The organism is Pseudomonas saliphila (assembly GCF_008638345.1).
In the GTDB taxonomy this organism is placed as follows: Bacteria; Pseudomonadota; Gammaproteobacteria; order Pseudomonadales; family Pseudomonadaceae; genus Halopseudomonas; species Halopseudomonas saliphila.
In genome coordinates this window covers 56,954-113,276 of the sequence record NZ_VTVA01000001.1, presented here as the reverse complement: position 1 = coordinate 113,276, position 56,323 = coordinate 56,954, and the positions used below count along the sequence as shown (strand labels likewise).

Sequence of the window (56,323 nt, the reverse complement as noted above, 5' to 3'; positions counted from 1 at the left end):
CGATTTCTACTGTGCAGGCTTCGGTTTCATCGAAGAGAGTCGGGTTGGCTGGCCTGTAGGGGTTGAGCCTATTAACAATATTATGGGCTTGCCAGAATCTGCAGCCCGCACAGTTATGCTGCGCCTGGGGAGTATGCGTCTGGAGCTATTCCAGTTTGAAGAGCCAGCGCCGCCCGCGGTCACAGCCACGCGGCCCGTGCATCATCATGGCATTACCCATTTTTGCTTTGATGTGACCGATATCGATGCCGTGTATGAGCAACTGGAAACCTTGGGCGCTTCCTTCCATTGTCTACCTCAGGATTTCGGGGAGTCAAAAGCCACTTATGGACGAGACCCTGACGGAAACGTGTTCGAACTGACTGAAATTTTCTCGCAAGCCGGTGCGAAAAACCCACGCAACTACTTACCCAAATAACCCCTTGCTGTTTGTAATTGCCCTAGATAGAATCAATAAAAACAACCTTGTCGGTTTTAATGAGGCGGGGTGGAATTCAAATAATAGAGGTGCACCATGCGAGGCAATCATGACTGATACCAATGCTCCCGACACGGCCACACTGCTTGAAATCTATCGCAAGGCGACGTTGATCAAGATAGCGGATGACCGTTTTATCGAACTGATCAAGGCAGGACAGATCGCTTCGCCCTATTACTCACCACGTGGTCAGGAACTTGTACCCTCTGCCATCTCCGTCAACCTGCGTGCCGATGACTATGTGATCACCACCTACCGTGGCATCCATGATCAGTTGGCCAAGGGCATCCCGCTTAAACCCTTTGTCGCAGAATTCATGGGACGCGCTACCGGTACCTGTAAAGGGAAGGGCGGCCCTATGCATATCACTCATATGGCGTCCGGCTTGCCAGTTACGACCGGGGTAGTTGGTTCGGGTCTGCCGATTGCCAATGGCCTGGCCTGGGCCTCGTTGTTGAAGAAGACCGGTCAGGTCACCGTAGTGAATTTCGGCGATGGTGCCTCGAATATTGGTGCTTTCCATGAAGCGCTCAACCTGGCGTCGGTCTGGAATCTTCCGGTGGTGTTCGTTTGCCAGAACAACGGATATGCCGAACACACCAAATACGAATACGGCACAGGCGCGCGCGACATCGTTGATCGCGCCATTGGCTACGGCATGCATGGTATCCAGTGCAACGGCAACGATGTAGTCGAGATGTGGTCCGCAGCGCGCGAGGCGATTGAGCGCGCCCGTAACGGCCAGGGGCCGACACTGCTTGAAGCCAAGACCTTCCGTTTCCGCGGGCACCTGCTTGGTGACGACGGCCACTATATTTCCAAGGACATCATGCAGGCAGCGGTGGCGGCGGATCCGATGCCATTACTTCGCGCCTGGTTGTGCGAGCAGGGTCATGCATCCGAAGAACAGCTGCAGGCTATTGAAGACACCAATCGGGAGCAGTTCGAGGAAGCGGTGCAGTTTGGTCTGAACAGTCCACCACCCGATGTCTCGGAATTGACCAAGGATGTATTTGCAGAAGGGGCCGGGGTATGAACGACACAAAGAAGAAACGCATGAATATGGCCCAGGCCATCAACCTGGCCATGCACGATGCCATGACGCTGGATCAAGCGGTGGTGACCCTGGGTGAAGATGTGGCCGATCGGGAAGGGGGCGGGGTCTTCAAGTGCACCGCCGGATTGTCCGAGGCTTTCGGCACCGACCGCGTCAAATCCACTCCTATCGCAGAACAAGCCATCATGGGCGCAGCAGTGGGTGCAGCGCTGGCCGGCATGCGGCCAGTGGCTGAGATCATGTTGATGAACTTCATGACCGTGGCGATGGACCAGGTGGTCAATCACGCCGCCAAGCTACGCTTCATGACCGGCGGACAAACCAACGTGCCGCTGACGATCCGCACCGCCACCGGAGCCGGTTTCGGCACGGGCGGGCAGCATGCCGACTATCTGGAGGCCTGGTTCGCGCATACCGCCGGTATCAAGGTCATTGCGCCATCTAATCCTGCGGATGCCTACGGCCTGTTGCTGTCGTGCATTTTCGATGATGACCCCTGCCTGTTCATTGAAAGCTTGCCGCTGTATTTCGCTATGGGTGACGCGCCGCTACAGGGTGAGCGTATTCCTTTGGGCAAGGCACGCATTGCCAGACAGGGCAGTCACGTGACCATCGTCAGCTACAGCCGCACCATGGTTGAGGTGTTACAGGTAGCTCAGGACCTGGAGAAGCAGGACATATCGGTAGAAGTCATCGACTTGCGCACCATTTCACCACTGGATATGGACACCATTCTTGAGTCGGTAACCAAGACTGGTCGTCTGGTGGTCGCCCATGAAGCCCAGGTGGATTTTGGGGTGGGTGCCGAGATCGCCACACGGGTGCACAAGGAATTGTTTGGTCAACTCAAGGCGCCGGTTGCGCGGGTTGGCGCTGCACGTTCGCCGGTTCCTTTCTCCAAGGCCCTGGAAGACGTTTTCATCCCCACCAAGCAGCGCATCACCGATGCGGTACTTGAAGTACTCAAATAAAAACAGAATGGAATGATCTTATGACTACTGAAATTATTCTACCCAAACTCGGATTTTCGGTTAATGAAGCGCTTCTGGCGGAGTGGATGGTTGCCGATGGCGCCGAGGTGTCCAAAGGCGATCCTCTTTACGCCATCGAAAGCGAAAAATCCATGCAGGAGATCGAGGCTCCTGCTGATGGCACACTGCGTATTTTGCAGCAAGCTGGAGAGACCTACGAAGTAGGAACCGTCATCGGGGAGCTGGTCTGATGACCGCGGCAAATAAGGTGGCGCCGGCTTGGCCGGCGAACCTGCCGCCGATGCCTGAGATGGACTTCACCCAGTTTGGCGACGTGGAATTAGCCGACTTGTCCCGTCACCAACAATACGCGGGAGCTTTCCTCGGCCGCAATTGGGCGCAGATCCCACACGTGACCCACAACGACGAGGCGCCGGCTGACAAGCTCAATGCCTTTCGTCGCGCCTATGGTCAGGAACTGGGGTGCAAGTTCACGCCGCTGCCTTTTCTGATCAAAGCGCTAGTCAACACTTTGAAAGAGTTTCCGCTGTTCAATGCCTCCCTCGCCACGGGTGGCAAGCAGGTGGTGATGAAGAAGTATTACCACGTGGGAATCGCGGTGGAGACAGAGAAGGGGTTGCTGGTTCCAGTGATCCGCGATGCCGATCAGAAGTCGATTTCCGAACTGCACGGTGAGCTGGTTGAGACGGCCGCCAAGGCGCGCACCAAGGGCCTGTCTATCAGCGAGATGTCAGGTGGGTGCATGACCATTAGCTCGCTCGGTTCCATCGGCGGCACGTCCTTCACGCCGATTATCAATGCGCCGGAGCTGGCGATTCTTGGCATTACCCGGGAATTCGAAAGGCTGGTGATGGAGGAGGGACAAATCATCAACCGACGGTTCATCCCCCTGTCGCTCAGTTATGACCATCGGGTAATTAATGGCGCCGATGCTGCCCGTTTCTGTCGCTTTTTTGCACAACAGCTGGATCAGCCAGAGTTGCTGGTGTGATTGTCGGCAGTAAGCCTTGAAAGGATAAGAATAATGAAAAAGTTTGTTGATCAGTTTTCCCTCGAAGGCCGCGTCGCTCTGGTGACGGGCGCTGGCTCGGGGCTGGGTGCCCACTTCGCCAAGGTACTAGCGCATGCGGGGGCCAGTGTGGTCTGCGTTGGCAGACGCTTGGGGCCAGTTGAAGAAGTCGCGACGGAGATTGTTTCAGATGGTGGGAAAGCTATCGCCCTGAGCATGGATGTCACCGATCCGGCCAGCATCGATAGCGCCTTTAGTATCATCCAGAAGCAACTGGGATTGGTCGATGTGCTGATCAATAACGCAGGGCTATCTAATCCAGCTCCGTTTGAAGAAATGAGTCGGGAGCAGTGGACCTCTCTGGTAGATGCCAACCTGTCTGGTCCCTTCTATGTGGCACAGAACATGGCTAAGCGTCTGATCGCGGCGGGTAAACCCGGCGCCATTATCAATATCGCGTCTATCCTCGGGCACCTGGCCAGGCCGCAATTTCTGAACTACGGAACGACCAAAGCTGCGGTGATCTCGATGACTCAGTACATGGCACTCGATCTCATGCCATATGGCATCCGTGTCAATGCGCTCGCCCCGGGTTATTTCCCGAGTGAGATGACCAACCCCTTCTATGAATCTGAAGCGGGCAAGCGGGAGGTGGGTGCATTGCCGATCAAGCGCCTCGGACGTCACGAAGAGCTAAACGGGCCCCTGTTACTGTTAGCCAGTGAAGCGGGCGCCTATATGAGCGGTAGCGTATTGACCATCGATGCCGGCCACTCCGTGCGCCTGACCTAGATAACGCCGCTTATAAAGTCTTGTTTGTTTTTTATTTGCTGTACTCGTTGAGGCACTAGACTAAACTGTTCCAACATGGAGTCAGGTTCAGGCTAACGGAGTCAAAGAATGGAAAAGCAGAACGCGATCGAAAAAAAACGCACACCTCGTCGCCCGGTGCGCCGTGGCAAGTCTGTGGACGGCAGCTGGCAGGCAGAAAAGAGCCATTTGATGCGTCTGCACATTCTGGATGCCACCATGCAATGTCTGATAGACATCGGCTATACCCAGACCACGACCGAGAAGATTGCCAAGCAAGCCGGCGTCTCGCGGGGCGCGATGACCCATCATTTCAAGTCGCGGGCGGATGTTTTTACTGCTGCTGCGGAGCATATTACTGATATTCGAGCGCGGGAATATGACCAGGCGATACAAGAGGTTTCCGCGAAAACCGGCAGCTTTCCGACGGTTGAAAGCATGCGCGAAACGCTCACAGCACTGCAGCATTACTATATGAAACCGTCCTTTCTGGCGTTTCAGGAGTTGATCCGTGGGGCCAGGACCAACGAGCAGCTGAACGAGGTCATGGCGCCACTTGAGAGTGCGCTGGATGAGCGGATGTCGGTGAGCATGGTAGCGCGCTTTCCCATCTGGGCCGAGCCTGACATGGCCGAGGCGGGGGAGGTTCTGCGCGATTTGATAATGCATTCCTTGCAGGGTGTGGCATTGAATCCGGCTCCCTATCTCTCGGGTGGACGTCTGCAACGACTGCACGATCTGCTCGCCCGCACCGCGCTCTCCCAATTTGAAGAGCTTCTTGCAAAGCGAGCTGTAAAACTCGCCGCTGCGAAATAAATCCATCGTTGGATCCCTAATAAACGTTGCTATTTAGCTGCCGATATATTAAAAACAATCTTGTCGGTTTAAAACAGGATCAGCCATAATGAATTCCCACGCTACTGTTCATCACGCGACCCAGCATCTCCTGCGTTCGAGCGAGAAGGGACTGGTATTGCTGGGCAGCCGCTGTCAGGCATGCGCTGAGCATTATTTCCCGAGTGCCGACAGCTGTACCCGCTGTGCCGCGACCGACATGCTCGCCTGTGAACTCGGCGCCCGAGGCGTGCTCTGGTCCTGGACAGTTCAAGCATTTCAACCCAAGTCGCCTTATAACGGCGGCGAGGCGGCGGAAGACTTCCAGCCTTATGGTGTTGGCTATATCGAAATGCCCAGCGGCATCAAGGTAGAGAGTCGCCTCACCGTCGCTGACCCCGCCAGGTTACGCATCGGGATGCCGATGCATTTGGTCGAGGCTGATTACGGCGGCGGTGCAGATACCGTCCTGCGTACCTTTGCCTTCGCTCCGTCTAACCCTGCCAAGGAGTCCATCTGATGGAAGATATCGCAATCATCGGTGTGGGCATGCACCGTTTTGGTCGCACTGACGGTGTGTCGGGTCAGGCTCAGGGTGCGCATGCCGTGCGCGAAGCGCTTAAGGATGCGGGCGTTACCTGGGATCAGATCGGAATTGCCTATGGCGGCAGCCAGGACGGCGGCAATGCCGATGCCCTGAGCAATCACCTTGGACTGACCGGTTTGCCCTTTGTCAATGTAGCGAACGGGTGTGCCACCGGCGGCAGCGCCTTGGCCAGTGTAGTTGCAGCGTTGCGCTCAGGCATGACGGATATCGGTGTCGCGGTGGGTTTTGACAAGCATCCGCGCGGTGCCTTCAACCCTAAGCCCGCAGATTGGGGCCTGGAGGACTGGTATGGCGAGACAGGACTCATGCTCACTACCCAGTTCTTTGCGCTCAAGACTCAACGTTATATGCATGAACATGGCGTCTCCGAAGATGCCCTGGTCAGAGTAGCGCAGCGGGCGTTTCGGAATGGCGCGCTTACTCCCCACGCCTGGCGTCAGCGGGAGCTCAGCTATGAAGAAATAGCCGACTCAATGCCGGTCAATCTCCCGTTGCGCAAGTACATGTTCTGCAATCCCGCCGAGGGTGGAGCCGCGCTGGTGCTGTGTCGTGCCAGCGAAGCGCATCGCTATACCGATCATCCGGTATTGGTAAGGGCTGCGGTCATGCGCACCCGCCACCATGGCTCCTTTGAAGTGTTCAGCCCGTCGCTGGCTGCAGAAGCCGCGCCGGCCCCAACGGTAACGGCTTCGCGTGCTGCATATGAGGAGGCAGGGGTAGGTCCGGAAGATATCAACGTAATCCAGCTGCAGGATACGGACAGCGGCTCGGAAATTATTCATCTTGCAGAAAACGGTTTCTGTGAGCACGGCGAGCAGGAGCATCTGTTACGCCAGGGCGAGACAGATATCGATGGACGACTGCCAGTAAATACCGATGGTGGTTGTCTGGCCAACGGTGAGCCAGTAGGCGCATCGGGTCTGCGACAGGTCATTGAAGTGTGTTTGCAACTTCGTCAACAGGCAGGAGCACGTCAGGTTCCGGGTGCGCCGCGGCTCGGTTATACCCATGTGTATGGCGCACCAGGCGTCAGCGCGGTAACCATTCTCGAAGCGCCGTAGTACTTGCAGCAGCGTGTATAAAAATAATGAGGGCGTCAGCATGAGCAACTTGAAGCAAGCAAAATTTACCGTTCTTCCACCGGAAGAAGTGGGCAACCCGAATATGTTCCAGGAGCTCCTGAAACAGGAAAAAGTCCCCGTCCCGGATCGGCTGAAATCCAATTTTCCTGGTTTTTCGGATGAGGACATGCCCATCGAGCGCTATAGCGCGCGCTGGTTCCACGAGCTCGAGGCGGAAAAGCTCTGGACTAAAGCATGGCAGATGGTCTGCCGAGAGGAAGACATACAGAAGCCGGGCGATCACGTGGTGTACGACATCGTTAATGCATCGATCATTGTCATGCGCGGTCAAGACGGCGTCATTCGTGGCTTCCACAACTCCTGTCTGCATCGGGGCCGGGCGTTGCGCATGAGTGGCGGCGCGGTAAACCAGTTGCGCTGTCCCTTCCACGGTTTTACCTGGGATCTGCAGGGCGAATTCAAGAGCATGCCGACGAAATGGGATTTTAAGCATGTCGATCCCTGTGAGATGAAGCTACCAGAAGTGCAGGTAGATACCTGGGCTGGATTTGTCTTTATCAATCCCGATGCGGATGCGCCCTCGCTCACCGAGCACATCGGGGTCATGCCTGAGCACTTCAAGGATTACAGCATGGAGCGTTCGGTATCCATCGCCCATGTGCAGCGGCGTATGCCCTGTAACTGGAAAGTTGCCCAGGAAGCCTTTATGGAATCCATGCATACCCGGGCGACGCATCCGCAAATCATGACCTTTACCGGCGATATCGACAGCCAGTACGACATGTACGGCGACAATATCAGCCGCAGCGTTACGCCGATGGGCGTCACCAGCTCGAACCTGGAGGATGTGGACCAGGCGCTGGTGTTGCACGACATTCTGGAAGAGTCCGGGCGTATGGCCGATGCGGACAGCAGCCGTCACGTCTTGCCGGAAGGGATGTCTGCCCGAGAATACATCGGCGAGATGAATCGTAGGATGTTTGCCGAAGCGTCGGGCGACGACCTGTCCCAGGCCACGCTTGCGGAACTGCAGGACGCTCTCCTGTACTCCATCTTTCCTAACACTCAGGTGTGGGCCGGTTATTTCGGCAACATCGTCTATCGCGCTATTCCTGACGGTGACAACCATGAAAGCTGCATATTTGATATCTGGGTGCTGGGTCGCCATAAGAAAGGTGAGGCCTGTCCTCCTGGCGCTCGATTGACCAGTCTGCCGGATGACGTCGATTTTTCCAAAGCCCCCGAGCTGGGCGCGTTGGGACCAGTGTTTGATCAGGATATGAGTAACCTGGATGCCATGACCAAGGGCTTGAAAGCCTCGACGAAAGGTAAGGTCACGCTTGCCAGCTACCAGGAAAGCCGCATTCGCCACCATCACCTGACATTGGATAAATACCTGGGTCTGGGCAAGTAGCAGCGTGCCCGCTCGGCAGCATGGGCGGGTTATTTTTTTGCAGCAACTGACCGGGCTCGAGAGATGACAATGAACAATAGCGTATTGGACAAGGCGCAACAGCTGCGCGAGGCGGTAAGGCATTTTTACCGCAACGAGATGCCAGCTGGGCTGCGCGATAAATCACACCGGCATCAGGTGCTGGACAAGCAGGACTATCTGCAGTGGATGCAGCTACTGGACCAGAAGGGCTGGGCTGTAGGTCACTGGCCGAAGGAACATGGCGGCCAGGAGTGGTCATTGCTTGAGCGCTTCGTGTTCGAAGACGAACTGGCCAGGCTGGGCTGTCCGTGGGTCATCCCCTTCGGTGTCAAATACGTGGGCCCGGTTATTTACACGTTCGGCAGTGACGAGCAGAAGCGACGGTTTCTGCCAGGCATCGTCAAAACAGAAGAGTTCTGGGCGCAGGGCTATTCTGAGCCGAACGCCGGCTCTGACCTCGCTGGCCTGCGTACCCGTGCAATCCGGGATGGGGATGACTATGTGGTTAATGGCCAGAAGGTCTGGACCACCTACGCCCAGTGGGCTGACTGGTTATTCTGCCTGGTGCGCACGAGCACCGAAGGTAAGCCTCAGAGTGGCATCTCCTTTCTGTTGATCGATATGCGCAGCAAGGGTGTAACGGTCAAGCCGATCAGCACCATGGACGGCTACCACCATGTCAACGAAGTCTGGCTGGAAGACGTCCGCGTGCCGGCGGCGCACCTGGTCGGCGAGGAAGGTGCTGGCTGGACCTACGCCAAATTTCTGCTGAAGAACGAGCGCACCGCCGGCGCCATCGTGGGCCAGGCGAGGCATGTTCTGGATCGACTCACACTGTACGCACGTGAAACCCAGGTTAATGGTGAGCCGCTGATCAACCAGCCGCTCATGCGCAATCGTATTGGCGAATTCGAGTTGCGTTTTCTCGCACTCGAAGTGGCTTCCTATGACGCAGTGATGGCGATGCTCGAAGAGCGTGATAATGGTGGTGAGGCTTCGCTGGTCAAGATTCGAGGCACCGAGCTGTATCAGGAGGTGACGGATGCGTTACTGGATGCCATGGGCGAGGCGGCTATGGTGTTCGACCCAGCTGCATTGCACACGGCTGACGGGCTGCCACCTCTTGGTCCGCAAGATACCGGCGGCATCCTCAAGGAGCACTTCTACAACCGCGCCAATACCATTTTTGGCGGCTCATCCGAAGTGCAACGCAATATTATCGCCAAGGTGGTGCTCGGCCTATGACAACTGATCTTGAAACCATTGGCATGCTGCGCGACAGCCTTGAGCGGTACGCAGCGGATAACTATGCCTTTAATGACCGGCTGGGCATGTTGAAAGACTCCAGCGGGTACAACGAAAAGGTCTGGAACGATCTGGCCGAGTTTGGCTTTCTGACTCTGCGCTTGCCCGAAGATATGGACGGTCTGGATGGCGATGCCAATTCAGTCGGTGCCTTGATGGAGGTGGTCGGGAAATATTTGATGCAGGAGCCATTTCTGATCAGCGGTATCCTGTCTACCACGCTGGTGGCGCGGCTGGGCGATGCTGGGCAGCGTGAGCGCTTATTGCAGGGGCTGGGTTCCGGCCAGATGCTGTTCAGCTGTTCGCTGGAACATGCTGACGATTGTCTGCTGGAAGATAACAGGCTGAGCGGTCGGCTGGATCTGGTGATACACGGCGATGCCGCACATGGATTCCTGGTTGCGGTACGCACGGGCGCCGGTGAAATAAAGCTGGGCCTGGTCAATGCGTCTGCCCCCGGTGTGCAGCGCAATCCGTGCCGCCTGCTGGATGGCAGAGGCGCCGCCAGAGTAGTGCTAGACAACGCCGAAGTGGAATTGCTGGACACGCCTGCGGATGGCCTGAGCATCGAGCAGCACATCGACTTGCTAGTTGATGAGGCTAATGCAGCGTTGTGTGCGGAAGCCTGCGGCATGATCGATGCGTTGTTGAATACCACCAATGACTATCTCAAGGTGCGCACACAATTTGGCCGGCCGCTGGCAACCAATCAGGCGCTGCAGCACCGCATGGCAGATCTGTATTTGCTGCGCCAGGAGGCGTTCGCGCTGACCCGGGCTGCTGAGCGGGCGATCAGCCAGCCTGCTGCCGAACGGTCGCGTATCGTCAGTGGCGCTCGAGCCTATATCAGTCAGGCAGCACGGAAGGTAGCCAACGAAGCCGTGCAGATGCACGGCGGCCTGGGCATCACCGAAGAGCTCAATGTCAGCCATTTCTACCGCCGGATTATGTTGCTCAATAATCTACTGGGCGGACGCGATCAGCATTTCTCGCGTTTTGTTGAAAGCAGCCTGGGCGCTGCCTGACTGATCCTGGAGTGAGAAAAATGCAAAAAGATATCAGCGGCTGGACTGTTCGCCTGGATCAAGAAACGATTGATCGGAATGCCGCAAGTGGTAAGTGGGTCGGCAAGACCATAGCCGACATGGCCAAAGAGATTGTGGCCGAGGACCCCTTACGCATCACCCATGTATTTGAAGGGCAACCCTGCAATATCAGCGGACTGCTAGACGATGCGTTGCTTCTGGCGGGTGCGCTGCAGCGTCGAGGACTGGTTCAGGGCGACGCTATCAGCTTCCAGCTGCCCAATTGGCGCGAAGCAGCAGTGGTGGATCTTGCGGCTAGCTTGCTGGGACTGGTGATTGTTCCTGTGGTATCGATCTATCGCAACGCCGAAGTCGCCTTCATGCTGGCTGATGCAGGGGTGAAAGCTGCATTTTTCCCATCGGTGTATCGCGGGTTCGATTACGCCGAAATGATGCAGGGTCTGGCTGCCGAGCTACCTGCTCTGCGAGTGCTCTGTCAGGTACGAGGCGAGCAGCCGGTAACGGATGATTATCAAAGCCTGCTGGCCGAAGGCCGCGCAGCAACCGATCTACCAGACGTGGACGCCAACTCGGTGAAGCTGGTGCTCTATACCTCAGGCACCACCGGCAAGCCCAAGGCCGTGCTGCACTCGCACAATTCCGGCCCGATCCGGCTCAAGCGCGGCTTTGAGCACTGGGCCGGCGGACACAACGGCATTCTGCTGATGGCTTCGCCAGTGACCCACGTCACCGGATTGAGTGGTCTGGAACTGCCGTTCTACCTGCCTGCCCGGACTGTTTTCATGGATCGCTGGGACGCGCAGGAAGCGTTGGAAATCATTGATCGCGAGCAGGTGACTGTGAGCCTGGGCGCGACGCCATTCCTGCACGAGCTGTTGGCTCAGGCGGAAAAGCATGGTCGTCGCTTACCTTCACTGCGCGCCTTTGCCTGTGGCGGAGCCGAGGTGCCTCCCGCATTGATCTACAAGGCTGGCGAAGTCCTTGAGCAGTGCCGGGCATTCAGGGTTTTCGGCTCCAGCGAAGTCCCCTTGGTCACCCTGGGCTTCGTTGGCGAGGATCAGCTTGAACTGGCGGCGACGACGGATGGCGAAATCATGGACTACGACGTCAAGGTGGTCGATGACGACGGCCGCTCACTGCCTGAAGGCAGCGAGGGTGAGTTGATGATTCGAGGCCCGGCGATGTTCCTGGGCTATGCCGATGCACAACAGACGGCGGCCAGCTTTGATGCAGAGGGCTATTTCGCCACCGGCGATCTTGGCAAGGTGGTACACGGCAACGCCATCGTCATCACCGGGCGCAAAAAGGATTTAATCAATCGGGGTGGCGAAAAAATCAGTGCCAAGGAGGTAGAAGACATTCTGCATCAGGTGCCACAAATAGATGAGGCTGCGGTTGTTTCCATGCCGCATGCGCGTCTGGGTGAAACCCTATGTGCCTATGTCATCCTGCGTGAAGGCGCACAGCTAACGCTGAACGACATGGTGCAGAACGTGCTGAGCGCCGGTGTTGCCCGACAAAAGATTCCCGAACGATTGATAGTAGTCGACGACTTTCCTCGAACAGCGTCGGGGAAAATCAGAAAAGACCAGTTGCGCGCGGATATCCGCCAGCGCCTGGAAAACGATGCCGCTTGATAAAAACAAATAGGATTTCTCCATGGATACTGCCTCTCTGAATGTTCGTATTGCCCGTAAGACCATGGAAGCACTGGATATTACATCTCTGGAGCTGGAGCCCACCGATGGCAGCAAGCTGCCTGGCTTCAGTGCTGGATCGCATATCGACGTGGAAATACGCCCTGGTCTCGTTCGCCAGTACTCGTTATGCAACGACTCCTCTGAAGATCACCGTTATGTGATTGGTGTGCTTCGCGACCCCGCTTCCCGCGGTGGCTCTATCGCGGTGCATGATGAGCTGCAGGAAGGGCAGGTGCTGCGGATCAGCCTGCCGCGCAACCACTTCCCGCTGGCGCACAATGCCCACAAGTCATTACTGCTTGCCGGCGGCATCGGGGTGACCCCAATTCTCTGTATGGCCGAGCGCCTGGCGAAAATCGATGCAGATTTCACCATGCATTATTCCTCGCGCAGCGAAGAGCGCATGGCCTTTGTGAATCGCATCCGCGAGTCAGCGTTTGCGTCCAGGGTGCATTTTCACTTCGACGATGGTCCGGCTGAGCAAAGGCTCGATCTGCCTGCGGTTCTTCAGGCAGCCGGTGAGGATTGCCATCTCTATGTATGTGGGCCCAGTGGCTACATCGATTTCGTTACCTCGACTGCCCGGGCCCAGGGCTGGCCCGAGGAGCGCATTCACTTCGAGTTCTTCAGCGCCAAGCCGGTTGATACCAGTGACGACAAAACCTTTGAAGTGCAGGTTGCCAGCAGTGGCCAGGTGTATCAGGTCGGGGAAGATGAAAGCATTGTTTCGGTCCTTGCTGAGGCCGGCGTCGAGATAATGACCTCCTGTGAGCAAGGCATCTGCGGCGCGTGCATCACCCGGGTAATTGAAGGCACACCTGACCACAGGGATCAGGTGCTCAGCGACTCGGAACGTGACGACGAAGGCTGGTTTACCCCGTGCTGCTCGAGATCCGTCAGCAAGCGGCTGGTACTTGACCTCTAAGCCCGCAGTGCATCTGTCGGTTGCCTACGGTGTGGTAGTCCTTATCTGGGCCACCACACCGCTGGCCATTCAATGGGGCGCTGTGGATAGCGGTTTCAGCTTGGCTGCCATGTTGCGCATGGTGCTCGCGCTGGGCTGCGCTTTGCTTGTGCTGGCGCTTTGGCGGATACCTCTGGCGCTACATCGGCGTGCGATAAGCAGCTATGTGTGCGCGGGGCTTGGGCTATTTCTCGCCATGTTCTGCGTCTACTGGGCGTCGACCCGGATCGAATCAGGACTGATGTCGGTCATCTTCGGCACCTCGCCGCTGGTGACCAGCCTGCTGGCCGCCTGGTGGCTGCAAGAGCGCGCTTTTACTCCCCTCAGGTTGGCGGGCATGCTGCTGGGTTTGGCTGGGCTGGCGTTGATCTTTCTGGATGGCACGCTGGTCATGCAGCCGGGCTTTGCGGCGGGGATAATGGCGTTACTGCTAGGCGTGTTATGTAACTCCGCGTCATTGGTCGGGCTCAAGGTCATCAACGATGACAGCCACCCTCTGGCAACAACGACTGGCGCTCTGCTGGTGGCGGCTCCTTTGTTCACGCTCGCCTGGTGGCTGGATGGCGCGCTCTGGCCCGACGCCTTCAGCCTGCGCAGCAGCGTGTCGATCGTTTATCTCGGGGTACTTGGCTCGGTGCTTGGTTTCGCGCTGTATTACTTCATCGTGCGGAATATGGAGTCGGCCAGTGTCGCGCTGATTCTCGTCATCACTCCGGTATTGGCACTGGTGGTGGGCAGGGTATTCAACGCCGAAGATCTGCCGCCTGAGGTGTGGTGGGGCGCTGTATTGATTGGTCTGGGGCTGTTGCTGCACCAACGGCAAGCCGCCTCGGTGGAGACGGCTACCGGTTGAGGTCCAGGCGGGGCGGGATCAGCCGCGCTTGGTCAGGAACCCCTGCACTGCATTGGTAAAGTCCGGATGCGCGATACATTGGCTGAAGGCCTGTTTTTCCGCTGCAAGCTGACTGACCAGATCCTGTTCCAGGCCGCTGCGCAGCAAGCGTTTGATGTTGCCTGCGGCCAGCGCGGGCAGCTTGCACAAACGTTGGGCCAATGCCTCAGTGCGCTCTGCCAGTTGGTCAGCCGGCACCAACTGATTGACCAGATCCAGCGCTAGAGCTTCCTCTGCCTTGATAGTCTCTCCCAACAGTGCAACAGACATGGCGCGGCGCAGCCCGAGCTGTCTTGGAAGCGTCCAGGTGATGCCCAGATCCCCACTGACGCCCAGTGCCGTATAGGCAAAGCTGAAGCGGGTAGTGTCCGCGGCAATCAACAGATCACATGCCAAGGCCAGGCTCATGCCGGCGCCAGCGATGGGGCCCTGTACGCTGCCGAGCACGATCTTGTCGCACCGGCTGAGCAGGTCGATGGCCTGATTCATCGGTTCGATCAAGCTATCGGGGATGCTGTCGGGATCCGCCGCGAATTGGGCGATGTCCCCGCCAGCCATGAATGAGCGACCTTCGCCGCTCAGAATAATGACTCGAATGTCGGGATCTGCCACGGCCTGTTCGACGGACTGCTGAAAGACGCCGGCCATGGCACTGTCTATCGCATTGAGCGAGGCAGGTCGGTTGAAGCGCAGATGGAGCAGGGCGCCGTCACGTTCAATTTTTAACGGCGAGTTGGGCATTACGGATTCTCTCTGGGTCATGTCCGCACCTTTACGCCGGATACCGGTAGAAGCCGCGACCGCTCTTGCGGCCCAGATAACCTGCCTCGACCATCTCCCGCAAAAGCGGAGCGGGGCGGTATTTGCTGTCGTTGAAGCTGGAGTAGAGCACGTCCATCACCGCCAGCAGGGTATCCAGACCGATTAGATCCGCCAGTGCCAGCGGCCCGATGGGATGGCTGCAGCCCAGGCGCATGCCCATGTCGATATCCTCGGCGCTGGCGATACCTTCCTGCAGGACGAATACGGCCTCGTTGATCATCGGTACAAGAATGCGGTTGACCGCAAAGCCGGCGTGGTTGCGCACGCTGATGGCAGTTTTATGGATGGTCTCGGCAAAGGCGCGAGCCGCATCGTGGGTTTTGTCATCTGTCTGCAGACCTCGAATCAACTCGACCAGCGCCATGACGGGCACGGGATTGAAGAAGTGCATACCGATGAAGCGTTGCGGACGGCTGCTGGCAGCGGCCAATCGGGTGATGGAAATGGATGAGGTATTGCTGGCAATGATGGCGTCGGCAGACACGATCTCATCTACCTGACGAATCAGCGACAGCTTTACCTGCTCGGACTCGGAGGCCGCTTCGATCACCAGATCGGCACCCGCCAGAGCGTGCAAATCGGTATCGGTGTGAATGTTATCCAGCGTCTGTTGTTTATCGCTGTCGGTGATGCTTTCCTTTCGAATCAGCTTGTCGAGACTGGCGTCGATCGTTGACAGGGCTCTGTCCAACGCGGCTTCGGCGATGTCCACCAGGACAACTTTCAAACCTGCGCTGGCGCAAATTTGTGCGATGCCATTTCCCATCGTGCCGGCGCCGATAACGCCTACTGTATTGATCTGCATGGTTGTCTGCTCTTGCAAGGTTGGCTTCACACTCGTTCGAAGATCGCGGCAATACCCTGACCGCCACCAATACACATGGTCACCAGCGCGTAGCGGCCACCGGTGCGGTGCAGTTCGTAAATCGCCTTGGTGCTGATAATGGCGCCGGTGGCACCGACCGGATGGCCAAGGGATATGCCTGAGCCGTTCGGATTGACGATCTCCGGATTGAACTCCAGCTCTTTAATCACCGCGCAGGCCTGGGCGGCGAACGCTTCGTTGGCTTCGATCACATCGATTTCCGTCAGGCTGATGCCCGTACGCTTCAGTACTAGGCGAGTAGCGGGAATCGGGCCTATGCCCATGTAATCGGGTTCGACGCCGGCATGGGCATAGCCCACCAGGCGCGCCATCGGCACCAGATTGTGTTGTTTCACTGCCTGCTCTTCGGCGAGAACCAGAGCCGAAGCGCCGTCGTTGAGACCCGAAGCGTTGCCGGGCGTGACCGTACCGTTTTCCTTGACGAAGATGGGTTTCATGGCGCCAAGCTGGTCTTCACTGACTTCTGCTCGAATATGCTCATCGCTGGCGAACTGGATAATCCCCTTGCGCGTCTTGATGTCCACCGGAACGATCTGATCCTTGAAGTAACCCTTGGCGGTGGCGCGCGCAGCGCGGCGCTGACTTTCCAGAGCCAGTTGGTCCTGAGCCTCGCGGCTGATGCCATAACGCTTGGCGACATTCTCGGCGGTGACGCCCATGTGGATCCGCTGCCAGGGGTCGTGCAGGATGCCATTCATATAATCGACTGCCTGACTATCGCCCAGGCGCGCACCCCAGCGCATACCCGGCAATATGAACGGACCGCGGCTCATGCTTTCTGCTCCGCCGCCAATCGCGATCTCGGCGTCGCCAAGCAGAATGCTCTGGGCAGCCGAGATGATGGCCTGCAGACCGGAGCCGCACAGACGGTTGACGTTGAAAGCCGGGGTCTCTTTGGGAATACCTGAGTCCATCGCGGCTACGCGGCTGAGATAGGCATCGCGTGGCTCGGTGGGAATCACATTACCCATTACCACATGGTCGATGGCATCGGGACTGACACCCGAGCGCTGCAATGCGGCGCTTACCGCAACCGTGGCGATGCTGGTTAGCGGCTGATCCTTCAGGGATCCACCGAAGGTGCCGATGGCGGTGCGCGCGGCGCCCACGACGTAGATCTGACGTTGTGCCATGGATATATCTCTTTTTTTTGCCTGCAAGGCAGGTCATGTTAAATAAAAAAGGGCCAACTGAAATCAAGGAAATTCAGTGACCCAAGGCTGGAACGCGGCGAAGCATGCTTCGCCGCGTCACGGCGCAGCTCATTTAATGCAGGTCATTGGCCAGTATTTTCTTGGCCAGACTCATGCGATGGACTTCGCTGGGGCCATCATAAATGCGAAACGGTCGCACATCGCGGAAAATACGCTCGACAATCTGCTCCCCGGTGACGCCCTGACCGCCAAGTGTTTGCACGCAACGGTCGACCACGCGCCAGATCGCTTCAGAGCTGAGTACCTTGGTCATGCTGGATTCAACGTTGCCGCGCTCACCCTGATCCAGTACCCAGGCGCAATGCCAGATCGCCAGCCGAGTGCTATGCAGGTCCATCTCGTTATCGGCCAGCATGAATCCGATGCCCTGGTGCTCACCCAGCGGCTTGCCGAAAGACTGACGGGTACGTGCATAGTCGCAGGCGATATCGTGGGCGCGTCGCGCCGCGCCCAGCCAGCGCATGCAGTGGGTCAATCGCGCAGGTGCCAGGCGAATCTGAGCGTAGCGAAATCCTTTGCCAATCTCACCCAACACGTCGGTGGCCGGGATACGCAGGTTTTTCAGTTCGATGACGGCGTGCCCACCGGTAAAGCAACTGTCCAGCGAGTCCATCATGCGCTGAATGTTGAAGCCGGGACGGTCGGTATCGGTCAGAAACATCGTGGCTTTGCCATCCTCCATTTTCGCCATGATGATGGCGAAACCGGCGCCGCTGGCACCGGTGATGAACCATTTTCTGCCGTTGATTACATAATCGTCGCCGTCCTTGACGGCGGTGGTATTCATCATCGATGGGTCTGAACCTGCGCCCGGATCGGGCTCCGTCATGGCGAAGCAGGAGCGGATTCGGCCATCAATCAATGGCTTGAGCCAGCGATCCTTTTGCGCATCATTGGCGACCACTTCCATCATGTGGATATTGCCTTCATCGGGCGCATGGATATTCAGCGCGATCGGCCCCAGCGGTGAATAGCCGGCCTCTTCAAACACGATCGCCTTGGCGCGATGGCTGAGTCCCAGTCCACCGAGTTCCTTTGAGGCATGAGGTGTCAGCAGTCCGGCGCGACGTGCACGCTCGACCAGCTCGTTGCGCAGCTCTTCATTTGGGCCATGCGGGGTCTGACGCGAGTCGCGCTCCAGCGGAATGACCTGCTCGGCGATGAAGTCACGCGTACGTTGGCGTAATTCGAGAAGCTCCTGATCTAGGCTGAAATCCATTGTATTTCTCCTGTTGCCGTTGGTGCGTCAGTTGCGCACGGCCTTGGGGTTGCTGATGGCCAGTTTGGCGTGGGTGATCTGCAGCAGCAGCGCTGATAACTGGTCATGTTGATCGAACTCGCCAAGCCGGATGGCTTTGCCGAGCTGTGCACGGAGCTCTTGCATGGAGCGCTGGGAATCCGTGGTGTTCAGCAGAGTCTGCAGGTGAGCCTGTTCCTGTGCGGCGCAAGTCTCACCCAGCTGCTGCTCGCGTACGGCAATGATCATGGCATTGGCCATCATCCGGGCTTCGTAGTGCAGTTCTTTGGGTAACGCCGGCAACAGTTGAGAAAAGAGTGTCTGCCTGGCGGTTTGCAGTAGCGCGGTGGCATCGGGACGACTCATTGGACGGCTCCGGTCAGTAACAGTATTTCCTGTTCCAACTCAGGCAACATGCGCCCGGTCAGGCCCAGCTCGAGAGAATCTTCACCGCCACTCAGATAGCGCTCGGCCTGTTGCAGGGCGATGATAGCCCAGCGCAGATGCGCCATGACTTGCCAATAGGTCAGCGTAGGGCGGTCGATCTGCAGGTCGGAGACGCTGTGGTAGCCGGACAGAAAATCGTTCAGTTCACCAACCCCACCCGCTTCTCGATCCGCTCCGGCAAAGCGCCAGCAGCGTGCGGTGAGCCAGCCGATATCTTCCCTGGGATCCCCCCAGCCAGCGAACTCCCAATCCAGAATCCCGCTCAGCTGCCCATCCGCCACCATGTAATTGCCGGTGCGGTAGTCGCGGTGTATCAGACAGGGCGCGATGGGTTGTGGACGGTTCAGTTCACACCAACGCAAGCCCCATTCCAGCACCGGAAATCTGTCGTTGAGAGTATCCAGGTAGTTGCGATAGGTCTCGATACAGGCTTGTGCGTGATCGGCGGCCGGTTCGGGCAGGAAACCCAACTGCGGGTGCGGCGGCACAATGCGGTGCAGGTTGGCGAGGCTGACGCCCAGCTCATGACACAGGGCTGCACGGTGTGGATCCAGTGATGTATCGCTGGTCAATTGCGGGCCAGAGGCCGTTCCATTCAACGCTTGCATGACAAAGAATTCGCGGCCTGCGACATCGAGATCGGAGCACAACAGTAGAGGCTCGGGGACCTTGGCTCCCGCGTCAAATGCACAGCGCAGCACCGCGAACTCCTGCGCGCGGGTCATGCTCGCTGCGACCCCGGAGGGGGCATCGGTTCGCAACACCCAGCGGTTGTCGCCATGCATGCGGCCACCTTGTTGATGCACCTGCAGCAGCCAGTTTTCCTGTATGGCGCCTCCGGACAGGCGAGTCGCTTCACTGATGTGTGTCGCTTGCGCACCGTAGTGAGTAGTCAGATAGTCCACGATCAGAGGCAGCGCCTGTTTGATACTTGGCACAGTCGCCCCGGTCGGGCGTGCAAGGGTGGCTAGATTCATGGGTATCTCTTTTTTTTTGCCGATCAGGTTCGCTTTGGTGGACGGAATATCAGCCAAGCAGCCGTACGGGATCGGTGCCGTCCCAAGCAGCTGCGGCAGCCTTCATGTCATCGAAGACCGCCAGGTGCTCTGCAGGGAAATCGATCATTTCCACCAACAATCCGCCGGCGTCGACATAGATTGCTTCGCCACCACCTGGTAGCCAGACTTCCTGCATCACCTCGGCACCGGCTGCAGCGCAGGTCGCCCTGGCCTGCTCCATGTTGCCTACCACCAGACATACATGATGCAAGCCTTCACGACCTTCCTCGAGCCAGCGCTGATAGATAGAGGGTGCATCATTGTGCTGGCGAATCAGCTCAATCTGCATGTCGCCCCAGTAGGCAATGGCCACCGAGAAATCCAGATTCACTGGCTGACCACGGTATTTGCAGGCATCAACCTGTATATGCTGCATATCGAAAAAGGGGCCGACCCCCATGGTTTCGGTCCAATAGCGCAAAGTGGCATCGTAGTCTTTCGGTACCCAGGCCAGCTGCATGATGCTGCCAAGTTGAGAAATCAGATTCTTTTGCTTATTGGAAATAGAGGTCATAGCCGGAGCCTTCTTGAGTTATTGTTTTCCGTGCCGCAGAGCGACAGAGCAATCAGCTTGCCCTAAGATCCATATCAGACTAACCTTTGCAATAAAACAAATCAAAATGTTTTTTTACACTTAGTCATTTCCTCGGCGTAGGTGCAGCAAGCCGATCGGTATGGCTTGAAAAAGAGAACTACAACCACACCTGTCGGGAAGGAAAATCAGATGCTTAGAAAAGAAATACGCACGTTTTTCAGGGTACTTATCGCTGGGCTGGTATTGCCGGCCTACGTACAGGCTGAATCAGCGCCGCAGGAGGCAGACGCCGCCCGCGAGCTCCTCACCGAAGCCGTCGAGTACTATCAGGAAAACGGCGATAAGGCCTTGGCCGTTTTCAGCAGGCAAGGGCCCTTTGTGAAGGACGATCTCTACGTCTACGTGGTAAACACTAACGGCATCATGCTGGCCAGCGGCGGGCCGTCGGTGATGTTGACTGGCCGGGACATTTACAATGCGGTCGACGATGATCTGAAGAAGAAATTCGAGGACGCGCTAAGCCTGCCCGAATCCGACACTATCCATGAGGGGGAATACCCCTGGAGCAGTTGGAATACCGCCGGACGTGAGATTACCAAGCACGTCTATTATCAGCGGGTCGAGGACAAGATCTTCGTGGTGGGTTATTACCAGCCTCGAGCGAGCTCTGAAGATGCTCTGAAATTGCTGGATACGGCAGTCGAGGCTGTACGTGCTGATCCGCGGGAAACCTTCAAGGCAGTCAATGCGCTCGATCCAAGGTTCTACAAGGACGACCTGTATGTGTTCGTGGTTGAGCTTGAGAACAATCGTTTCGTTGCCCACGGCTCCAATCTTCGATTGGTAGGGCGCGACTTCAGCCAGTTGACCGACATCACAGGCAAGCCCTTCGGGAAGGAAGCGGTGGACAAGATAGCCAAGTCCGATACGGCGGAGTTCAACTACCAGTGGAAACACCCGATCAGCGGCGACGTCGAAAGCAAGCACGCCTACGCGCGCAAAGTCGATGATTACCTGGTCGTGGTGGGGTACTACCAGCCAGGAAAGGCTGCGGCAGAATAAAATAGGGTTGAGCGCACTGGGCTCGTTCGAGCCCAGTCCTTCAAGCGCAGTGTGCTACCGAGTCACTCCACTGGCAGCACTCAGCGTCTGACACACGCTGTACTTGCCGTTCGTTTCCTCCCGTTCCACCCGGGCTACGGCCACCTGCGGGTCGTGGGTGAAAACCAGTCGGCCCTTTGCTGCGACCAGGTAGTCGAGCAGCGCTTCCTTTTCTTCGATCAGGCCTTCCGGAAACCGGTCATAACCCATGGTGATGGGCAGGTGCACCCAGGGCGCGCCGGGAATCAGGTCGCCCGGGAACACTACCGGGCCGTCGGGCATATCGAACTCGGGAATCATCAGTCCCGGGGTATGGCCGTCGCTGAAACGAAAGCGCCAGTCAGGGCCAAGCGTCTCGGACTGCTCGCCGTCGTTGATCAGTTCCAGTCGGCCGCTGTCTTCCAGCATCGTCAGTAGCTTAGGGATGAACGATGCCTGGTCGCGTGGGTGCGGGCGCTTGGCCCGGCACCAGTGGCGCTGGCCGGTGACGAAGGTGGCGTTGGGAAACAGCAGCTGCAGTGGCTTGTCGGCATCCCACTCTGACAACAGACCGCCGGCGTGGTCGAAATGCATGTGCGTCAGCACTACCACGTCAATGTCTTCATGGCGCAGGCCAGCCGCTGCCAGGCTGTCGAGCAGCACGTGGCTTGATTCCACCACACCATAGCGTTCCTTGAGCCGGGGCTCGAAAAAGGCGCCGATGCCGGTCTCTACCAGGATGTTACGGTCGTCTTCCTGCACCAGCATGGCGCGGCAGCTCAGGCGTATGCGGTTGGCTTCGTCCGTCTCGACCCAGCGCGACCAGAGCGCCTTGGGCGCGTTCCCGAACATCGCGCCGCCGTCCAGGCGTTGGCTGTTGCCCTCAAGAGTGGTGAAGGTGCGCATAGATATTCTCCTTGGCTAACAGCTGCCAGGCGTAAGCCTGGCAGCTGGGATCATGGGGTATCGCGGACTGTCGTCGTGTCGACTGCAGGCTTGCTGGTGTCGGCGTCGGTATTCGTGTCTGTGTCGGTGTCATGCACACTGCGAAAACGCAGGATATGGGTGCGTTCCACCAGTAGGTACAGCACAGCGCCCGCCGCCAGACCCCAGCCCGCGCCATAGACCGCCAACACGACCCCCATGGTGCCAGCCACGCCGCGCTCGGTATTGTTGTTCAGCTGCTCGAAGCCGACCATCAGACAGATATAGCCGGTGAGAATCAGCGTCAGCGATAGAGCGATTGGCAATACCGGCTGGAAAAAGCTCACCAGTGGCAGCATGAACAGCGCCAGGAAGCCGGTAATCCAGAACGTGCCTGCGCCGCTATAGATGGAGTCCATCGCTTTGCGACCATACTTGTAGCGCTCGGCCATGGTTGCGGCGACAGCGGTCCAGATCGGGCCAGCGAGGCCGGGGTAGGGCGCGAAGAAGGCATGCAGACCGTTGCGCAGGGCGGTGACAATGTGCGCGCGGTCGATGTCGTTTTCGATGACCTCGTCCGGGCGCAGCTCATCAGCACGTTGCATCAGTGACTGACCGACGATGATGTCGCCAAAGGCAATGATGTAGGCAATGACCGCGGTCGGCACCGCATACAGGAACACCTGCGGATCGGGAAAGCCGACATTGAACGGCAGGTAGTTCCAGATTTCGCCGAACGCCGGTTGGGTGATGCCCCAGCGCACGTCGGGCATCTTGTATTCACCCACGGCGATGCCGACGATGATCGCTACCAGCATGCCGGGCACCATGCCGTAGTTGACGATCTTGCGCATCATGGGCACGCGTTCGGTGAGTCCCTTGAAGGATACCGAGAACATCAGATACAAGCAGATCAGGCTGCCCAGCACCAGCGAGATCGGCGTATTAGCCAGGCGTCCACCGCTGGAAATCTCGCCCATGAGTGCGGCAATACCCGCGCCGATAATGATGCCGCCCTTCATCGAGTTCGGCACGATGCGCACCATCACGCTGCCGAGTCGGGTCACGCCCAATACCAGGAAGATCAGGAATACCAGAAACTGCAACGCAAACAGTGCCTGAATCGCCTCCGGGCCGGGCTCGAAATCACTCAGAAACAGCAGTACCACTGGAATCGCCGGCGTGATCCAGCCGGGCACCATGGGCACGCCGAGCAGCGCTGGCAACATGAAGCCGACACCACATACCACCACGTAGGCGAGCGCCACGTCATAGGGGAGGCCGAGATACTTTTCCAGCAGCGGGATCATTCCGAGACTGACCACGAACATGATCAGTGCCTGCATCATCTCGGCGGTTTCCCAGCGATAATGAATGAACGGGAGCCGGATCTTGAACGGACCGCAGGCCCAGAAGGGTTGCTCAGCGCCGTGGGCGCGTTTGTAGAGTTGCATGCTGACCTCCGTCAGCCGCCCATGGACGGCTGCTTGTTGTTGTTGTGAAACGGAAATTGGTCGCCTCTGGAAAACTACTGCGCTCGGCCATGCTGCGTTGAAACCTCGCTAAAGATGCTCATTTACAACACGTAAACTCCGCTCTTTCGTTCGGTTTCGCCTTGCCTGACCTTCGCTCGCTACGTTTTCAAGAGACGCCCTTGCTAGAAAAGCTGGACTCAGATGGCCTTCGCCCAGTCGCGCAGTACAAACTTCTGGATCTTGCCGGTGGATGTTTTCGGCAGGTCGGTGAAGACCACCGTCTTAGGCACCTTGAACGCCGCCAGATGCTGTCTGCAGAATTCCATGACGCTTGCCTCGTCAGTCTGCTGACCACCCTTGAGGGTGATATAGGCGCAGGGCGTTTCACCCCATTTCTCGTCCGGTCGCGCTACCACGGCTGCTTCCATCACGGCGGGGTGCTTGTAGAGCGTGTCTTCCACTTCGATGGTGGAGATATTCTCGCCACCGGAAATGATGATGTCCTTGAGTCGGTCCTTGATCTCGATATAACCGTTGGGATGGCACACGGCGAGGTCGCCGGTGTGGAACCAGCCCCCTTCGAAGGCTTCGGCGGTCGCCTCGGGATTTTTCAGATAACCTTTCATCACGGTGTTACCGCGCATGAAGATCTCACCGATGGTTTCGCCATCTGCAGGAACCGGTTTCATGCTGTCCTGATCGGCAACCATCACCCCTTCAAGGGTCGGATACCGCACGCCCTGGCGGGATTTGAGCTGGGCGCGTTGGTCCAGTGGCAGTTCATTCCAGGCGTCATGCCAGGCACATACCGTCACCGGGCCATACACCTCAGTCAGGCCATACACATGCATGACTTCGATGCCCATGGCTTCAACCGCACCAATAACCTTGGCCGGTGGCGCTGCGCCGGCGACCTGGGCTTTGACTGGGTGATCAATCGCGGCCTTGGCGCTCTCGGGCATGTTGACCAGGGCATTCAGGACGATCGGGGCGCCACTCATGTGGGTCACGCCATGGTCGTGGATCAGGTTGAGGATTTTCTGCGGATCGACCCGACGCAGGCACACGTGCACACCGGCCAGCGCAGTGACCGTCCAGGGGTGGCACCAGCCGTTGCAATGGAACATCGGCAAGGTCCACAGATAAACCGGATGTTGACCCATGCTCCAGGTCATCTGATTGCCCAGGGCATTGAGGTAGGCGCCGCGGTGGTGATAGACCACGCCCTTCGGGTTGCCGGTGGTGCCGGAGGTGTAGTTCAGCGAGATGGCCTGCCATTCGTCGCTCGGCCAGTGCCAGGCGAACTCAGGATCACCCTCGGCGAGGAAAGCCTCGTAATCGAGCTCGCTCACAGCTGCGCCTTCGCCGTATTCAGGGTCATCGACATCGACAACAAGAATCGGACGATCGATCAGCTGCAGCGCTTCACGGATGACTTCATGGAATTCACGGTCAGTGATCAATACGCGTGCTTCGCCGTGGTTGAGCATGAAGGCGATCGCTTCAGCATCCAGGCGCACGTTGAGGGTGTTAAGTACTGCGCCGGACATGGGAACGCCGAAGTGCGCTTCAACCATTGCCGGTATGTTCGGCAGCATCACCGCTACCGTGTCGCCTGCGCCCACACCGCGGTTGGTCAGGGCTGAGGCCAGCCGACGGCAGCGCTGGTATGTCTCGCTCCAGGTGCGTCGAATGGCGCCATGAATGATGGCCGGATAATCGGGGTAGACGCTGGCTGTACGTTCAATGAAACTCAACGGCGTGAGGGCAACGTGGTTGACCGGGCCCTGTGAAAGACCTTCTTGAAAGATAGACATGATTCCACCTGCGGCGATGTTGTTATCGACCCCCTGAAACACTACCGCGCTGATCATGCCGCGATGTCAGAGGCTCCTTTGCTCTAGGTCTGGTAACGCTTGGTGCTGTTACCAGCTGCTATGGGGGCTATTTATAGTTATCCAGGATCTATATGGAAATATGACTAAGGTTTTATAGTATATATACTATATTTATCTGAGGGAGGTCCGATGTGAGCAAAAATACGCCGAAGATGCCATCGACTGACCGGGCGACCAGCATCGACGTCTCTCTCTGGATGCTGGATAGCGATCCTCAGCCTGGCGCTATGCTGGACATCGATGGTCGCGTTCAGAGCTGCAATCAGGCGATGCGTGACATGACCGGTGGCGAACAGCCGATGAGCCTGTTGCCGCCGAACGCCGTGCATCTGGCCCGTGCTTGCCTGACGCAGGATCGCGCCATCGTCGAAGTCGAAGCGCAGACTGCTGATGGCCGATTTTTGCTATGGACCTTTATCCCCGTTGCCAGGGTCCAGCTGGTGCTGGTGCGCGGTCAGGACGCCACCGAACGGCTGAGTCAGCAACGCGACGCCACTGTTGCCAGCCGGCTGTATCGGCTGATTATCGAGAACACCACTGATCTGATTTCCCGGCACACACCGGATGGGCGCTTCCTGGATGCCTCGCCAGCGTCCTGGACCCTGTTGGGCTATTGGCCAGAGCAGTTACGCGGCAGCTCTATCCAGGCGCTGTATCACCCACTGGAAAGTGAGCGCTTGCTCAAGCGCTACCGGGATGAGTTGGAGCAGGAGGGCTATCTCACGGCCACCTATCGCATTCGCCACCAGCAGGGACACTACCTGTGGTTCGAAACTGCCAGTCGGGCGATCCGCGACACTTATACCGGCCGGGTCGTGGAGGTGGTCAGCGTATCGCGGGATATCACCGAGCGCATGCATACAGAGGAAAGCAATCGTCGATTACAGGACGAGCTTGCGCATGCCGCGCGGCTGGCGACCCTTGGCGAACTGGCTTCCGGGATAGCGCATGAAATGAATCAGCCCCTGGCTGCGATCGTTAATTACGCCAGTGCCAGTCAACGCTATCTGACCGGGCTGAACCATGTTGATGGCCGGCAGGAGAAGGTTCGGCAGGGTCTGGAACGCATCGCCGGCCACGCCGATCACGCCTCCAAGGTCATCAAGCGCTTGCGCGCCTTTCTGCGCAAGGGGCCGCGTAAAGTGCAGCGGGTAAAGCCGGCAACGCTGGCGCGGGAGGCTGTACGCCTATGTGCCTGGGAGGCGAACCAGCATCAGGTACATATCGTCGAACAGATCCCCGACGGCTTGCCTGACGTCTATGTCGATCCGATCCTGCTTGAGCAGGTTATGCTTAATCTGCTGCGTAATGCTATTGAAGCGAACAGGGAAAACCACCCAGCTAGCGCCTCGCAGATCACGCTCAAGCTTGGCATTACGTCAGGGAAAGTCGAGATTGAGGTGCTCGACGAGGGGCCGGGCGCAACCGCAGAGCAGCTCGCGCACATGTTCACGCCCTTTTATACCAGCAAGGCTGAGGGGCTGGGCTTGGGCTTGTCGATGAGTCGCGGTATCGTGGAGGACTTTGGTGGCGGGCTGAGCGCTGAGCCTGCCCAGGCGGGTGGTCTGCGGCTGTATTGCTGGCTCCCCGCCGCAGAGAATCGATAACACCATTCATATTTAAGGAGAAGTGCAATGCCGGGGACGCCACAACAGGTGGTTTATGTAGTGGACGACGACCAGGGATTGCTCGACTCAACGCTCTGGTTGCTGGAGTCGGTCGGCTTGCAGGGCGTTCCCTTTACCAGCGGTCGCGCTTTTCTGGAAGCCTGCGAATCGCATGTGCCGGCGTGCGTACTGCTCGATGTGCGTATGCCCGGGATGGGCGGGCTTGCCGTACAGGAGGCCATGCGTGAACGCGGTATCGAGTTGCCGGTGATATTTGTCAGCGGCCACGCCGATGTACCGCTGGTGGTGCGCGCTTTTCGCAGCGGCGCCGTCGACTTTATCGAAAAACCCTACAACGAGCAGCTGTTGCTGGACAGTGTGCAGCGTGCGCTCACTCTTGTTCCTGTTGATCGGCGTTCTTCAGCGCTGGATGAGGTGCGATCCCGACTGGACAGTCTGACGCCCCGCGAGCGCGATATTCTTCTGCCGCTGGTGCAAGGCAGTAACAATCGTGAGATAGCGGAGCAATTGGGTATCAGTGTGAAAACCGTTGATCTGTATCGGTCCAGAGTCATGAAGCGCATGCAGGCAGACAGTCTGCCGGCTCTGGTAGGCATGGCAATAGGAGTAGGGCTGGTGGACGCTTTCAGTCTGCAGGCGTTGTAGTCAGGTCAAGAAAGTCAGGGCAAGCGGGTGAGGGCGGCGACTTCAGGTCCCGCCAACGGTAACGCGAAGAGAGTATGGGATGTCAGCGAAAGCAGAACACAAAAAAGGCAGATCAATTTGAATTGATCTGCCTTTACTTGTCTGGTTGCGGGGGCAGGATTTGAACCTACGACCTTCGGGTTATGAGCCCGACGAGCTACCAGACTGCTCCACCCCGCGTCTGTGGCGGCCATTCTACGGATTAACGCGAAGCTGTCAAGCATTTGAACTAAAAAGAATTTTTTATACGGATAATGTCCTCGGATCGGGCCTCCCTCGCTGCTGAAAGCGGAGGTCCAAGCCAACGGTTCGTCTATAAGATTCCAAATAGTCCTTCTTGCTTATGGCGCTTGGCCGGCACTTGACGGATACTTTTGCAACGGCGAACCCGATTCGCGGCCCATCTGTAATGGCCAGGAGATTTCACATGGAAGTAACCAGCAACCGCTTCAGGATTTCCCCGTTTTTGGGTGAGTTCCGGGATTCGGCGGAGGAAAGGGCGTTCCGCCAGCATATGCAGCCTGCCATGGTTCGGCATACGCGCATCGCGCTGAAAGCGTGGGCTACTTGCCTGCTGCTGTTCGGCTTTCTGGATTACCTGGGCCTCGGAATGTCTCCCGTGTTCCTGACATTGATGGGTACGCGGATATTGATTGCCGCGCTTATCTTCGCCTATGGATATGTCCTGCTCAGCAAGCCGCATTTGGCCACAGCAGGGCATTGCACTATGGCCTTGCAAATCTTCGGCTTCAGCTTTTTCTATCTCATTTATGTCCTTCGCCCAGAGGTCGCTACCTTCACTGTTGGGGTGATAGGGCTGCTGTTTATCTCGATGTTCATCTTTATTCCGAACAGGCTTGTCTACACCCTCATTGCCGCACTGACTGGGCTGATTGGCACCCTGTTAACCATGGTTATGGCGGGTCGACCAACCGTAATAGTTTTTGGGGCGTTTGTGCTTCTTATGTCGCCGATATTGGTGGGTTTTCTTGCCACCCAGCGACTACAGATCGTGCAGCGTCAGCAATACGCAATGTTTACTCGAGCCAATGATGCGAACAAAGAACTGCAGGCCGAAATCGAGCGCCGCAAGGTGCTGGAACAGGAGCTGAGCCGCCAGGCCACGACCGATCCGTTGACCGGTCTGTTCAACCGGCGCCAATACGAAAGTCTGTTTGACCGCGAGCGTGAGCGCAGCAAGCGTAACGGCGGCCATCTATCGCTGTGTGTTGCGGATATCGATTTTTTCAAACGGGTTAATGATGAGCATGGCCATGATGCGGGCGATCAGATGCTCAAACATGTTGCTGGTCTGTTCACCAGCGCTCTGAGGCAATCCGACATCGTCGGGCGTTTTGGTGGGGAGGAATTCATTTTGCTGCTTCCCGACACCAGCCTCGATGATGCGGCAGTGGTGGTCAATCGTCTTCGGCAGAAATTGTCAGCATCGCCTCTGGCGGTCGCCGATGGTCAGATAGCTGTCACGGCCACCTTCGGTCTCACAGAAGTCGGCAATAGTGACTCAAGTATTGAAGATGTGATCCGGCGTGCCGATAAGGCTCTTTATGAAGGGAAAACCGGCGGGCGAAACAAAGTGGTTCCGGTGCCCTGTTGAAGTCTGCTTAAGGTTATAACTGGGTCAAGCAAGGACGCGGAGCTCGAATGACGGATGTCGAAGCAATACCCGATGCGGTTGCCACCCAGGCGCTAGAGATGGAAGCCGGAGGCATTGATCCGCGCTGGAAAATAAATGGTTGGACCGGAGAGTTTCGCGACCCTGACAGGGAGCGCGCCTATCTGGAAAAAAATCAGCATGCCATCGCGCGCCAGATGACGGTGGCGCTTGCGGTATGGGCTGCGCTGGTACTCGTATTTCTACTTGCGGACCTCGAATCGCTCATCGATAGTGCCGGTTTTTGGGTAAGTACAGTCATCCGCCTGAGCATGGTAGCCGCCCTCGTTTTTTTCGCCTGGAAGATCAAGCGTCGGCCGATGCTGGCTACGCAAGCGCGCTGGATCAGTGCTCTTGAAGTCATAGGGATGACTGCTTTTCTCGCGGTGTACCTGTTCCGCCCGGAAGTCTCACATTGGGCTTTCACGCTGACGCTGATCATGCTTGTGACAACCTTCGTGTATATCCCGAACCGCATCCCGGCGATTCTTGCCGTGACCTCCTATATGGGTGTGTCGACCGTAGTCATTCTCTACCACGTTGATTCGTTGGTCCCGTCTCAGCTAGTCAGCATTTCAATCGTGACATTGATGCCAATAGGGCTGGGCTGGGGCACCGCAGCGCGTACACAGGTACTGCAACGCACGCAGTTTGCGTTGTGGCAGCAGGCGCAGGAGGTCAACGCCAGGCTGTCGCGCGAAGTGGAGCAGCGCTCACGGCTCCAAGCGGAGCTCGTCCATCAGGCCACGACCGACGCGCTGACCGGGCTGAACAACCGCCGCCAATACGAATCCCTGTTCCAGCACGAACTTAATCGCTCGCTGCGCACTGGGCAGCCGCTGACCCTGTGCATTATCGATCTGGATCATTTCAAACAGATCAACGATACCTGGGGGCATGCCGTGGGTGATGAAGTGCTCAAGCGGGTAGGGCAGCTGTGCCGCGACTCCTTCCGGGCAACCGATATCCTTGGGCGTCTGGGTGGCGAAGAGTTTGTGGCATTACTCCCCGAAACGGATCTGCCGAGTGCATTGATGGTCGCGCAGCGGTTCGTCGACAAGCTGGCCGCGATAACCGTCAGCGAAGAGGTTCCGCAGCTGCGTGTTACTGCCACGGTTGGGGTGGCGCAGCGAGACAATGAAAACCATCTCGATCCACTGCTCCAGCGCGCCGACAAGGCGCTTTATGCAGGAAAGAACGCTGGGCGCAATCAAGTTGTCACCGGCTGAAGGGCTACCGTCCTGAGGCGAATTGGCCCGACGCTATACATCTTCATCCTCGCGAACAGGCCGGTATCATCCTCATCTCTTGGGTGTTTATTCGAAAGACGGCAGGGTCGGCGTGACCACGGTTTTCCCCGCTTCGCACCAGGCATCGAAGCCCCCTTGTAATGACAACACCTGCAGGTAGCCCATCTCCTGCAGCGAGCGGGCGGCCAGTATCGAGCGCCCGCTGGTTTTGCAATAAAGGACTAACTTGCGGTCGCGCGCCGACAGTTCGGGGTCATTACTGAGTTTGAACTCCAGCAGGCCGCGGGGAATGTTGATGGCGCCTGGAATATGACCAGCCCGAAACTCATCGGCTTCACGCACGTCGATCAGCACATCCGCCTCGCGAATGGCCGCTTCGGCAGCGGCCAGTTCGGCTTCACGGATCTGAGGCTTGGCATCGGCAACTAAATCATGGGCAGTTTTCATAGAGACTTCCTGTGCGCAGCAGGCTGCGCGGTGGCGGGCGGATTAACTGGCCGCAGGGTGTGCTGCGTGACCTGCGGAGCCAGGGTTTTCAGAGCTTCGAACTGACTAATGAACACCTGCCCTCCAAAGCTTTCGAGGAAGGTCGAGCGGCGCAGCTGGTCCATCACCGGCCCTTTTACTTCCGACAGATGCAGTTGCACGCCGGCTGTTTGCAAACGTTCGACGATGGTCTCCAGCGAATCAAGCGCGCTGGCATCAATCAGGTTGACGCCAGAGCACATTAACACCAGGTGGCGAACCTGTGGGCGGGTGGCGATCAGTTCGCTGATACGGTCCTCAAGGTAGCGGGCGTTGGGGAAATACAGGCTCTCATCGACCCGCACGGAGAGCACGCTGGGCGACTCGACCACGGCAAAGCGCTCGATATTACGAAAATGCTCGCTGCCCGGGACCTGGCCGACCACGGCCATGTGCGGCTGGCTGGTGCGCCAGAGAAACAGCAACAGCGACAGGCCTACCCCGATCAGAATGCCCGCTCCCACGCCAATCAGCAGTACGCCGAGCAGGGTAGCCAGTTGTGCGGCCCCATCCTGAGGCGAGTAGCGCCAGGTGCGGCGCAGTGAACCGAGATCGACCAGGCTGAGCACGGCGACGATGATGGTCGCGGCCAATACGGCGTGGGGCAGGTTATGCAGCAGCGGGGTCAGCAGCATCACACTGAGGGCGATGCCCATGGCCGTGAATACACCGGCCATGGGCGTCTGCGCGCCGGCATCGTAGTTGACCACCGAGCGGGCAAAGCCGCCGGTAATCGGGAACCCGCCGCTGAAGGCCGCACTGAGATTGGCAGTACCCAGGCCGAGCAATTCGTTGTCGGGCTCGATGCGCTGGCGGCGTTTGGCGGCCAGCGTCTGGCCGACAGAAACCGATTCGACAAAGCCCACCAGGCTGATCAGCAGCGCTGCGGGTAAGAGTTGTATTGCCAGCTCCAGGTCCAGTGTGGGCAATGCCAGGGCTGGCAGGCCTTGCGGGATTGCGCCGACCACTTTGACCCCGGCCTGATCCAGCTGCAGCCAGGACACCACCACAATCGCCACGATAATCGCCAGGACCGGCCCAGCCTTGGCCAGGTTGCCAGCCGTTTGCGCGGACAATCCCAGCCGTTGCAGCGCCGGTTTTAGCCGCTTGCGCGCCCACCACAGCCAGGCCAGGCTGAATACGCCGATCAGCAGGGTTTGCCAGTGTGTGGCCGGCAAGCCTTGCCAGAGTTGCGGGATAATCTGTAGCAGGCTTACTCCCGAGGTCGAGATGCCGAACAGGTGCTTGAGTTGGCCGATGGCGATCAGAATGCCGGAGGCGCTGATAAAGCCGGAGACCACCGGGTGGCTGAGAAAGTTGGCAAGAAAGCCCAGACGCAAAAACGCCATGGCGCTAAGCAGCAAACCGGACAGCAGCGCCAGGAGCATGGCCGCACCGATATACGCTTCGCTGCCCGCCGGGAACAAGGGTGCCAGCGCTGCCGCCGTCATCAGTGACACCACGGCCACCGGGCCCACTGCCAGCGTGCGGCTGGACCCGAACACTGCATAGGCCAGCAGCGGCAGGATGCTCGCATACAAACCCATGACCGGCGGCAAGCCGGCGAGCATGGCGTAGGCCAGGCTCTGCGGGATCAGCATCAGCGTCACGATCAGTGCGGCCATACCGTCCTGGGTCGCGCTGCTGCGGTTGTATTGCCGGCCCCAGGCGAGGCAGGGCAGCCAGTGGCTGAGTTTCATTTAACCGGTTCCTTGCCAACATCACAGGCTGCGGACGGTTCAACGGCAACAGGTTCATGCGGCAGGCGCTTGGGCTTGGCCATCCATTCGCGGCCACGCAGCATCATGTCGAAGTAGATACTGGACATCAATTGCACCTTATGGCGCAGGGTCTCGTGATCGGCTGCAACCCAGCCCTTGGCATTCGCAATAGAGGAACTTAGGTGCTTTAGCGAATCCATGGTCAGTACCTCAGAGTACGTCGAGGGGGATTTTCAGGTAGCGGATACCGTTATCCTCTGCCGGCGGCAGTTGACCGGCGCGCATGTTGATCTGCACCGACGGCAGGATCAGCGTCGGCATGTCCAGAGTGGCGTCGCGGGCGCTGCGCATGGCAACGAAGTCCGACTCGTTGATGCCCTCATGCACGTGCACATTGTGCGCCCGCTGCTCCGCGACGGTGGTCTGATAGAGGAACTCGTCGCGCCCTGGCGCCTTGTAGTCGTGGCACATAAACAGACGGGTTTCATCGGGCAGAGCGAACAACTTACGAATCGATTGGAACAGCGTATGTGAGTCGCCACCGGGGAAGTCACAGCGCGCGGTGCCGTAGTCCGGCATAAACAGCGTATCGCCAACAAATCCGGCGTCGCCGATCAGGTAGGTCATGCACGCCGGCGTATGGCCGGGGGTATGAATGGCGCGGGCCTGGATGTTGCCGACGTGGAAGGTATCGCCATCCTTGAACAGGTGGTCGAACTGGCGGCCATCGGTGGCGAACTCTGTGCCGGCATTGAACAGCTTGCCGAAGGTATGCTGCACGATGGTGATGTTCTCACCGATCGCCAACTGGCCACCCAGCTCGCGTTTCAGGTAGGGCGCCGCCGAGAGGTGGTCGGCGTGCACGTGGGTCTCCAGCAGCCAGTCCACCTGCAATTGCTGGTCTTTTACATGCTGGATCAGGCGATCAGCACTGTCGTGCGACGTTCGCCCGGAGGCGGGATCGTAATCCAGTACCGAGTCGATGATCGCGCAGCGTTGGGTGCAGGGGTCCACCACTACGTAGCTGTAGGTGAAGGTGGCAGGATCGAAAAATGCTGTGACGACTGGTTGCATGGTCTGGGCTCCTCTTTCATATACCCCTAGGGGGTACTTTGTCTCTTGAGGAGCGTAGCGATTTTTTTAGTTCTATGCATAGATTAAAAAAGAATATGTCGAGACGGCGACCCGCTTGGCGGCCATATGTCCTTGTAACATCCTCCGCATCGTTGATCGACACAACAGAGCACCGCTTACAACTCACAGCTCCAGAGTTCCAGGGTCGGCCGGGTCGCTTGGGGCGGGCCGAGCCAGTGGCTCATCGAGCGACAACGCTGGTTGAAACACAGTTGGTAATCCCCCGCCTCGGGGGTCCGCCCCAGGCGCAGCGGTTGCAGGGGAGCCAGCTGGCGTTGGTAGTGCCAGCTGCCGTCACGCAATTGGGCATCGGCCGGAATTTCCATGCCGGCACCAGACCCCTTGACCCGCGCCTCGCCGAGCAGCAAGCCCTCTGGGGTGACGCGGTAGTCTTCTTCCCAGCGGACTTTTTCAATCGTGTGTTGCCAGGCCAGGGTGAACTCAGGCACCGGCAATTCAGCCCACACCACGCCGGCCAGGCCTATGCACAATCCGATCACGCCACTGTCGCTCTGGCACGCCGTCGGCCACGCCAGAAATGCTGAGCGAGGAACAATGCCACCAGGGCGAAGCCGATTTCATCGCTCGTAGGTGTGGCCAGGATCAGACTGGCACCCGCCGCGAAGCCCAGCGCCCGCTCCCACCACGCCATTTTCCAGTGCAGGAAACTGGTGAATACCGCACCCCAGATACCGATCGCCATAGCCGCCTTGAACAGCACATACACAGTGGTCAGCCAGCTATCCCCTTGTAACATCAGAGCCGGTTCATACACCGCCATAAAGGGGACGACGAAACCGGCGACGGCAATACGTATGGCCCACAGGCTGATCTTCAATCCGGTTTCCTTGGCAATCGGCGCGGCAGCGAAACAGGCCAGCGCCACCGGTGGGGTGAGGTCGGCCATGATGCCGAAGTAAAAAACGAACATGTGCGAAACGATCAGCGGCACGCCCAGCTCCAGCAGCGCCGGCGCGGCAATCGAGCTGGTGATGATGTAGTTGGGAATGGTCGGAATGCCCATGCCCAGTACCAGGCAGGTGAGCATGGTGAGGACCAGCGAGAGGAACAGGTTTTCCTGGCCGATGGCGAGAATATAACCGGCGAAGGTCGACGCCACTCCGGTCAGTGAAACCACGCCGATGATCACCCCGACCAGGGCGCAGGCGATGCCCACCGGGACCGCATGGCGCGCACCCTCGACCAGCGCATGGAGACAGATCACCAGGGTGTCGCGGCCGCCCTTGATGAACCAGCAGATCGCTACCAGTAGCCCGACCACGCCGAACACCACGCCGATGCCGAGCTGGAAGAAGCCGGCGCAGAGCACGCCAAGGGCGACCCAGAATGCTATGCGCAGGGCAAAGGAAGACACGCGCAGGATGATCGCCGATCCGAGGATGACGATGGCGGTCAGGGCCAGGCCGACCATCCCGGAAAACAGCGGCGTGCGCCCGGAGAACAGCAGGTAGATGAGGACGAACAGCGGGATTAGCAGATACCAGCGCGCCTTTACCGCCGCCCAGGGATTGGGGCACTGGTCTTTCGGCAAGCCTTTCAGGTTGGCGCGTTTGGCTTCCAGATGGACCATCCAGAACACCGAGCCGAAGTACAGCAGCGCCGGCATCAGGGCGGCCTTGGCTACCTCGATGAAGGGCACATTGATGGTCTCGGCCATGATGAACGCCACGGCGCCCATGATCGGCGGCATGATCTGGCTGCCCATGGAGGAGGTGGATTCGACGCCGCCAGCAAACGCCGCCTTGTAGCCGAAGCGCTTCATCAACGGAATGGTGAACTGGCCGGTGGTGACTACGTTGGCCACACCGGAACCGGTAATAGTGCCCATCAGCGCCGATGAGACCACCGAGACCTTGGCCGGGCCGCCGAGTTTGTGGCCGAACAGGCCCATGGCGAAGTCGGTGAACAGCTTGATCATGCCCGCCTGCTCAAGGAACGAGCCGAACAGGATAAACAGGAAGATATAGGTAGCCGACACATAGGTCGGGGTGCCGTAGAAGCCTTCGGTGCCGAAGGCCAGCTGGTTGACGACCTGATCCAGGCCGTAACCACGATGGGCCAGATCCCCGGGCAGGTATTGGCCAAGCAGGGCATAGGCGAGGAACAGCCCGCAGATCAGTGGCAGTGCGATGCCCATCACGCGCCGCGCGGCCTCGAACACCAGCACCGTCAGCACCAGGCCGACGGCCATGTCGGCACTGGTCAGGTCACCGGAGCGCTGAATCAGGTCCGCCTCGAACACCCACTGGTAGATCGCCGTACCCATACCGGCCAGGCCGAGCAGCCAGGCCAGCGGTTGCCGGGGTTTGTGCTTGCCGACCAGCGGGATGCTGAGAAATACCACCATCAGCAAGAAGCCGACATGCATCGCCCGCAGTATCTGGCTGGACACCGGGTGAAAAGCCGCCGTGGTGATCTGGAAGATCGAGAACAGCAACGCCACGTAAAACAGCGCTTTTGGCCATTCGCTGGGACTGGCTGTCAGGCCGTGGTTTTGTTCCGTCATGGAGCCTATGCCCTCATTGCATCTCTACATAACCTATGGCGCACGGGTAGCCGCACAGGATGGGTTAGCCGCGTAACGACTGACCCCTCGAGCTCTGGTCTGCCCAACCCATCGGCCTCAGGTTGGGCGAAGCCCGGGCAGCGCGTTTTACAGTGCGCCGACTTCCTTGTAGTAGCGCTCCGCACCCGGATGCAGTGGAATCGGCAGGTCCTTGGCGGCGGTTTCCAGCTTGATGTCCTGGGCCGCGGAGTGGGCGTTGCCCAGACGCTCGAGGTTGTCGAATATCAGCTTGGTCATCTGATAGGCCACTTCCTCGGATACGCCGTCATGGCTGACCAGAATGTTGGTGATCGCCACGGTCTCTATATCGGTGTCCTGACCGTCATAAGTGCCGGCCGGAATGACGGCTGGCTGATAGGCCGCAACACCGATCTTGTTGGTGACGTCCTCCGGGATCGCGACAAAGTTGATCGGCAGGGTGGCGGCCAGATCACGGATCGCAGCCATACCCAGACCCGAGGATTGCAGGGTGGCATCCAGCTGACGGTTCTTGATCAGCTCGACCGACTCGGCGTAGGGCAGGAACTCGACCTTGCCCATGTCTTCATAGCTCAGACCCGCCGCGGCGAAGATTGCACGGGCATTCAGCTCGGTGCCGGACTTCGGCGCACCGACCGAGATGCGCTTCCCCTTGAGGTCGGCCAGAGTGTTGATGCCGGCTTCCTTGTTGGCAACGATCTGGATGTAGTTCGGGTAGGTGCCGGCAATCGCGCGGAGCTTTTTCAGCGGTGTCTTGAAGCCGGCGTCTTCCACCCCATTCCAGGCATCGGAGACCGAATCCCCCAGAGCCAGGGCCAGTTCGCCGCGACCGCTCTGCAGCAGGTTGAGGTTTTCCACCGAGGCCTTGGTTGCCTGCACCGAGGTTTTCGAACCTTCGATGCCATTGTTGTAGAGCTGCGACAGGCCCACACCGATCGGGTAGTAAACGCCGCTGGTGCCACCGGTGAGAATGTTGATGAAGGTGGGTGCAGCAAATGCGGCAGTACTGACCGTCAGGGCCGAGGCGGCCGCGAAGAGGCTGAGTCGTTTGATCAGTTGCATGAGAGTATCTCCGTTGTTGTTGTAGTGAACGCTAGAGTAACGGGGGCATGGTCAACTAACGTATGCAGGTACAGCGCGAGGCCTGCTGGCCGCCGCAATGTGATGAGGCAGGAAAGCGACGGGAATGTTGTCGGAAGCCCAAGGATCAAGGTGATCGAATGAGTACAATGGGCGAATCCTGGGGCGGTGTCGCTGAGCATAGGTTTGCCTTCGTTATCTGTTGTTATTGTAGGTCATCTCTTCAATTGAGTAGGGCGGGTATCAGTTGGCGTCGTCTTTGATCAGTAAACATAAAATCAATAGCGGATGAAGCAAAGAAAAATCATCCACGTTGACTGTGACTGTTTCTACGCAGCGATTGAAATGCGTGATGATCCGCGCCTGCGTGGTCGGCCATTGGCCGTGGGCGGTGATCCGGGTAAGCGCGGTGTCGTAGCCACCTGCAACTATGAGGCGCGCGCCTATGGCGTCCGCTCTGCCATGGCGTCCGGCTACGCCAAGAAGTTATGTCCGGATCTGCTCATTGTCCCGCCGCGCATGGCTGTGTATCGCGAAGCGTCCATTGCCATTCACGCCATCTTTACCGACTACACGGCGCTGATTCAGCCATTGTCGCTCGATGAGGCCTACCTCGATGTTTCCGATAGCAGCGCCTGTCGAGGCAGCGCCACGCTGATCGCCGAAAGCATTCGTCAGCGGGTGCGCGATGGGCTGGGCATTACCGTTTCAGCCGGGGTGGCGCCGAACAAATTCCTGGCCAAGATCGCCAGCGACTGGAACAAGCCGGACGGTCTCAAGGTGATCTTGCCGGACGAGATCGAGCCCTTTATCAAGACCCTGCCGGTGGAACGTCTGCATGGCGTCGGCAAGGTCACCGCTACGCGCTTGAGAAAACTCGGCATCGACCTGTGTGGCGAGCTGCTGCCCTGGCGCAAGCAGGATCTGGTCAAGGAATTCGGCAGCTTTGGTGAGCGGCTCTGGCAACTGGCGCGGGGCATTGATGATCGACCTGTGATCGTCGAGAGCGTGCGCCAGTCGGTCAGTGTCGAGAATACCTATGATCAGGATCTGCCCGATCTGGACGCCTGTTTTGATGCGCTCGGTCCGCTGCTGGAAAAACTGGCCCAGCGTCTCGGCCGTTTGCAGGACGGTTACCGGGCGAGCAAGCCCTTCGTCAAACTCAAGTTCAATGATTTCACCCAGACGACGCTGGAGCAGGCCGGCGCGCCGATCACACCGGAAGGCTATCGCGAGCTGACCGCGCAGGCCTATGCACGCGGCCTCAGGCCGGTGCGGCTGATCGGTGTGGGGGTGCGGCTGGATAACGCCAACAGCCTGCTGGGTGAGCAACTGACTCTGTTTTAGCCGAGCTAGCCTTCGGTCGGCGCGCCGGATTTACGCCGTCAGGGTTGTTGGGCGTCAGCCTTGCGTGCACAGGCCGGGCACAGGTGGTTCTCACCGCGGGGCTTCCAACCCAGTTCGCCGATGCGTTTGACTGCTTTGGCGGTGCGCTGCTCGAGCCCGTCCCGCTCTTCGATCAGAAATTCGAAGGCCTGCTCTTTCTCGCATGCATCGCATTTGACCGACCAGCCCAGCACCGATTTTCCCCGCAGGTCCGGGCCTTTCGCGGTAGCCGTCCATTGACCGGGCGGGCTCAGAAGATAGCGCACCTTATCGGCAATCAGCGGCAGCGGCAGATCACGGCTACCCTTGATGGTGCAAATCAGTGTGTCGCCGCTTTGAACGCCACCACCTTGTCCTGTGACCTGATACAAGCCGCTGGCGAGTGTGCGGCACTCGACCAGTGTATGGGAGGAGTTCAGCGCAGTGCGCCGGAAGTCATGTTCAGCCATGTCGGTTCCATAATTGATTTGGTAAGCATGATAACACCGGTGCAGGGCGGCATATCACCAGGCTCACTAATGGTCGGTGGCCGTTGCTTTGGCGTATATGCTCACACGCTATCCAATAACGCATACAAGAGGGCTCGCCATGAAAGTAATGGAACTGTTTGATCTGACCGGCAAGGTTGCCTTGATAACCGGCGGCACCAAGGGGCTCGGCCTGCAGATGGCTGAAGCGCTGGGTGAGCAGGGCGCGAAAATCTTTATCAATGCGCGTAACGCCAGTGAAGTTGAAGAAGTGGTGGCCCAGCTGAACGCACGGGGCATCGAGGCGGGCGGCATCGCCTGTGATCTCGGCAAGCTGGACACCGATCCGGTGACGACGCTGGTGGACGCGGCTGAAGCCCGTTTTGGTACGGTGGACATTCTGATCAATAACGCCGGTACCAGTTGGGGGCAGCCTGCGGCAGAGCACAGTTATGAAGGCTGGCAGAAGGTCATGGGGCTGAACGTCGATGTGTGCTTCCTGATGGCGCAAGAGGTGGCGCGCCGCTTCATGATTCCACGTCAGTCCGGCAAGATCATCAATATCGCTTCCATCGCCGGCTTCAAGGGCAATCGTCCGAACACCGGCATCTTCACCGTCGCCTACAACACCAGCAAAGCGGCGGCGATCAACCTGACACGCGCCCTGGCCGGCGAATGGGGACCGTACAACATCAACGTCAATGCGATCTGCCCTGGTTACTTTCCAACCAAAATGGCCAAAGGGCTGGAGCGGGTGACCGAGGTGATCAAGCAGGGAACGCCGTTGGGTCGGGTAGGTGGGGAAGATGACATCAAGGGACTAGCACTGTTTTTCGCCAGCGAAGCGTCTCGCCACGTCACCGGTCAGGCCGTGGCGGTTGACGGCGGTAATTCGGTCGTCTGATCCGCGCGCAATGGGGCAGGCGCTGCCTGCCCGTCCAATCAGGAGGGCGCAACGCCTGTACTGAGTTGACCGGCGGCGCGTTCCACCTCGTCTTTATGCTGTTGCTCCAGCGCCTGCATCTGCTGTTCGTGTTGCTGGCGCTCGGTGCTGGGCAGGTCCTTCCATTGCTGGTGCGTCGGTATATGCGCGGTGGCATCGTAGATGACCTCGAATACGCCGACGTTCAGATCGGCGCGCCGAGGACCACTGTAATTATCCAGCAGGACCTTGATGCGAATGGAGCCTTCCACCAGCGGTAACTGACCGTTGACCAGGCTCTGCGCCAGAAACTGGATATCCTGCGCGAGCCGTTCGTTGCGTTCGCGCTCCTGTTCGGCTTTCGCCTCGCGCGCAGCCCACACCTTGCGCCAGAGGACAAGCGCATAGACAGCCAGGGCAATAATGAGGATCAGGCCGGCTACCAGCCAATACGTTGAATTCATAAATCAGAATCTCATGTCGGACGGGTCAAGAGTCCCGTGTTCTTGCAAGGTCAGTTTCGGGCCCCAGAACCTGCCGGTGCTGATATGCCCCTCGATCCGATAGCGGACCGGCTGTTGGCGTTCGACCAGCTTGATCAGATCGCCAAGATGTCGCCACAGGTTCGAGCGTACATCCAGTTCGAAGTATTCCGAGCCATAAGCCGGCACGTCGAAAGGCTGATTTGTCACCCCGGTGGCCAGTTTGGAGTCATTGAGGTAGACGCGATAATGCATGCCCCGGACGGGTAGGTTGCGATCATTCGGATTGTCCACGCGCAGACGCAGACGGAACGACTGCTCCCACAGATTGCTCTGCAGCATTTCCAGATTCGCCAGATGAATTTCCGGTTTGGTATAACCCTGACTGAACACCGCGCAGCCGGATAGCCAGAGTATGCTGGCCACCAAGCCCATCCTGCCGCAAAGACGCATGTACATTGTCGACTCCTTCATGTGGATCTCGGGCTGTCAGCGGTGTTGTCTGGCGGCCCGCGCCTGTCCATACTAACCGCTAATCACGGCCAGGGAGTGACAATATGCCGCTATTCGAAATCGTATTCCAGGGACAGGTCAAGGCAGGTGTGGCGCCGGAACAGGCGCGGTTGAGGCTCGGCCAGTTGTTTCAGGCCGGCGATCAGCAGCTGGATATCCTGTTCTCCGGTCGCCGAATCGTGATCAAGCAGGGGCTCGATCAGGCCTCAGCCGAAAAGTACCGCCAGGCCATCGAGCGGGCCGGAGCGCTATGTCTGGTGGAACCCATGCGCGAGGAACCGACGGCTGACGCGCCGCCGGCCAGTCCTGCACCCGCGGAGCCATCCGGTAGCAAAAAGCTCGTTCCACGGGATGAGTACATGGCGGCCTTCAGCGACGTTGAGGCGCCCGATTTCGGCATCGCGCCGCTGGGTGCCGACATGCAGGATGAGTACCGCAACTTCACGCCGCTGCCGCTTGATCTGTCAGCCTTGAGCCTGGCACCGCCGGGCGCGGATCTGGACGAACTCAAACGCAACGAACAGGCCGTAACGCCGCGTATCGATCATCTCAAGCTGGTGGATTAGCGCCCGCAACACTGTTTGTACTTTTTCCCGGAGGCGCAGGGGCACGGGTCGTTGCGCCCGGTCTTGACCTTGATGGTCGGGTCAACGAAGTACCAGCGTTCGTCGAGACGAATGAAATCGGAGCATTCGCGGTGACTATGGCGATGGCCTTGTTCGTCGGCCCATTGCGCGGTGAAAGTGACCTGAGCTCGGGTGGAAGCGGCTTCCGCCGAGTGAACCTTCTCTACTGTGAGTCCCAGCCAGTGGCTGGACTGGCTCCAGTCGGTCATCGCGGCGTGGTCCAGTTGGGCTTGCTGCGAGGGCAGGGTGGTTGCCACCAGATAATCAATCAACCCCAGAGTATAGGCGCTGTAGCGCGAGCGCATCAGCTGCTCGGCAGTCGCTGCAGGCTTGCCCTCGTGCAAGGGCAGGCAACAGGCTGCGTAGGGCTTGCCGCTGCCGCAAGGGCAGTCGCCGGTATGTTCCATGATCACCACCAGTATTTTCCGAAGAGTTCGGGATTGGCCCAGTACCTGGAATTCAGCCAATCCGGTACGGTCTTGTATTGCGCGAGATCATAGGTGAAAAGCGTCAGGCTGTGGCCGTCGCGCTCGAAATGCCCGTGGCGCTGAAAGGCCAGGCCAAAGAAATCATTCTGCTCCCAGCCCGGCATGCGCTGCATGTCCACCAGCACAGCCATTCGGCTGGCCAGCAGATTCCGTATGCCGGCCAGCAGCTCCATTCCCTGACGTTTGTCGAGGTGCTCCAGTTGATCGGCCACCACTGCCAGATCGTAACGTTGGGTCGCGAGCTCGGGTGACAACGGCACAGTGTCCGTTTCAACGCGCGTGCATTCAGTGTGCTCGGCACAAAAGACTACCGCCGCCGGTATCGGTTCAGGGCTCACGCACAGTAGTCGCTGTGGTTGGTAGTGTTCGAATATGCCTAGCAGGGCTGTCGTCGGGCTATCGGACATTGGACCGTCCATGCTGAAAATGTTGGGCGAGTAGCTTCGATGCTAGCGCAGCCAGCTTCAAGCGGAAATTGATCAGGATGCGCGATCGTCATCGGTCCGACGCGCCGTCGAGCCGTCCGCAAAATGGTATGATGCCCGCCTTCCCGGGAGCCCGCATGCTGAACGACGACCTTAAAGGCCAGATCCAGACGGCCTATCGCACTTTCCTCGAAAACAAATCTCTGAAGCCGCGTTATGGCCAGCGGGTGATGATTGCCGAAGTCGCCAAGGTATTCGGCGGTGTGGACCTGGATGACGAGGGCCATCGTGACGGCGAGCCAGCGGTGGCGGTCGTCGAGGCGGGTACGGGCACCGGCAAGACGGTGGCCTATTGTCTTGCCGCCATTCCCATCGCCAAACACCTAGGCAAACCCCTAGTCATTTCCACGGCGACTGTCGCGCTGCAGGAACAGATAGTGCTCAAGGATCTTCCCGATATCCAGCGCAATGCCGGGCTGGACTTCCAGTTTTCTCTGGCCAAGGGCCGGGGGCGTTACGTGTGTCTGTCCAAGCTGGACCAGCTGTTGAATGACAATCAGCAAGCGGCCAGTCGGCAGCAGGGCTTTGCCGACGAAGGCTTCCGCATCGATATCGACGAAGCCGGGCTCAAGCTTTACACCAGCATGGTCGAGGCGCTGGGCAGCAATAAATGGGATGGCGAGCGCGATTCCTGGCCGGCGGCGCTGGATGATCAGGACTGGTCGCGCCTGACCACCGACCATATCCAGTGCACCAACCGGCGCTGCGGACACTTCAATCAGTGCGTGTTCTACAAGGCGCGCGAGGGCGTGCAGAAAGTTGACGTCATCGTCACCAATCACGATCTGGTGCTCGCTGATCTCGCCCTGGGAGGCGGGGCGATTCTGCCCGACCCGCGCAACTGCCTGTATATCTTCGACGAAGGGCATCACCTGCCGGACAAGGCGATCGCCCACTTCGCCCACCACACCCGCATGAACGCCACGGCCGAATGGCTGGACCAGCTGGACAAGAATCTGTCCAAACTGTTGGCGCAGCATCCGCTTCCCGGTGACTTTGGTCGGCTGTTGGAACAGGTCCCCGCGCAGGCGCGAGACCTGCGTCCGCACCAGCAATTCATGACCCAGGCACTGGCCGAGGCCGGCGATTTCGCCAATATCGAAGACCTGACCGGTACCATGCGCCCGCAGCACCGCTTCGAGCATGGCGTGGTGCCAGAGCACCTGCGGGAGATGGGCACAGAGCTGAAGGGTGGTTTCGGCCGCATCACCGACCTGCTGCAGCGGATGGTCGATATCCTCAAGGAGGCGATGGATGGCGAGGCCGTCGGCGTGCATCAGACCCAGGCGGAGGAGTGGTATCCGTTATTCGGGGCGCTGCTGGCGCGGTCCGAGGGCAACTGGACGCTGTGGACCAAGTTCTGCCTGGAAGATCCCGAGGACAAGCCGCCCACCGCGCGTTGGCTGACCTTGACTGAGCAGAACGATATCGAAGTGCATGTCAGCCCGATTTCGGCGGCCGATACCCTGCGCCAATTTCTCTGGTACAGCGCCTTCGCCTGTCTAGTGACATCGGCCACGCTGACCGCACTGGGACGCTTCGATCGCTTCAGCCACCGCGCCGGCCTGCCGAAGAGTGCGGTGTGCACCTTGGCGCCGAGCCCCTTCAAGTACGCCGAGCGCGGGGTGCTGCGGATTCCGGATCTGGGCGCAGATCCGCGTGACAGCGCCGGGCACAGCGCGGCCATCATCGAGCGCATGCCGGCTATGCTCGACGATGCCGCCGGCAGCCTGGTGCTGTTTTCCTCGCGCCGGCAAATGCTCGAAGTGTATGCGGGCCTACCCAGTGCCTTCCGCGAGCGCGTGCTGGTGCAGGGTGATCTGTCCAAGCAGGAACTCATCCGCCAGCATCGCGAACGGGTCGACAACAAACAGCAGAGCGTGATTTTCGGTCTGGCCAGCTTCGCCGAAGGCGTCGACCTGCCGGGCGCCTATTGTGAACACGTGGTGATCGCCAAGATTCCCTTTGCCGTACCGGACGACCCGGTGGAGGCTGCGCTGTCGGAGTGGATCGAGCGCAACGGCGGCAATCCCTTCATGGAGATCGCCGTGCCCGATGCCTGTTTACGGCTGGTGCAGGCCTGTGGTCGCCTGCTGCGCAGCGAGCAGGACAGCGGTGTGGTCACCTTGCTGGATCGCCGGCTGGTCACCCAGCGCTATGGAAAAGCCATCCTCAACGCGCTACCACCGTTTCGCCGCGAAATCGAATAGCCTCTGCCTAGGGCGCAGCGCGCCTGCGCTACGCCAATCTCCCCGCTTCACGGAGCCCCGTCCGTTAGCAGAAACATCAGCCCCACGCATAAATCCCCGATCGCCATGCTTATCAGCGCTGCATTCTGTCGTTGACTGCGCTTAAATAGCCGCACAACAACAGGCTGACCGGGAGCATGGGATGAGCAAGGTTCAAGGGTACTTCGACCCCCGTTTTGAAACCGTACGGGAAATTTTCGCCGAGCAACTGGATGACGAGCAGGCCCGCGGCGCGGCGCTGTGCGTCACGGTCGGTGGAGAAACCGTGCTGGATCTCTGGGGTGGCGTGGTCGACAAGGACAACCAGCAGGTCTGGGAGCAGGACACCCTGGTCAACGTATTCTCGGCCACCAAGCCCCTCGGCGCGGTAGCGATGCTGCAGCAGGTTGCGGCCGGTCGCATTGGCCTGGATACGCCGCTGGCCGAGGTCTGGCCGGACTTCGCTTCCGCCGGTAAGGAAAACGTGACCCTGCGCCATGTGCTCGGCCACCGGTCCGGCTTGTCGGCGATCAGTCAGACGCTGCCGCCTGAAGCCCTGTTCGACTGGCAGGCAATGTGCAATGCACTGATCGCCCAGGCCCCCTGGTGGACACCCGGCGAATCGCATGGCTACGCGCCGCTGACCTACAGCTGGCTGCTCGGTGAGCCGTTGCGCCGGCTGAGCAATCAGCGTCCGGGAGCCTATGTCCATGAGCATATATGCCAACCGCTGGGAATGGACTTCTTCGTCGGGGTACCCGACGTCGAGTTGCCGCGCCTTGCCCACGTCTCGCGCTTGCGCAACCAGTTCGGTGACGATTACGCCAAGGCGCTGTTCATGGCCATGGGCAAGCCGGACGATTTGCCCTTCAAGGCCTTCGCCAACCCGTCTAGCCTGCTGACCAGTACCAACCGCGTTGAATGGCAGCAGGCAGAACTGCTGGCCGCCAACGGCAGCGGCAACGCCCGGGCGCTTGCGCGTTTCTGGCAGGTGATGGCGCACGGTGGCTCCTTTGACGGCGTGACCTTGCTCAGCGATGAACTGGTCGCGTCGATGCAGCAGGAACACAGCCAGGGCATGGATCGTACCTTGCGCGCCCCCACCCGTTTTGGCCTGGGCGTCATGCTTGAACAGGATTATGAAGGCGGCTCTTTCGGTATGGGACCAACCGCGTATGGCCATCCCGGTGCAGGCGGTACGCTGGGCTTCTGTGATCCAGAGGCGAAAGTCGGCTTCGGCTATGTCACCAATGCCATGGGGCCCTACGTGCTGATGGATCCGCGCGCGAGCGCATTGAGCCGTGCGGTCTATTCGGCACTGCGCAGCAGGGATTAGTTGTCCCAAAGCAAATAAAGCAGAGCTTGCTGGTGCTAGGATTATCCAATCAGTAAAGGAGCCTTTTGATGAAGACCAGTATTGCCGACCTGCGCCGCAACTATACCCGTGATGGATTGCTCGAAAGCCAGGCGCCGCAGGAGCCTTACAGCCTGTTTGCCACCTGGTTTGAGCAGGCTGTGGAGATCGAGACCACCGAGGCCAACGCCATGATGCTGGCCACCGTGGATGACGCCGGCCAGCCACATCTGCGCACCTTGCTGCTCAAGGGTGTGGATGAACATGGTTTCGTATTTTTCAGCAATTACCAGAGCGCCAAGGGCGAGCAGCTGCGCACGCATCCCCGGGCGGCGATGACCTTCTGGTGGCATGACCTGGAACGTCAGGTGCGTATCGAGGGGGCAGTCGAGCGGGTCAGCGACGCCGAATCCGACGCTTACTATCAAAGCCGTCCGCTGGGCAGTCGTCTGGGTGCCTGGGTGTCGCCGCAGAGCCAGATGATCGAAGGTCGCGAGGTGCTGGAACGCAAGCTTGCCGAGCTGGAAGAGCAGTATGCCGACCAACCTCCACCGCGTCCGCCACACTGGGGTGGCTACCGCTTGCAGCCGCAGCTGATCGAGTTCTGGCAGGGACGCCCCAGCCGTTTGCATGATCGGTTGTGCTATAGACTGGAAAACGGCATATGGCAGCGGAAGCGGCTGGCACCCTGAGTATGGAGGGTGGCGCGGCGCCTGGTAGCGGCTGATCATGGGCACTGCTTGCACATGACCGCGTTCTGTCCCAATCTGCTATGAAAAAGCAGGGCGGAGAGCGCACATGTCCAAGGGGCAGTTCTATCAGAAAGTGGTGGTCATCACTGGTGGCTGCGCCGGCATCGGGCGTGCATTGGCGCTACGTTTTGCCCACGCTGGCGCGCGCATAGCGATCCTCGATATACAGGACGAGACCCTGGTCGCCTTCCGCCAGCAACTGACAGACAAGGTCAACGCCGAAGTGCTGGCACTGCATTGCGATGTCGCCAATGAGCGCCAGTGTGAAGAGGCTATTTGTCAGGTGATCGAGCATTATGGCGGGATTGATGTGCTCATCAATAATGCCGGCATTACCCAGCGAAGCCTGTTTGCCGAGACCGACCTGGCGGTGTTCCGGCGCATTATGGACGTGAACTACTTCGGCGCGCTGCACTGCACCCATTTCGCTCTGGACAGCATTCTCCAGCGACGCGGGCAGATCATTGTGCTCAGCTCGCTATCCGGTTTTGCTCCGATGCTCTACCGCAGCGCGTACAACGCTAGCAAGCACGCCCTGCACGGGCTCTTCGAGACGTTGCGGATGGAAGTGCAGGAGCGCGGGGTAAACGTCATGCTGGTAACGCCCGGTTTCACTGCTACCGATATCCGCAAGAACGCGCTGGTAGGCGACGGCTCGATCAGCGGCCAGAGTGTGGCACCCTCGTTCAAGGTCTCCTCGCCGACCGATGTGGCCGATGATATCTATCACGGCGCCTGCAAGCGCAAGCGGCTGATGATTCTGTCCAACGTGAATTGGCGGGCGCAGTTGTTTGCCCGCCTGTTTCCTCGGGCCTTCGAGCGCTGGATGGTGCCGAGACTGTCCGGCGTCAAGCCGGCTGACCGATCCAGTTGAGTGCGCCAAGCGCCGCGTGTCGGCCGCTGGCAAAACAGGCGGTGAGCAGATAGCCGCCTGTTGGCGCCTCCCAGTCGAGCATTTCGCCGGCGCAGAAGGTGCCGGGCAACGCGCGCAGCATCAGCTGATTATCCAGTGCCGAGCGGCACACCCCCCCAGCGCTGCTGATGGCTTCATCCAGTGGTCGGGTGCCTGTCAGGCGTATCGGCAAAGCCTTGATACCAGCGGCCAGACTGGCGGATTCGGTGATAGCGTCTTTGGCGAGGCATTCATGCAGCAAGGCAATTTTCACCGGGTCCAGCCCGGCTCGCTTGCGCAGGATCGACGAGAGCGACTGGCCTTTTCTCGGTTGCTGCAAGGCTGCGCTCAGCTCGGCCAGGCTGCGGTCCGGCGCCAGATCCAGGGTCAGTCTGGCTTCGCCGCAGGCTGAGAGCTGATCGCGCAATTCGGCGGACAGTGCATAGATCAGGCTGCCTTCAAGGCCGTCGTGGGTCACCACACATTCCCCGCGCCGCTCAATAAAGGTCTTGTCCGGCGCGCTGACGCTGGCGATCACCTGCTTGAGCGGCGCCCCGGCGAAGCGGTTTTGCATGTGCGCGCTCCAGTCGGCGGTAAATCCGCAGTTGGCCGGCAACAGTTCACGAATCGTTACGCCCCGGGCGCTCAGTAGCGAGGTCCAGGCGCCATCCGATCCCAGGCGCGCCCAACTGCCGCCGCCGAGCGCCAGCACAACGGCACTGGCGTGCACGGATGTGATGCCCGCAGGGGTGGCGAATGAGAGGTGCCCCTGTGCATCCCAGCCCAGCCAGCGATGCCGGGTCTGGATGTCGACCCCGGCTTCACGTAGCCGCCGTAACCAGGCGCGCAGCAGCGGCGCAGCTTTCATCTCTACCGGGAACACCCGGCCTGAAGAGCCGATGAAGGTGTCGATATTCAGATCGTGAATCCAGTCACATAGCCGGTCCGCATCAAAGGATTCCAGCCATTCGGCAACCCAGGGACTGGCTTCGCGGTAACGCTGGATGAACGCGGCTTTCGGTTCCGAGTGAGTAATGTTCATCCCGCCGACGCCGGCCAGCAGAAATTTGCGTCCTACCGAGGGCATGGCATCGTAGACGGTAACCCGGGCGCCGGCGCGTGCCAGGGTCTCGGCGGCCATCAGGCCCGCCGGGCCGCCGCCAATAATGGCAACTGACGAATCAGCAGAAATGGGTTGGCTGTGCACGATAGTAGTCTCTGTCTGACGGCGGGGCGCTGCAGTTTAACCCTGGAGTCAACTATTCTGATAATGAGGTTGAGTGTTTTAGTCCTGTTTGCCGCGCCATACTCTAAGTGCGTGAGGTATGCAGGCAATGTAAACTCGCCTCCCCAAATTGCTGCGACACGGAGTCGCGGCAGCTCTCTCAGTTGTTCAGGCTGCGGCCGATGTTGTCGAGGAATGTAACCTATGACCCAGATGCTGGATGATCTGGTTAGCCTGTTGGCGCTGGAAAAAATCGAAGAGAATCTGTTCCGTGGCGCTAGCCAGGACCTGGGCTTTCGCCAGTTGTTTGGTGGTCAGGTATTCGGCCAGTCACTCTCGGCGGCGACCCAGACAGTGGATCCCGAGCGCCACGTGCACTCGGCCCACGGCTATTTTCTGCGCCCTGGTGACGCGACATTACCGATCGTCTATCAGGTGGATCCTGTGCGTGATGGCGGCAGTTTCACTACGCGCCGGGTGCAGGCCGTACAGAAGGGTAAGCCGATATTTACGCTGATCTGTTCCTTCCATGGCGAGGAGGAAGGCTATCGCCATCAGACAACGATGCCTGATGTACCTGGTCCTGATGACCTGCTCAACGAAACACAGCTGACCCGCCAGTATCGACATCTGATACCGGAAGCGTTGCGTGACAAGGTGCTGGTCGACAAGCCGATCGAAATCCGGCCGGTGGGCATTTTCAATCCGTTCAATCCGGAGCCTGCCGAACCGGTTCGCTATATGTGGTTCCGCGCGGACGGCAAGTTGCCTGACGATCCGCAACTGCACCGGTATCTGTTGGCCTATGCGTCGGACTTCCATTTGCTGGGTACTGCATTGCTGCCCCATGGTATCTCCAGCTGGGGCGGGGAAATGCAGGTCGCCAGCCTCGATCACGCGCTGTGGTACCACAATCCGCTGCGCATGAATGAGTGGTTGCTTTACGCCATGGAAAGCCCGGTCGCCAGCGGCGCACGGGGCCTGTCGAGGGGCCAGATATTCAGCCAGGACGGCGTTCTGGTGGCATCAGTGGTCCAGGAATCCCTGATGCGCAAAATGCCCGGTTAACCCATGAAAGATTTGCACGGATGGATCTTCGATCTGGACGGCACGCTCACGGTCGCTCAGCACGATTTTCCGGCGATTCGCCGGGAACTGGGTATTCCGCCGGATGAGGATATCCTCGGACATATCGCACGGCTTCCGGTAACGCACCGGCAGGACCTGAGTGCACAGCTGGATGCCATCGAGCTGCGTCTGGCCGCCGGTGTGCAGGCAGCACCCGGCGCCGCAGAGCTGATCCGCCATCTGCATGCACAAAATCTGCAATTGGGTATCCTCACCCGTAATCTGCAGTCGGTAGCAATGGCTTCGCTCGACATTATCGGCGTGCTCGACTGCTTCCAGCCTGAGTATGTGTTGGGACGCAATGAAGCGCTGCCCAAACCCGATCCGGATGGTATTCATCAGTTGCTGGAGGCCTGGCGACTGCCCGCATCCGAGGTGATCATGGTCGGCGATTTTCGTTTCGATGTGGAGACTGGTCGGGCCGCGGGCTGCCACACTTGCCTGGTGCATCCGCAAAACAGCTGGCCAGATCTGACCGACTGGCATGCCGCTGACTGCCTGAAGCTGCTTGACCGGATTCGTTGCCTCGCCGAGGCGTGACTGGGTCGCGTTGGAACGCGCTGGACGGCATGCTGCCGGTCAACTCCCGGTTGCCTGCTGACAGTCAGCGGCTGTACAGTGCCGAGCGGTTCAGCCGGTACCATTGTCTGCATGGCGGACAGCTGCCGATGGTCGACCCAACAACGCTTGCGCCCGGACTCGGTGGGAACGGAACGCTTTACGCTCGCCATGGGCGTCCTCGCCCGGTTTGAACAACGGCAAGCCTGACCTCTCGGGTGGCCAATAGAGACTATTTTAGGAGCCAATATGGCCTGGTTGCATTCACGGCGCCTGCACTATTTTGTGGGCGGAGTGGCGGTTCTGTTTCTGCTGCTGGTGGCGTTGCGCGGCATCTTTCTGGTGGCGTTCTCGTCGGTGGATCCAGGTGTTGACCAGCCCTGGGGCCTGGTACTCGAAACATTGGGCGTCGGCGTTCGTTTCGACCTGCGCCTGGCTATCCTGTTAATGCTGCCGACGATGTTCCTGGCCTGGTTACCCTACTGGAACAGCTTGCGCTCGAAGCTGCTGCGCTGGGTGGGTCGCACCTACCTGCTGCTCGCGTTGGCGGTCATCCTGGTGATCTATTTCCTCGATTTCGGACACTACGCTTATTTGGGCGTGCGTTTGAACGCCTCGGCATTGAAGTTTATCGCCGACGTGCAGATTTCCCAGCAGATGGTCTGGGAAAGCTACCCGGTGGTGTGGATTACTCTGGGGTGGCTGGCGCTGTTGCTGCCGGTGTTCTACGCACTCTGGTCTCTGGAAAAGATCACCCTCAATCGCCGGGAGAAGCGCATCAGCCTGTGGTCGCGGATCGTCGGCAGCGTGGCGATGGTCATTGTGGTGTTCCTGGCGCTGCTCGGCCGTTACAGCAACCTGAACCTGGAAAACCCGGTGCCGCTGCGGTGGAACGATGCGTTTTTCGCCGGCGACACGCAACTGGGTGCGCTGGGTTTGAATCCGGTGATCTTTTTCTACGATACCTTGCTGGTTCCGCAGGATCGCTATGACCTGGAGCAGGTGCGCGAACATTATCCCCAGATCAGCCAGTACCTGGGCGTGGCCGAGCCGGATGCCGAGGCGCTGACGCTATCGCGCCAGGTCGCGCCGCACTCGCATCAGCTGGCTGCTGCGCAGTCGCCTAACGTGGTGTTCGTGATGCTGGAGTCCCTCGGCACTACCGCAGTCGGTGTCTACGGTAACCCGCTGGACCCAACCCCGAACCTGGACCGCATGGCCGGTGAAAGCTGGTTCTTCCGTCACTTTTATGTGCCGGTCACAGGCACTGCCAAGACGGTCTGGGCCAGCATTACCGGGATTCCGGATGTGTCGCGCCAGGAAACGGCCACGCGCAACCCCTTGATCACCAACCAGCACACCTTGATCAATGCGCTACCCGACTATCACAAGATCTACACCATCGGCGGCAACTCCGGATGGGCCAACATGAACGCCCTGATCCGGCAGAGCATAGACGGCATCAAACTCTACGAGGAGGGCGGCTGGCAGTCGCCGAATGTTGATGTGTGGGGTATTTCTGACCTGGACCTGTTCAAGGAAACCGACCAGATCCTGCGCGACCTGCCGAAGGACAAGCCGTTCTTTGCCTATATCCAGACAGCTGGTAACCATCGGCCTTTTACGATTCCGGAGAATAATGACGATTTCCAGGTGATCGACAGAACACTTGAAGAAGTCCAGGCGGCGGGCTCGCGCAGCGTGGAGCAGTACAATGCCGCACGGCTGCTGGATTACAACATCGGGCGCTTCATGGAGATGGCGAAGGAGAGCGGCTATTTCGAGAACACCATCTTCGTGCTGTTCGGCGACCACAATACGCGTATTGCCAACATCGATTACATGAAGCCCGCCTTCGACAAGCTGGGTCTGGAAAGCAACCACGTGCCGATGCTGATTTACGCCCCTGAACTGTTGAAGCCAAGAGAGTTTGAGGAGGCCGTGGGTCTGGCCGATCTGCTGCCCACCGTGGCGGGCTTGCTCGGCCTGGACTATGAGAATCGTACGCTTGGGCGTGATCTGCAGATGCCTGCACCAGAAGGAGAAAGGGTTGTGCCATTGGTGCTGCGTGAAGGCTCCTTCCCGCTGATTGGCGCGGTGACCAAGGATTTCCTGTTACAGATGAACTATGACGGCAGCAATCCCAGCCTGCATGATCTGGACTCGGACACGCCATTGGATAATGTCGCTGAACGCTACCCCGAGGAATATCAGCGGCTGCTGCCGCTGACGCGCGGTCTGTACGAAACATCGCACTATATGCTTTACGAGAACGTGCGCGACTGAACCAGGTGGCCGGCGCAATGCCGGCCGTTCCTTACATGGTCAGGCGCATCGACAGGTCAACGGCGCGGACATGTTTGGTCATGCCGCCGATGGAGATGAAGTCCACGCCGGTTTCGGCGATGCTGCGCAGCGTCGCCTCGGTGATTCCGCCGGACGCTTCGAGCTTGGCTTTACCTGCTGCCAGCCCCACCGCTGTACGCATGTCCTCATGGCTCAATTCGTCCAGCATGATGATATCTGCGCCACCATGCAGTGCCTCTTTCAGTTCCTCAAGGGTTTCCACTTCGACTTCCACCGACTTGTTCGGTGCCAGGCTGCGCGCCTGCGCAATGGCCGCATCAATCCCGCCACAGGCGGCAATGTGGTTCTCCTTAATCAGAAAGGCATCGAACAGGCCGATCCGGTGGTTATCACAGCCACCACAGGTCACCGCATACTTCTGCGCCATGCGCAGGCCGGGTAGCGTCTTGCGGGTGTCCAGCAGGCGCACGCCGGTATCTTTGACCAGGTCAGCGTAATAGCGGCTGCTGGTGGCGGTCGCGGAAAGCGTCTGGATGAAATTCAGCGCCGTGCGTTCGCCAGTCAACAATCCGCGCGCCGGCCCCTCGAGCTTGCAGAAGGGCTGGTTGGCTTCGATCCGGTCGCCATCGCTGGCAAGCCACTGCACCCGGATAGTTGGGTCGATTTGGCGGAACACCTCGTCGGCCCAGGCGGTGCCGCATAGCGTGGCCGTCTCGCGGGTGATGATGGTCGCGTTGGCGTGCCGGTCGGCGGGGATCAGTGCAGCGGTGATATCGCCGTCACCGACATCCTCGGCCAATGCGCGCCGCACATCCTCTGGAATGATGGTCTGCAGGCTTTCGAGGGTCAGGTTGGGCATGAGATAGGGCTCCGTCGCACGTAATTGATGGCGGCGAGTATACCCGATTGGCAGGCGAAGCCCGTCCCGGGCGGGACGGGCTGTTTGCTTATCGCTTACTGTGTATCGGCAACTGCCGCTGGATTATTGAAGTAATCCTTGGTCAGTCGGAAGACTACCGGGCTGAGCATCAACAGTGCCAGCAGGTTAGGAATAGCCATCATCGCGTTCAGGGTGTCGGCCACTAGCCAGATGGTGCCCAGATCGATCATCGGCAGGGTGCCGAGCGGAATCGCAATGACCCAGAGAACACGGAAGGGTATGTTGGAGCGCTCACCGAACAGGAACTGGGTGCACTTTTCGCTGTAGAAGCTCCAGCCGATGATGGTGGTGAAGGCAAAAATAGCCAGACCGATACTCACAATGTATTGGCCCCAACCACCCGGAAGGCCCAGATTGAACGCATGGGCAGAGAGTGATGCACCATTTTCGCCACTCTGCCAGGCACCGGTCACCATGATCACCAGTCCGGTGATCGAGCAAATGATGATGGTGTCGATGAAGGTGCCGAGCATTGCAACCGTGCCTTGGCGGATCGGATTGTTGGTCTTGGCTGCGGCGTGGGCGATAGGTGCACTACCCAGGCCGGCTTCGTTGGAGAACACACCGCGGGCCACACCGAAGCGAATTGCTGCCCAGATGGTTGCACCGGCAAAGCCACCGGCTGCGGCGGTCGGGTTGAATGCGTGGTAGAAGATCAGCCGCAGTGCCTCGGGAATCTCGCTGGCATGGGTGATGAGAATGATCAGACCACCCCCGACATAGAAGATCGCCATGATCGGGACCAGCTTGCCAGCAACCTCACCGATACGCTTGATGCCGCCAATCAGTACCAGTGCAACCAGTACGGCGATGACCAGGCCGGTGATCATTGGCTGAATGCCAAAGGTGCTCTGCAGTGCATCGGATACCGAGTTGGACTGGATGGTGTTACCGATACCAAAGCCCGCCAGCATACCGAAAATCGCGAAGAGCACGCCCAGCCATTTCCATTTGTGTCCCAGACCATTACGGATGTAATACATAGGCCCGCCGACGTGGTTGCCCAGTGCATCCTTTTCACGGTAATGCACGGCAAGTACCGCTTCGCAGAACTTGGTGGCCATGCCGACTACCGCGATGACCCACATCCAGAACAGGGCGCCCGGCCCGCCAAAAAAGACGGCGGTCGCCACGCCAGCGATATTCCCCGTGCCGACGGTAGCCGACAGGGCGGTCATCAAGGCGTTAAAGGGGCTGATGTCGCCTTCCTCGGTGCTTTTCCTGCCCCGCCACAGCATGCGGAAGCCATAGAACAGCTTGCGCTGTGGAAGGAGCTTGAGGCCTAGCGTCAGGTACAGGCCCGTTCCCGCCAGCAAGGCCAGCATGGCCGGTCCCCAGACCACGCCGTTAATGGCGTTGATGATGGATATGAGTGATTCCATTTTGTTGGGCTCTCCAGAGAATTTTAGGTATTCATTTTCAAGGCATGGTCCAAGCGCATCTCAAGAACAACGAGTTTCTGCATGCCTGCTGCAACGAAAAGACACAAAATTGCCAGCAGTTCGAGCATAAACCAGAATGCC

At 58.9% G+C, this 56,323-nt stretch carries 55 protein-coding genes and 1 tRNA gene (1 of these 56 only partly in view); 30 read left to right on the top strand and 26 right to left on the bottom strand.

The genetic code is table 11. The features are described from left to right. From FHK95_RS00525 to FHK95_RS00455, 15 genes are all read left to right on the top strand, one after another. Positions 1–418, top strand: partial view of a VOC family protein gene (locus tag FHK95_RS00525; protein WP_150302636.1) — the 3' portion only. Its footprint begins 56 nt before the window's first position; 418 of the gene's 474 nt are visible here — the last part of the coding sequence; the start codon falls outside the window, past its left edge; it ends in the stop codon at positions 416–418. Positions 419–527: 109 nt separating this feature from the next. Next, positions 528–1,514 (top strand): thiamine pyrophosphate-dependent dehydrogenase E1 component subunit alpha, encoded by a 987-nt coding sequence (locus FHK95_RS00520; RefSeq protein WP_150302635.1) that lies wholly within the window; start codon positions 528–530, stop codon positions 1,512–1,514. Beyond that, entirely contained in the window at positions 1,511–2,506 is a 996-nt protein-coding gene (locus tag FHK95_RS00515; protein ID WP_150302634.1) for an alpha-ketoacid dehydrogenase subunit beta, read from the top strand. The genes FHK95_RS00520 and FHK95_RS00515 overlap by 4 nt, the downstream gene beginning before the upstream one ends. A 20-nt stretch (positions 2,507–2,526) precedes the next feature. Further along, positions 2,527–2,757 carry a biotin/lipoyl-containing protein gene (locus FHK95_RS00510; RefSeq protein WP_150302633.1) on the top strand — a complete coding sequence of 77 codons (231 nt, stop codon included), beginning with the start codon at positions 2,527–2,529 and terminating at the stop codon, positions 2,755–2,757. Further along, a complete protein-coding gene (locus tag FHK95_RS00505) occupies positions 2,757–3,518 on the top strand; it encodes a 2-oxo acid dehydrogenase subunit E2 (protein ID WP_150302632.1) in 762 nt (253 codons plus the stop codon). Before FHK95_RS00510 ends, FHK95_RS00505 begins: the two co-directional genes overlap by 1 nt. Positions 3,519–3,551: 33 nt before the next feature. Continuing rightward, positions 3,552–4,328, top strand: coding sequence for an SDR family NAD(P)-dependent oxidoreductase (locus tag FHK95_RS00500; protein ID WP_150302631.1), 777 nt, complete (start codon positions 3,552–3,554; stop codon positions 4,326–4,328). A gap of 108 nt (positions 4,329–4,436) precedes the next feature. Beyond that, on the top strand, positions 4,437–5,162 hold the full coding sequence (locus FHK95_RS00495) for a TetR/AcrR family transcriptional regulator (RefSeq protein WP_150302630.1): 726 nt from the start codon (positions 4,437–4,439) through the stop codon (positions 5,160–5,162). Positions 5,163–5,250: 88 nt separating this feature from the next. Next, positions 5,251–5,700, top strand: a complete 450-nt coding sequence (locus tag FHK95_RS00490; protein ID WP_150302629.1) for a Zn-ribbon domain-containing OB-fold protein — start codon at positions 5,251–5,253, stop codon at positions 5,698–5,700. After that, the gene (locus FHK95_RS00485; RefSeq protein WP_178114666.1) at positions 5,700–6,848 is read left to right on the top strand and encodes a thiolase family protein; all 1,149 of its coding nucleotides are present in this window, start codon (positions 5,700–5,702) and stop codon (positions 6,846–6,848) included. The genes FHK95_RS00490 and FHK95_RS00485 overlap by 1 nt, the downstream gene beginning before the upstream one ends. A 40-nt stretch (positions 6,849–6,888) precedes the next feature. Next, positions 6,889–8,283: an aromatic ring-hydroxylating oxygenase subunit alpha gene (locus FHK95_RS00480; protein WP_150302627.1), complete on the top strand. Its 1,395-nt coding sequence runs from the start codon at positions 6,889–6,891 to the stop codon at positions 8,281–8,283. A 69-nt stretch (positions 8,284–8,352) separates the two neighbouring features. Continuing rightward, complete coding sequence (locus FHK95_RS00475; RefSeq protein WP_150302626.1) at positions 8,353–9,549, top strand: acyl-CoA dehydrogenase family protein; 1,197 nt, start codon at positions 8,353–8,355, stop codon at positions 9,547–9,549. Continuing rightward, complete coding sequence (locus tag FHK95_RS00470) at positions 9,546–10,634, top strand: acyl-CoA dehydrogenase family protein (protein WP_150302625.1); 1,089 nt, start codon at positions 9,546–9,548, stop codon at positions 10,632–10,634. Before FHK95_RS00475 ends, FHK95_RS00470 begins: the two co-directional genes overlap by 4 nt. A gap of 20 nt (positions 10,635–10,654) precedes the next feature. Then, complete coding sequence (locus FHK95_RS00465; RefSeq protein WP_150302624.1) at positions 10,655–12,292, top strand: AMP-binding protein; 1,638 nt, start codon at positions 10,655–10,657, stop codon at positions 12,290–12,292. A gap of 22 nt (positions 12,293–12,314) precedes the next feature. After that, positions 12,315–13,280: a PDR/VanB family oxidoreductase gene (locus FHK95_RS00460; protein WP_150302623.1), complete on the top strand. Its 966-nt coding sequence runs from the start codon at positions 12,315–12,317 to the stop codon at positions 13,278–13,280. Next, positions 13,270–14,172 (top strand): DMT family transporter, encoded by a 903-nt coding sequence (locus FHK95_RS00455; protein ID WP_206668512.1) that lies wholly within the window; start codon positions 13,270–13,272, stop codon positions 14,170–14,172. The genes FHK95_RS00460 and FHK95_RS00455 overlap by 11 nt, the downstream gene beginning before the upstream one ends. A gap of 18 nt (positions 14,173–14,190) precedes the next feature. On the opposite strand, the gene FHK95_RS00450 is transcribed toward FHK95_RS00455, so the two are convergent. The 7 genes from FHK95_RS00450 to FHK95_RS00420 form a co-directional block, all read right to left on the bottom strand. Further along, complete coding sequence (locus FHK95_RS00450; protein ID WP_206668511.1) at positions 14,191–14,973, bottom strand: enoyl-CoA hydratase/isomerase family protein; 783 nt, start codon at positions 14,971–14,973, stop codon at positions 14,191–14,193. Between the two features lie 10 nt (positions 14,974–14,983). Further along, positions 14,984–15,838 carry a 3-hydroxybutyryl-CoA dehydrogenase gene (locus FHK95_RS00445; RefSeq protein ID WP_150302622.1) on the bottom strand — a complete coding sequence of 285 codons (855 nt, stop codon included), beginning with the start codon at positions 15,836–15,838 and terminating at the stop codon, positions 14,984–14,986. 26 nt (positions 15,839–15,864) lie between these two features. After that, complete coding sequence (locus FHK95_RS00440) at positions 15,865–17,052, bottom strand: acetyl-CoA C-acyltransferase family protein (protein WP_150302621.1); 1,188 nt, start codon at positions 17,050–17,052, stop codon at positions 15,865–15,867. Between the two features lie 133 nt (positions 17,053–17,185). Next, positions 17,186–18,352: an acyl-CoA dehydrogenase family protein gene (locus tag FHK95_RS00435; RefSeq protein WP_150302620.1), complete on the bottom strand. Its 1,167-nt coding sequence runs from the start codon at positions 18,350–18,352 to the stop codon at positions 17,186–17,188. A gap of 27 nt (positions 18,353–18,379) precedes the next feature. Next, positions 18,380–18,736, bottom strand: a complete 357-nt coding sequence (locus FHK95_RS00430; RefSeq protein ID WP_150302619.1) for a DUF6285 domain-containing protein — start codon at positions 18,734–18,736, stop codon at positions 18,380–18,382. Then, positions 18,733–19,794, bottom strand: coding sequence for a phosphotransferase family protein (locus FHK95_RS00425; RefSeq protein ID WP_150302618.1), 1,062 nt, complete (start codon positions 19,792–19,794; stop codon positions 18,733–18,735). Before FHK95_RS00425 ends, FHK95_RS00430 begins: the two co-directional genes overlap by 4 nt. A 49-nt stretch (positions 19,795–19,843) precedes the next feature. Further along, positions 19,844–20,389 carry a VOC family protein gene (locus FHK95_RS00420; protein ID WP_150302617.1) on the bottom strand — a complete coding sequence of 182 codons (546 nt, stop codon included), beginning with the start codon at positions 20,387–20,389 and terminating at the stop codon, positions 19,844–19,846. 210 nt (positions 20,390–20,599) lie between these two features. Between FHK95_RS00420 and FHK95_RS00415 the strand changes: the two genes are divergently transcribed. After that, the gene (locus tag FHK95_RS00415) at positions 20,600–21,472 is read left to right on the top strand and encodes a cache domain-containing protein (RefSeq protein ID WP_150302616.1); all 873 of its coding nucleotides are present in this window, start codon (positions 20,600–20,602) and stop codon (positions 21,470–21,472) included. A 54-nt stretch (positions 21,473–21,526) separates the two neighbouring features. Here FHK95_RS00415 and FHK95_RS00410 read toward each other — a convergent pair whose 3' ends face one another. The 3 genes from FHK95_RS00410 to FHK95_RS00400 all read right to left on the bottom strand — a co-directional run bounded on the left by FHK95_RS00410 (position 21,527) and on the right by FHK95_RS00400 (position 25,706). Beyond that, on the bottom strand, positions 21,527–22,396 hold the full coding sequence (locus tag FHK95_RS00410; protein ID WP_150302615.1) for an MBL fold metallo-hydrolase: 870 nt from the start codon (positions 22,394–22,396) through the stop codon (positions 21,527–21,529). A gap of 50 nt (positions 22,397–22,446) precedes the next feature. After that, positions 22,447–23,868 carry a solute carrier family 23 protein gene (locus FHK95_RS00405; protein ID WP_150302614.1) on the bottom strand — a complete coding sequence of 474 codons (1,422 nt, stop codon included), beginning with the start codon at positions 23,866–23,868 and terminating at the stop codon, positions 22,447–22,449. Positions 23,869–24,086: 218 nt separating this feature from the next. Continuing rightward, entirely contained in the window at positions 24,087–25,706 is a 1,620-nt protein-coding gene (locus tag FHK95_RS00400; protein ID WP_150302613.1) for an acyl-CoA synthetase, read from the bottom strand. Positions 25,707–25,939: 233 nt separating this feature from the next. Between FHK95_RS00400 and FHK95_RS00395 the strand changes: the two genes are divergently transcribed. Together FHK95_RS00395 and FHK95_RS00390 are read left to right on the top strand one after the other, a co-directional pair. Next, complete coding sequence (locus tag FHK95_RS00395; RefSeq protein ID WP_150302919.1) at positions 25,940–27,394, top strand: PAS domain-containing sensor histidine kinase; 1,455 nt, start codon at positions 25,940–25,942, stop codon at positions 27,392–27,394. A 27-nt stretch (positions 27,395–27,421) separates the two neighbouring features. Beyond that, on the top strand, positions 27,422–28,060 hold the full coding sequence (locus tag FHK95_RS00390) for a response regulator transcription factor (protein WP_150302612.1): 639 nt from the start codon (positions 27,422–27,424) through the stop codon (positions 28,058–28,060). Between the two features lie 142 nt (positions 28,061–28,202). Here FHK95_RS00390 and FHK95_RS00385 read toward each other — a convergent pair. Continuing rightward, positions 28,203–28,279, bottom strand: a tRNA-Met gene (locus FHK95_RS00385). A gap of 163 nt (positions 28,280–28,442) precedes the next feature. On the opposite strand from FHK95_RS00385, the gene FHK95_RS00380 reads away from it, so the two are divergent. Both FHK95_RS00380 and FHK95_RS00375 read left to right on the top strand, forming a co-directional pair. Next, positions 28,443–29,714, top strand: coding sequence for a GGDEF domain-containing protein (locus tag FHK95_RS00380; protein ID WP_235906687.1), 1,272 nt, complete (start codon positions 28,443–28,445; stop codon positions 29,712–29,714). Positions 29,715–29,761: 47 nt separating this feature from the next. Next, complete coding sequence (locus FHK95_RS00375; RefSeq protein ID WP_150302610.1) at positions 29,762–31,000, top strand: GGDEF domain-containing protein; 1,239 nt, start codon at positions 29,762–29,764, stop codon at positions 30,998–31,000. A gap of 87 nt (positions 31,001–31,087) precedes the next feature. Here the strand turns inward: FHK95_RS00375 and FHK95_RS00370 are convergent, their stop codons facing one another. From FHK95_RS00370 to FHK95_RS00340, 7 genes are all read right to left on the bottom strand, one after another. Then, positions 31,088–31,468: a rhodanese-like domain-containing protein gene (locus FHK95_RS00370; RefSeq protein WP_150302609.1), complete on the bottom strand. Its 381-nt coding sequence runs from the start codon at positions 31,466–31,468 to the stop codon at positions 31,088–31,090. Next, positions 31,465–33,246: a SulP family inorganic anion transporter gene (locus tag FHK95_RS00365; RefSeq protein ID WP_150302608.1), complete on the bottom strand. Its 1,782-nt coding sequence runs from the start codon at positions 33,244–33,246 to the stop codon at positions 31,465–31,467. Before FHK95_RS00365 ends, FHK95_RS00370 begins: the two co-directional genes overlap by 4 nt. Continuing rightward, positions 33,243–33,467, bottom strand: a complete 225-nt coding sequence (locus tag FHK95_RS00360) for a hypothetical protein (RefSeq protein WP_150302607.1) — start codon at positions 33,465–33,467, stop codon at positions 33,243–33,245. Before FHK95_RS00360 ends, FHK95_RS00365 begins: the two co-directional genes overlap by 4 nt. Positions 33,468–33,477: 10 nt before the next feature. Then, positions 33,478–34,341 carry an MBL fold metallo-hydrolase gene (locus FHK95_RS00355; RefSeq protein WP_150302606.1) on the bottom strand — a complete coding sequence of 288 codons (864 nt, stop codon included), beginning with the start codon at positions 34,339–34,341 and terminating at the stop codon, positions 33,478–33,480. Between the two features lie 176 nt (positions 34,342–34,517). Then, entirely contained in the window at positions 34,518–34,901 is a 384-nt protein-coding gene (locus FHK95_RS00350) for a DUF1850 domain-containing protein (RefSeq protein WP_150302605.1), read from the bottom strand. After that, positions 34,898–36,928 (bottom strand): TRAP transporter permease, encoded by a 2,031-nt coding sequence (locus tag FHK95_RS00345; RefSeq protein ID WP_150302604.1) that lies wholly within the window; start codon positions 36,926–36,928, stop codon positions 34,898–34,900. The genes FHK95_RS00350 and FHK95_RS00345 overlap by 4 nt, the downstream gene beginning before the upstream one ends. 147 nt (positions 36,929–37,075) lie before the next feature. Next, a complete protein-coding gene (locus tag FHK95_RS00340) occupies positions 37,076–38,029 on the bottom strand; it encodes a TAXI family TRAP transporter solute-binding subunit (protein ID WP_150302603.1) in 954 nt (317 codons plus the stop codon). A gap of 306 nt (positions 38,030–38,335) precedes the next feature. Here FHK95_RS00340 and dinB point away from each other — a divergent pair, with 306 nt between their 5' ends. Beyond that, complete coding sequence (gene dinB / locus FHK95_RS00335) at positions 38,336–39,394, top strand: DNA polymerase IV (protein WP_150302602.1); 1,059 nt, start codon at positions 38,336–38,338, stop codon at positions 39,392–39,394. 38 nt (positions 39,395–39,432) lie between these two features. Here the strand turns inward: dinB and FHK95_RS00330 are convergent, their stop codons facing one another. Further along, complete coding sequence (locus tag FHK95_RS00330; protein ID WP_150302601.1) at positions 39,433–39,882, bottom strand: hypothetical protein; 450 nt, start codon at positions 39,880–39,882, stop codon at positions 39,433–39,435. A gap of 139 nt (positions 39,883–40,021) precedes the next feature. Between FHK95_RS00330 and FHK95_RS00325 the strand changes: the two genes are divergently transcribed. Next, complete coding sequence (locus FHK95_RS00325) at positions 40,022–40,804, top strand: SDR family oxidoreductase (RefSeq protein WP_150302600.1); 783 nt, start codon at positions 40,022–40,024, stop codon at positions 40,802–40,804. 38 nt (positions 40,805–40,842) lie between these two features. On the opposite strand, the gene FHK95_RS00320 is transcribed toward FHK95_RS00325, so the two are convergent. After that, the gene (locus FHK95_RS00320) at positions 40,843–41,286 is read right to left on the bottom strand and encodes a DUF2489 domain-containing protein (RefSeq protein ID WP_235906676.1); all 444 of its coding nucleotides are present in this window, start codon (positions 41,284–41,286) and stop codon (positions 40,843–40,845) included. Between the two features lie 3 nt (positions 41,287–41,289). Beyond that, positions 41,290–41,763, bottom strand: coding sequence for an LEA type 2 family protein (locus FHK95_RS00315; RefSeq protein ID WP_178114665.1), 474 nt, complete (start codon positions 41,761–41,763; stop codon positions 41,290–41,292). A gap of 98 nt (positions 41,764–41,861) precedes the next feature. Between FHK95_RS00315 and FHK95_RS00310 the strand changes: the two genes are divergently transcribed. Continuing rightward, positions 41,862–42,383 carry a hypothetical protein gene (locus tag FHK95_RS00310; protein ID WP_150302598.1) on the top strand — a complete coding sequence of 174 codons (522 nt, stop codon included), beginning with the start codon at positions 41,862–41,864 and terminating at the stop codon, positions 42,381–42,383. Here FHK95_RS00310 and FHK95_RS00305 read toward each other — a convergent pair. Together FHK95_RS00305 and FHK95_RS00300 are read right to left on the bottom strand one after the other, a co-directional pair. Continuing rightward, positions 42,380–42,850, bottom strand: a complete 471-nt coding sequence (locus tag FHK95_RS00305) for a YchJ family protein (protein ID WP_150302597.1) — start codon at positions 42,848–42,850, stop codon at positions 42,380–42,382. The two genes, FHK95_RS00310 and FHK95_RS00305, sit on opposite strands and share 4 nt — an antisense overlap. 2 nt (positions 42,851–42,852) lie before the next feature. Beyond that, positions 42,853–43,338 (bottom strand): DUF6231 family protein, encoded by a 486-nt coding sequence (locus FHK95_RS00300; protein WP_235906675.1) that lies wholly within the window; start codon positions 43,336–43,338, stop codon positions 42,853–42,855. A 155-nt stretch (positions 43,339–43,493) separates the two neighbouring features. On the opposite strand from FHK95_RS00300, the gene dinG reads away from it, so the two are divergent. The 4 genes from dinG to FHK95_RS00280 all read left to right on the top strand — a co-directional run bounded on the left by dinG (position 43,494) and on the right by FHK95_RS00280 (position 48,624). Next, positions 43,494–45,626, top strand: a complete 2,133-nt coding sequence (gene dinG, locus FHK95_RS00295) for an ATP-dependent DNA helicase DinG (protein WP_150302595.1) — start codon at positions 43,494–43,496, stop codon at positions 45,624–45,626. Between the two features lie 181 nt (positions 45,627–45,807). Further along, entirely contained in the window at positions 45,808–46,980 is a 1,173-nt protein-coding gene (locus tag FHK95_RS00290) for a serine hydrolase domain-containing protein (protein ID WP_150302594.1), read from the top strand. 68 nt (positions 46,981–47,048) lie between these two features. Next, positions 47,049–47,690, top strand: a complete 642-nt coding sequence (pdxH, locus tag FHK95_RS00285; protein ID WP_150302593.1) for a pyridoxamine 5'-phosphate oxidase — start codon at positions 47,049–47,051, stop codon at positions 47,688–47,690. Between the two features lie 106 nt (positions 47,691–47,796). Continuing rightward, positions 47,797–48,624: an SDR family oxidoreductase gene (locus FHK95_RS00280; RefSeq protein ID WP_150302592.1), complete on the top strand. Its 828-nt coding sequence runs from the start codon at positions 47,797–47,799 to the stop codon at positions 48,622–48,624. On the opposite strand, the gene FHK95_RS00275 is transcribed toward FHK95_RS00280, so the two are convergent. Next, positions 48,599–49,849 (bottom strand): TIGR03862 family flavoprotein, encoded by a 1,251-nt coding sequence (locus tag FHK95_RS00275; RefSeq protein WP_150302591.1) that lies wholly within the window; start codon positions 49,847–49,849, stop codon positions 48,599–48,601. The genes FHK95_RS00280 and FHK95_RS00275 overlap by 26 nt on opposite strands. Before the next feature lie 222 nt (positions 49,850–50,071). Between FHK95_RS00275 and tesB the strand changes: the two genes are divergently transcribed. From tesB to FHK95_RS00260, 3 genes are all read left to right on the top strand, one after another. Next, positions 50,072–50,935 carry an acyl-CoA thioesterase II gene (gene tesB / locus FHK95_RS00270; protein WP_150302590.1) on the top strand — a complete coding sequence of 288 codons (864 nt, stop codon included), beginning with the start codon at positions 50,072–50,074 and terminating at the stop codon, positions 50,933–50,935. A gap of 3 nt (positions 50,936–50,938) precedes the next feature. Further along, positions 50,939–51,535 carry an HAD family hydrolase gene (locus FHK95_RS00265; protein WP_150302589.1) on the top strand — a complete coding sequence of 199 codons (597 nt, stop codon included), beginning with the start codon at positions 50,939–50,941 and terminating at the stop codon, positions 51,533–51,535. A 267-nt stretch (positions 51,536–51,802) separates the two neighbouring features. Then, on the top strand, positions 51,803–53,839 hold the full coding sequence (locus FHK95_RS00260; protein ID WP_150302588.1) for an LTA synthase family protein: 2,037 nt from the start codon (positions 51,803–51,805) through the stop codon (positions 53,837–53,839). Between the two features lie 31 nt (positions 53,840–53,870). Here FHK95_RS00260 and nadC read toward each other — a convergent pair whose 3' ends face one another. Both nadC and FHK95_RS00250 read right to left on the bottom strand, forming a co-directional pair. Beyond that, the gene (gene nadC / locus FHK95_RS00255; RefSeq protein ID WP_150302587.1) at positions 53,871–54,719 is read right to left on the bottom strand and encodes a carboxylating nicotinate-nucleotide diphosphorylase; all 849 of its coding nucleotides are present in this window, start codon (positions 54,717–54,719) and stop codon (positions 53,871–53,873) included. A gap of 95 nt (positions 54,720–54,814) precedes the next feature. After that, positions 54,815–56,182: an alanine/glycine:cation symporter family protein gene (locus FHK95_RS00250; RefSeq protein ID WP_150302586.1), complete on the bottom strand. Its 1,368-nt coding sequence runs from the start codon at positions 56,180–56,182 to the stop codon at positions 54,815–54,817. Positions 56,183–56,323: the final 141 nt, after the last annotated feature.

Excerpts from the sequence above, each read along its gene's own strand:
- FHK95_RS00475 (WP_150302626.1), top strand. The coding sequence starts at position 8,353 with ATGAACAATAGCGTATTGGACAAGGCGCAACAGCTGCGCGAGGCGGTA.
- FHK95_RS00390 (WP_150302612.1), top strand. The coding sequence starts at position 27,422 with ATGCCGGGGACGCCACAACAGGTGGTTTATGTAGTGGACGACGACCAG.
- FHK95_RS00260 (WP_150302588.1), top strand. The coding sequence starts at position 51,803 with ATGGCCTGGTTGCATTCACGGCGCCTGCACTATTTTGTGGGCGGAGTG.
- FHK95_RS00315 (WP_178114665.1), bottom strand. The coding sequence starts at position 41,763 with ATGTACATGCGTCTTTGCGGCAGGATGGGCTTGGTGGCCAGCATACTC.
- FHK95_RS00370 (WP_150302609.1), bottom strand. The coding sequence starts at position 31,468 with ATGAAAACTGCCCATGATTTAGTTGCCGATGCCAAGCCTCAGATCCGT.
- nadC (WP_150302587.1), bottom strand. The coding sequence starts at position 54,719 with ATGCCCAACCTGACCCTCGAAAGCCTGCAGACCATCATTCCAGAGGAT.
- dinG (WP_150302595.1), top strand. The coding sequence starts at position 43,494 with ATGCTGAACGACGACCTTAAAGGCCAGATCCAGACGGCCTATCGCACT.
- FHK95_RS00320 (WP_235906676.1), bottom strand. The coding sequence starts at position 41,286 with ATGAATTCAACGTATTGGCTGGTAGCCGGCCTGATCCTCATTATTGCC.
- FHK95_RS00465 (WP_150302624.1), top strand. The coding sequence starts at position 10,655 with ATGCAAAAAGATATCAGCGGCTGGACTGTTCGCCTGGATCAAGAAACG.
- FHK95_RS00300 (WP_235906675.1), bottom strand. The coding sequence starts at position 43,338 with ATGTCCGATAGCCCGACGACAGCCCTGCTAGGCATATTCGAACACTAC.
- FHK95_RS00425 (WP_150302618.1), bottom strand. The coding sequence starts at position 19,794 with ATGAATCTAGCCACCCTTGCACGCCCGACCGGGGCGACTGTGCCAAGT.
- FHK95_RS00480 (WP_150302627.1), top strand. The coding sequence starts at position 6,889 with ATGAGCAACTTGAAGCAAGCAAAATTTACCGTTCTTCCACCGGAAGAA.
- FHK95_RS00265 (WP_150302589.1), top strand. The coding sequence starts at position 50,939 with ATGAAAGATTTGCACGGATGGATCTTCGATCTGGACGGCACGCTCACG.
- FHK95_RS00420 (WP_150302617.1), bottom strand. The coding sequence starts at position 20,389 with ATGACCTCTATTTCCAATAAGCAAAAGAATCTGATTTCTCAACTTGGC.
- tesB (WP_150302590.1), top strand. The coding sequence starts at position 50,072 with ATGACCCAGATGCTGGATGATCTGGTTAGCCTGTTGGCGCTGGAAAAA.
- FHK95_RS00450 (WP_206668511.1), bottom strand. The coding sequence starts at position 14,973 with ATGACCCAGAGAGAATCCGTAATGCCCAACTCGCCGTTAAAAATTGAA.
- FHK95_RS00415 (WP_150302616.1), top strand. The coding sequence starts at position 20,600 with ATGCTTAGAAAAGAAATACGCACGTTTTTCAGGGTACTTATCGCTGGG.
- FHK95_RS00310 (WP_150302598.1), top strand. The coding sequence starts at position 41,862 with ATGCCGCTATTCGAAATCGTATTCCAGGGACAGGTCAAGGCAGGTGTG.
- FHK95_RS00495 (WP_150302630.1), top strand. The coding sequence starts at position 4,437 with ATGGAAAAGCAGAACGCGATCGAAAAAAAACGCACACCTCGTCGCCCG.
- FHK95_RS00395 (WP_150302919.1), top strand. The coding sequence starts at position 25,940 with ATGCCATCGACTGACCGGGCGACCAGCATCGACGTCTCTCTCTGGATG.
- FHK95_RS00280 (WP_150302592.1), top strand. The coding sequence starts at position 47,797 with ATGTCCAAGGGGCAGTTCTATCAGAAAGTGGTGGTCATCACTGGTGGC.
- FHK95_RS00365 (WP_150302608.1), bottom strand. The coding sequence starts at position 33,246 with ATGAAACTCAGCCACTGGCTGCCCTGCCTCGCCTGGGGCCGGCAATAC.
- FHK95_RS00500 (WP_150302631.1), top strand. The coding sequence starts at position 3,552 with ATGAAAAAGTTTGTTGATCAGTTTTCCCTCGAAGGCCGCGTCGCTCTG.
- FHK95_RS00460 (WP_150302623.1), top strand. The coding sequence starts at position 12,315 with ATGGATACTGCCTCTCTGAATGTTCGTATTGCCCGTAAGACCATGGAA.
- FHK95_RS00470 (WP_150302625.1), top strand. The coding sequence starts at position 9,546 with ATGACAACTGATCTTGAAACCATTGGCATGCTGCGCGACAGCCTTGAG.
- FHK95_RS00355 (WP_150302606.1), bottom strand. The coding sequence starts at position 34,341 with ATGCAACCAGTCGTCACAGCATTTTTCGATCCTGCCACCTTCACCTAC.
- FHK95_RS00445 (WP_150302622.1), bottom strand. The coding sequence starts at position 15,838 with ATGCAGATCAATACAGTAGGCGTTATCGGCGCCGGCACGATGGGAAAT.
- FHK95_RS00485 (WP_178114666.1), top strand. The coding sequence starts at position 5,700 with ATGGAAGATATCGCAATCATCGGTGTGGGCATGCACCGTTTTGGTCGC.
- FHK95_RS00520 (WP_150302635.1), top strand. The coding sequence starts at position 528 with ATGACTGATACCAATGCTCCCGACACGGCCACACTGCTTGAAATCTAT.
- FHK95_RS00305 (WP_150302597.1), bottom strand. The coding sequence starts at position 42,850 with ATGGAACATACCGGCGACTGCCCTTGCGGCAGCGGCAAGCCCTACGCA.
- FHK95_RS00405 (WP_150302614.1), bottom strand. The coding sequence starts at position 23,868 with ATGCAACTCTACAAACGCGCCCACGGCGCTGAGCAACCCTTCTGGGCC.
- FHK95_RS00510 (WP_150302633.1), top strand. The coding sequence starts at position 2,527 with ATGACTACTGAAATTATTCTACCCAAACTCGGATTTTCGGTTAATGAA.
- FHK95_RS00325 (WP_150302600.1), top strand. The coding sequence starts at position 40,022 with ATGAAAGTAATGGAACTGTTTGATCTGACCGGCAAGGTTGCCTTGATA.
- FHK95_RS00340 (WP_150302603.1), bottom strand. The coding sequence starts at position 38,029 with ATGCAACTGATCAAACGACTCAGCCTCTTCGCGGCCGCCTCGGCCCTG.
- FHK95_RS00290 (WP_150302594.1), top strand. The coding sequence starts at position 45,808 with ATGAGCAAGGTTCAAGGGTACTTCGACCCCCGTTTTGAAACCGTACGG.
- FHK95_RS00505 (WP_150302632.1), top strand. The coding sequence starts at position 2,757 with ATGACCGCGGCAAATAAGGTGGCGCCGGCTTGGCCGGCGAACCTGCCG.
- FHK95_RS00430 (WP_150302619.1), bottom strand. The coding sequence starts at position 18,736 with ATGAGTCGTCCCGATGCCACCGCGCTACTGCAAACCGCCAGGCAGACA.
- FHK95_RS00410 (WP_150302615.1), bottom strand. The coding sequence starts at position 22,396 with ATGCGCACCTTCACCACTCTTGAGGGCAACAGCCAACGCCTGGACGGC.
- FHK95_RS00515 (WP_150302634.1), top strand. The coding sequence starts at position 1,511 with ATGAACGACACAAAGAAGAAACGCATGAATATGGCCCAGGCCATCAAC.
- pdxH (WP_150302593.1), top strand. The coding sequence starts at position 47,049 with ATGAAGACCAGTATTGCCGACCTGCGCCGCAACTATACCCGTGATGGA.
- FHK95_RS00380 (WP_235906687.1), top strand. The coding sequence starts at position 28,443 with ATGGCGCTTGGCCGGCACTTGACGGATACTTTTGCAACGGCGAACCCG.
- FHK95_RS00435 (WP_150302620.1), bottom strand. The coding sequence starts at position 18,352 with ATGGATTTCAGCCTAGATCAGGAGCTTCTCGAATTACGCCAACGTACG.
- FHK95_RS00345 (WP_150302604.1), bottom strand. The coding sequence starts at position 36,928 with ATGACGGAACAAAACCACGGCCTGACAGCCAGTCCCAGCGAATGGCCA.
- dinB (WP_150302602.1), top strand. The coding sequence starts at position 38,336 with ATGAAGCAAAGAAAAATCATCCACGTTGACTGTGACTGTTTCTACGCA.
- FHK95_RS00375 (WP_150302610.1), top strand. The coding sequence starts at position 29,762 with ATGACGGATGTCGAAGCAATACCCGATGCGGTTGCCACCCAGGCGCTA.
- FHK95_RS00490 (WP_150302629.1), top strand. The coding sequence starts at position 5,251 with ATGAATTCCCACGCTACTGTTCATCACGCGACCCAGCATCTCCTGCGT.
- FHK95_RS00250 (WP_150302586.1), bottom strand. The coding sequence starts at position 56,182 with ATGGAATCACTCATATCCATCATCAACGCCATTAACGGCGTGGTCTGG.
- FHK95_RS00330 (WP_150302601.1), bottom strand. The coding sequence starts at position 39,882 with ATGGCTGAACATGACTTCCGGCGCACTGCGCTGAACTCCTCCCATACA.
- FHK95_RS00360 (WP_150302607.1), bottom strand. The coding sequence starts at position 33,467 with ATGGATTCGCTAAAGCACCTAAGTTCCTCTATTGCGAATGCCAAGGGC.
- FHK95_RS00440 (WP_150302621.1), bottom strand. The coding sequence starts at position 17,052 with ATGGCACAACGTCAGATCTACGTCGTGGGCGCCGCGCGCACCGCCATC.
- FHK95_RS00400 (WP_150302613.1), bottom strand. The coding sequence starts at position 25,706 with ATGTCTATCTTTCAAGAAGGTCTTTCACAGGGCCCGGTCAACCACGTT.